General features: G+C 72.1%; 54 protein-coding genes (1 of these 54 cut by a window edge). 32 read left to right on the top strand and 22 right to left on the bottom strand.

The features are described 5' to 3' along the window. Together ABCS02_RS10490 and ABCS02_RS10485 are read right to left on the bottom strand one after the other, a co-directional pair. Nucleotides 1-166 carry the start of an MDR family MFS transporter gene (locus ABCS02_RS10490; RefSeq protein ID WP_345835582.1) on the bottom strand. Its footprint begins 1565 nt before the window's first position, so the window shows 166 of its 1731 coding nt (coding positions 1-166); its start codon is at nt 164-166; the stop codon falls past the left edge of the window. Between the two features lie 179 nt (nt 167-345). Then, nucleotides 346-1029, bottom strand: coding sequence for a YqaJ viral recombinase family protein (locus ABCS02_RS10485; RefSeq protein ID WP_345835581.1), 684 nt, complete (start codon nt 1027-1029; stop codon nt 346-348). 351 nt (nt 1030-1380) lie between these two features. Here ABCS02_RS10485 and ABCS02_RS10480 point away from each other — a divergent pair, with 351 nt between their 5' ends. Continuing rightward, nucleotides 1381-2364, top strand: a complete 984-nt coding sequence (locus ABCS02_RS10480) for a hypothetical protein (RefSeq protein WP_345835580.1) — start codon at nt 1381-1383, stop codon at nt 2362-2364. A gap of 122 nt (nt 2365-2486) precedes the next feature. On the opposite strand, the gene ABCS02_RS10475 is transcribed toward ABCS02_RS10480, so the two are convergent. Next, nucleotides 2487-2891 carry a heme-binding protein gene (locus tag ABCS02_RS10475; RefSeq protein WP_345835579.1) on the bottom strand — a complete coding sequence of 135 codons (405 nt, stop codon included), beginning with the start codon at nt 2889-2891 and terminating at the stop codon, nt 2487-2489. A gap of 29 nt (nt 2892-2920) precedes the next feature. Further along, nucleotides 2921-4141, bottom strand: coding sequence for a formaldehyde dehydrogenase, glutathione-independent (fdhA, locus tag ABCS02_RS10470; protein WP_345835578.1), 1221 nt, complete (start codon nt 4139-4141; stop codon nt 2921-2923). Nucleotides 4142-4280: 139 nt separating this feature from the next. On the opposite strand from fdhA, the gene ABCS02_RS10465 reads away from it, so the two are divergent. The 7 genes from ABCS02_RS10465 (at nt 4281) to ABCS02_RS10435 (ending at nt 13263) form a co-directional block, all read left to right on the top strand. Continuing rightward, the gene (locus ABCS02_RS10465; protein WP_345835577.1) at nt 4281-5579 is read left to right on the top strand and encodes a LuxR C-terminal-related transcriptional regulator; all 1299 of its coding nucleotides are present in this window, start codon (nt 4281-4283) and stop codon (nt 5577-5579) included. A gap of 233 nt (nt 5580-5812) precedes the next feature. After that, nucleotides 5813-6328 carry a 50S ribosomal protein L10 gene (gene rplJ / locus ABCS02_RS10460; protein WP_345835576.1) on the top strand — a complete coding sequence of 172 codons (516 nt, stop codon included), beginning with the start codon at nt 5813-5815 and terminating at the stop codon, nt 6326-6328. A 42-nt stretch (nt 6329-6370) separates the two neighbouring features. After that, nucleotides 6371-6766, top strand: coding sequence for a 50S ribosomal protein L7/L12 (rplL, locus tag ABCS02_RS10455; RefSeq protein ID WP_345835575.1), 396 nt, complete (start codon nt 6371-6373; stop codon nt 6764-6766). Between the two features lie 185 nt (nt 6767-6951). Beyond that, a complete protein-coding gene (locus ABCS02_RS10450; protein ID WP_345835574.1) occupies nt 6952-8280 on the top strand; it encodes a carbohydrate ABC transporter substrate-binding protein in 1329 nt (442 codons plus the stop codon). A gap of 83 nt (nt 8281-8363) precedes the next feature. After that, entirely contained in the window at nt 8364-9722 is a 1359-nt protein-coding gene (locus ABCS02_RS10445; protein WP_345835573.1) for a sugar ABC transporter permease, read from the top strand. Next, nucleotides 9722-10696 (top strand): carbohydrate ABC transporter permease, encoded by a 975-nt coding sequence (locus ABCS02_RS10440; RefSeq protein ID WP_345835572.1) that lies wholly within the window; start codon nt 9722-9724, stop codon nt 10694-10696. The genes ABCS02_RS10445 and ABCS02_RS10440 overlap by 1 nt, the downstream gene beginning before the upstream one ends. A gap of 137 nt (nt 10697-10833) precedes the next feature. Further along, nucleotides 10834-13263: an HAD-IC family P-type ATPase gene (locus tag ABCS02_RS10435; protein WP_345835571.1), complete on the top strand. Its 2430-nt coding sequence runs from the start codon at nt 10834-10836 to the stop codon at nt 13261-13263. A gap of 25 nt (nt 13264-13288) precedes the next feature. Here the strand turns inward: ABCS02_RS10435 and ABCS02_RS10430 are convergent, their stop codons facing one another. The 6 genes from ABCS02_RS10430 to ABCS02_RS10405 all read right to left on the bottom strand — a co-directional run bounded on the left by ABCS02_RS10430 (nt 13289) and on the right by ABCS02_RS10405 (nt 19700). Continuing rightward, the gene (locus ABCS02_RS10430; protein WP_345835570.1) at nt 13289-15112 is read right to left on the bottom strand and encodes an ABC transporter ATP-binding protein; all 1824 of its coding nucleotides are present in this window, start codon (nt 15110-15112) and stop codon (nt 13289-13291) included. Continuing rightward, nucleotides 15105-16010 (bottom strand): ABC transporter permease, encoded by a 906-nt coding sequence (locus tag ABCS02_RS10425; protein ID WP_345835569.1) that lies wholly within the window; start codon nt 16008-16010, stop codon nt 15105-15107. The genes ABCS02_RS10430 and ABCS02_RS10425 overlap by 8 nt, the downstream gene beginning before the upstream one ends. Then, nucleotides 16007-16954, bottom strand: coding sequence for an ABC transporter permease (locus ABCS02_RS10420; protein WP_345835568.1), 948 nt, complete (start codon nt 16952-16954; stop codon nt 16007-16009). Before ABCS02_RS10420 ends, ABCS02_RS10425 begins: the two co-directional genes overlap by 4 nt. 73 nt (nt 16955-17027) lie before the next feature. Next, nucleotides 17028-18587, bottom strand: coding sequence for an ABC transporter substrate-binding protein (locus ABCS02_RS10415; protein ID WP_345835567.1), 1560 nt, complete (start codon nt 18585-18587; stop codon nt 17028-17030). A 176-nt stretch (nt 18588-18763) separates the two neighbouring features. Continuing rightward, the gene (locus ABCS02_RS10410) at nt 18764-19171 is read right to left on the bottom strand and encodes a hypothetical protein (RefSeq protein ID WP_345835566.1); all 408 of its coding nucleotides are present in this window, start codon (nt 19169-19171) and stop codon (nt 18764-18766) included. Nucleotides 19172-19181: 10 nt separating this feature from the next. Next, on the bottom strand, nt 19182-19700 hold the full coding sequence (locus tag ABCS02_RS10405) for a nitroreductase family deazaflavin-dependent oxidoreductase (RefSeq protein WP_345835565.1): 519 nt from the start codon (nt 19698-19700) through the stop codon (nt 19182-19184). Between the two features lie 51 nt (nt 19701-19751). On the opposite strand from ABCS02_RS10405, the gene ABCS02_RS10400 reads away from it, so the two are divergent. Genes ABCS02_RS10400 through ABCS02_RS10380 form a run of 5 tightly spaced genes read left to right on the top strand, consistent with a single transcriptional unit; the run spans nt 19752 to nt 23704 of the window. Continuing rightward, entirely contained in the window at nt 19752-22070 is a 2319-nt protein-coding gene (locus tag ABCS02_RS10400) for an FdhF/YdeP family oxidoreductase (RefSeq protein ID WP_345835564.1), read from the top strand. A 47-nt stretch (nt 22071-22117) separates the two neighbouring features. Next, nucleotides 22118-22603, top strand: a complete 486-nt coding sequence (locus tag ABCS02_RS10395; RefSeq protein ID WP_345836329.1) for a MogA/MoaB family molybdenum cofactor biosynthesis protein — start codon at nt 22118-22120, stop codon at nt 22601-22603. Then, nucleotides 22600-23025, top strand: coding sequence for a molybdenum cofactor biosynthesis protein MoaE (locus tag ABCS02_RS10390; protein ID WP_345835563.1), 426 nt, complete (start codon nt 22600-22602; stop codon nt 23023-23025). Before ABCS02_RS10395 ends, ABCS02_RS10390 begins: the two co-directional genes overlap by 4 nt. A gap of 38 nt (nt 23026-23063) precedes the next feature. Beyond that, complete coding sequence (locus ABCS02_RS10385) at nt 23064-23318, top strand: type II toxin-antitoxin system prevent-host-death family antitoxin (protein ID WP_345835562.1); 255 nt, start codon at nt 23064-23066, stop codon at nt 23316-23318. Further along, nucleotides 23303-23704 carry a type II toxin-antitoxin system VapC family toxin gene (locus ABCS02_RS10380; RefSeq protein ID WP_345835561.1) on the top strand — a complete coding sequence of 134 codons (402 nt, stop codon included), beginning with the start codon at nt 23303-23305 and terminating at the stop codon, nt 23702-23704. Before ABCS02_RS10385 ends, ABCS02_RS10380 begins: the two co-directional genes overlap by 16 nt. 11 nt (nt 23705-23715) lie before the next feature. Here ABCS02_RS10380 and ABCS02_RS10375 read toward each other — a convergent pair whose 3' ends face one another. From ABCS02_RS10375 to ABCS02_RS10350, 6 genes are read right to left on the bottom strand one after another with little or no spacing between them, the layout of a single operon-like run. Continuing rightward, the gene (locus ABCS02_RS10375; protein ID WP_345835560.1) at nt 23716-23949 is read right to left on the bottom strand and encodes a MoaD/ThiS family protein; all 234 of its coding nucleotides are present in this window, start codon (nt 23947-23949) and stop codon (nt 23716-23718) included. Then, nucleotides 23949-24212, bottom strand: coding sequence for a DUF6457 domain-containing protein (locus ABCS02_RS10370; RefSeq protein WP_345835559.1), 264 nt, complete (start codon nt 24210-24212; stop codon nt 23949-23951). Before ABCS02_RS10370 ends, ABCS02_RS10375 begins: the two co-directional genes overlap by 1 nt. Beyond that, nucleotides 24209-24805, bottom strand: a complete 597-nt coding sequence (locus tag ABCS02_RS10365) for an NTP transferase domain-containing protein (RefSeq protein ID WP_345835558.1) — start codon at nt 24803-24805, stop codon at nt 24209-24211. Before ABCS02_RS10365 ends, ABCS02_RS10370 begins: the two co-directional genes overlap by 4 nt. Continuing rightward, nucleotides 24787-25257, bottom strand: a complete 471-nt coding sequence (moaC, locus tag ABCS02_RS10360) for a cyclic pyranopterin monophosphate synthase MoaC (RefSeq protein WP_345835557.1) — start codon at nt 25255-25257, stop codon at nt 24787-24789. Before moaC ends, ABCS02_RS10365 begins: the two co-directional genes overlap by 19 nt. Continuing rightward, nucleotides 25254-26489 carry a gephyrin-like molybdotransferase Glp gene (gene glp, locus ABCS02_RS10355; RefSeq protein ID WP_345836328.1) on the bottom strand — a complete coding sequence of 412 codons (1236 nt, stop codon included), beginning with the start codon at nt 26487-26489 and terminating at the stop codon, nt 25254-25256. Before glp ends, moaC begins: the two co-directional genes overlap by 4 nt. Beyond that, on the bottom strand, nt 26489-27646 hold the full coding sequence (locus ABCS02_RS10350; RefSeq protein ID WP_345835556.1) for a ThiF family adenylyltransferase: 1158 nt from the start codon (nt 27644-27646) through the stop codon (nt 26489-26491). The genes glp and ABCS02_RS10350 overlap by 1 nt, the downstream gene beginning before the upstream one ends. Nucleotides 27647-27751: 105 nt before the next feature. On the opposite strand from ABCS02_RS10350, the gene ABCS02_RS10345 reads away from it, so the two are divergent. From ABCS02_RS10345 to ABCS02_RS10330, 4 genes are read left to right on the top strand one after another with little or no spacing between them, the layout of a single operon-like run. After that, the gene (locus ABCS02_RS10345; protein WP_345835555.1) at nt 27752-28144 is read left to right on the top strand and encodes a TOBE domain-containing protein; all 393 of its coding nucleotides are present in this window, start codon (nt 27752-27754) and stop codon (nt 28142-28144) included. A 2-nt stretch (nt 28145-28146) separates the two neighbouring features. Then, entirely contained in the window at nt 28147-28929 is a 783-nt protein-coding gene (gene modA / locus ABCS02_RS10340) for a molybdate ABC transporter substrate-binding protein (protein ID WP_345835554.1), read from the top strand. Continuing rightward, the gene (locus ABCS02_RS10335; protein ID WP_345835553.1) at nt 28926-29729 is read left to right on the top strand and encodes an ABC transporter permease; all 804 of its coding nucleotides are present in this window, start codon (nt 28926-28928) and stop codon (nt 29727-29729) included. Before modA ends, ABCS02_RS10335 begins: the two co-directional genes overlap by 4 nt. Next, the gene (locus ABCS02_RS10330) at nt 29726-31057 is read left to right on the top strand and encodes an ATP-binding cassette domain-containing protein (protein ID WP_345835552.1); all 1332 of its coding nucleotides are present in this window, start codon (nt 29726-29728) and stop codon (nt 31055-31057) included. Before ABCS02_RS10335 ends, ABCS02_RS10330 begins: the two co-directional genes overlap by 4 nt. A gap of 132 nt (nt 31058-31189) precedes the next feature. Here the strand turns inward: ABCS02_RS10330 and cydC are convergent, their stop codons facing one another. The 5 genes from cydC to ABCS02_RS10305 all read right to left on the bottom strand — a co-directional run bounded on the left by cydC (nt 31190) and on the right by ABCS02_RS10305 (nt 38811). After that, nucleotides 31190-32992, bottom strand: a complete 1803-nt coding sequence (gene cydC / locus ABCS02_RS10325) for a thiol reductant ABC exporter subunit CydC (protein ID WP_345835551.1) — start codon at nt 32990-32992, stop codon at nt 31190-31192. After that, the gene (cydD, locus tag ABCS02_RS10320) at nt 32989-34671 is read right to left on the bottom strand and encodes a thiol reductant ABC exporter subunit CydD (RefSeq protein ID WP_345835550.1); all 1683 of its coding nucleotides are present in this window, start codon (nt 34669-34671) and stop codon (nt 32989-32991) included. Before cydD ends, cydC begins: the two co-directional genes overlap by 4 nt. A gap of 134 nt (nt 34672-34805) precedes the next feature. Beyond that, entirely contained in the window at nt 34806-35813 is a 1008-nt protein-coding gene (gene cydB / locus ABCS02_RS10315; protein ID WP_345835549.1) for a cytochrome d ubiquinol oxidase subunit II, read from the bottom strand. A 29-nt stretch (nt 35814-35842) separates the two neighbouring features. Then, a complete protein-coding gene (locus tag ABCS02_RS10310; RefSeq protein ID WP_345835548.1) occupies nt 35843-37291 on the bottom strand; it encodes a cytochrome ubiquinol oxidase subunit I in 1449 nt (482 codons plus the stop codon). Nucleotides 37292-37386: 95 nt separating this feature from the next. Further along, the gene (locus ABCS02_RS10305; protein ID WP_345835547.1) at nt 37387-38811 is read right to left on the bottom strand and encodes an MDR family MFS transporter; all 1425 of its coding nucleotides are present in this window, start codon (nt 38809-38811) and stop codon (nt 37387-37389) included. A 121-nt stretch (nt 38812-38932) separates the two neighbouring features. Here ABCS02_RS10305 and moaA point away from each other — a divergent pair, with 121 nt between their 5' ends. The 10 genes from moaA to ABCS02_RS10255 all read left to right on the top strand — a co-directional run bounded on the left by moaA (nt 38933) and on the right by ABCS02_RS10255 (nt 48469). Beyond that, nucleotides 38933-40012: a GTP 3',8-cyclase MoaA gene (gene moaA, locus ABCS02_RS10300; RefSeq protein WP_345835546.1), complete on the top strand. Its 1080-nt coding sequence runs from the start codon at nt 38933-38935 to the stop codon at nt 40010-40012. Between the two features lie 3 nt (nt 40013-40015). Then, nucleotides 40016-40882, top strand: coding sequence for a formate dehydrogenase accessory sulfurtransferase FdhD (fdhD, locus tag ABCS02_RS10295; RefSeq protein WP_345835545.1), 867 nt, complete (start codon nt 40016-40018; stop codon nt 40880-40882). Nucleotides 40883-40975: 93 nt separating this feature from the next. Then, the gene (locus tag ABCS02_RS10290; protein WP_345835544.1) at nt 40976-41332 is read left to right on the top strand and encodes a hypothetical protein; all 357 of its coding nucleotides are present in this window, start codon (nt 40976-40978) and stop codon (nt 41330-41332) included. Continuing rightward, nucleotides 41310-42095: an ion channel gene (locus ABCS02_RS10285; protein ID WP_345835543.1), complete on the top strand. Its 786-nt coding sequence runs from the start codon at nt 41310-41312 to the stop codon at nt 42093-42095. The genes ABCS02_RS10290 and ABCS02_RS10285 overlap by 23 nt, the downstream gene beginning before the upstream one ends. A 126-nt stretch (nt 42096-42221) precedes the next feature. Next, a complete protein-coding gene (gene gnd / locus ABCS02_RS10280; RefSeq protein WP_345835542.1) occupies nt 42222-43265 on the top strand; it encodes a phosphogluconate dehydrogenase (NAD(+)-dependent, decarboxylating) in 1044 nt (347 codons plus the stop codon). Between the two features lie 335 nt (nt 43266-43600). Next, nucleotides 43601-45115, top strand: a complete 1515-nt coding sequence (locus tag ABCS02_RS10275; RefSeq protein WP_345835541.1) for a DEAD/DEAH box helicase — start codon at nt 43601-43603, stop codon at nt 45113-45115. A gap of 102 nt (nt 45116-45217) precedes the next feature. After that, a complete protein-coding gene (locus tag ABCS02_RS10270; protein ID WP_345835540.1) occupies nt 45218-45604 on the top strand; it encodes a PadR family transcriptional regulator in 387 nt (128 codons plus the stop codon). Continuing rightward, nucleotides 45604-46488 carry a permease prefix domain 1-containing protein gene (locus tag ABCS02_RS10265; RefSeq protein ID WP_345835539.1) on the top strand — a complete coding sequence of 295 codons (885 nt, stop codon included), beginning with the start codon at nt 45604-45606 and terminating at the stop codon, nt 46486-46488. Before ABCS02_RS10270 ends, ABCS02_RS10265 begins: the two co-directional genes overlap by 1 nt. Nucleotides 46489-46640: 152 nt before the next feature. Then, nucleotides 46641-47654, top strand: coding sequence for an ATP-binding cassette domain-containing protein (locus ABCS02_RS10260; protein WP_345835538.1), 1014 nt, complete (start codon nt 46641-46643; stop codon nt 47652-47654). After that, a complete protein-coding gene (locus ABCS02_RS10255; RefSeq protein ID WP_345835537.1) occupies nt 47651-48469 on the top strand; it encodes an ABC transporter permease in 819 nt (272 codons plus the stop codon). Before ABCS02_RS10260 ends, ABCS02_RS10255 begins: the two co-directional genes overlap by 4 nt. Nucleotides 48470-48498: 29 nt before the next feature. On the opposite strand, the gene ABCS02_RS10250 is transcribed toward ABCS02_RS10255, so the two are convergent. Beyond that, nucleotides 48499-49224 (bottom strand): winged helix-turn-helix domain-containing protein, encoded by a 726-nt coding sequence (locus ABCS02_RS10250; RefSeq protein ID WP_345835536.1) that lies wholly within the window; start codon nt 49222-49224, stop codon nt 48499-48501. A 363-nt stretch (nt 49225-49587) separates the two neighbouring features. On the opposite strand from ABCS02_RS10250, the gene ABCS02_RS10245 reads away from it, so the two are divergent. The 5 genes from ABCS02_RS10245 to ABCS02_RS10225 all read left to right on the top strand — a co-directional run bounded on the left by ABCS02_RS10245 (nt 49588) and on the right by ABCS02_RS10225 (nt 56080). Continuing rightward, nucleotides 49588-49914 (top strand): GNAT family N-acetyltransferase, encoded by a 327-nt coding sequence (locus tag ABCS02_RS10245; RefSeq protein WP_345835535.1) that lies wholly within the window; start codon nt 49588-49590, stop codon nt 49912-49914. Between the two features lie 49 nt (nt 49915-49963). Next, nucleotides 49964-50368 (top strand): DUF1622 domain-containing protein, encoded by a 405-nt coding sequence (locus ABCS02_RS10240; RefSeq protein ID WP_345835534.1) that lies wholly within the window; start codon nt 49964-49966, stop codon nt 50366-50368. 78 nt (nt 50369-50446) lie between these two features. Next, the gene (locus ABCS02_RS10235) at nt 50447-51601 is read left to right on the top strand and encodes an exonuclease SbcCD subunit D (protein WP_345835533.1); all 1155 of its coding nucleotides are present in this window, start codon (nt 50447-50449) and stop codon (nt 51599-51601) included. Then, nucleotides 51598-54570 carry an SMC family ATPase gene (locus ABCS02_RS10230; protein ID WP_345835532.1) on the top strand — a complete coding sequence of 991 codons (2973 nt, stop codon included), beginning with the start codon at nt 51598-51600 and terminating at the stop codon, nt 54568-54570. Before ABCS02_RS10235 ends, ABCS02_RS10230 begins: the two co-directional genes overlap by 4 nt. Before the next feature lie 106 nt (nt 54571-54676). Then, on the top strand, nt 54677-56080 hold the full coding sequence (locus ABCS02_RS10225; protein WP_345836327.1) for an MFS transporter: 1404 nt from the start codon (nt 54677-54679) through the stop codon (nt 56078-56080). Nucleotides 56081-56137: the final 57 nt, after the last annotated feature.

The following is a 56137-nucleotide window of genomic DNA, read 5'->3' as shown; positions in this document are numbered from 1 at the left end:
AGGCGGACTGGTCGCCGCCGAGGTCGTGCACGATGACCGGCAGCGACGTCGAGACGACCGTCGAGGCGAGCATCGAGACGAACATGCCGAGCAGCAGGCCGGACAGGGCGGCGAGCACCCCGCGCTGGCGGACCTCGGTCGAGCCCGTGGGGAGAGAAGTGGACATGGCACCCTTCGCGTGTGCGTTAGTTGATCTTTGTCAACCATATCCATGTAGTGGACGCACGTCAACTAACCCGGGGTTCGGTGGGCTCCGCGAGACTTCACCCGCGCGCCGAGCCTGCGGATCGCGCCCGTAGGGTCGGCGCGCGGATGCGGTCTCGCGCGGGGCGCGGCAGGGCCGGGTCAGTCGGCCAGGGCGAGGGCGCGGTAGCGCTGCGTCGGCTCCGGATCGGGCTGGAACGTCAGCGTCGGCCGCTGCGCGGGCCGCGCGGTGCGGTGGTGCAGCTCGTCGATGAGGGCCGTGGCGAGCCGGACGAGGGTCGCGATCTCGCGCTCGTCGCGATCGACCCACGCGCAGCGGGGCTGATCGGCGATCGGCACGAACTCGTCGTGCTCCTCCCAGACCACGAGCGTCCGCTCGGCGCCGAGCACGTGCTGCTGCCACCAGACCTGCCGGAGGTAGGAGCGGGGGATGCTGCGCCACGCCTTCTTGGTGGTCTTGATCTCCGCGAGCTCGACGCGGCCCGCGGTGTCGACCCAGATGCCGTCCGGCGTCGCAAGGTGGCGGGGCTCGACGACGGCGCGGAAGAGATCCGTGGAGGGCTGGATACCGTGGGTCGCGGCGACCCAGGCCGCGATCGCGGGCTCGCGCCGTCGGCCGTGGTCGGTATAGGCGTTGCCGGAGAACCCGGATCCCTGGAGCTTCGCGTCGGCCGCACGTGCGATCGTGCGCTCGGACGTCAGCGCAGCGACGTCGGTCGCAGTGATCCCCCGGGAGCGCGCCCGCACCCACGCGACGCGATCGCGCGAGTCGGCCACGACCCGCGCCGCGAGCTGCGGCGCACGCGCAGCGAGCTCAGGGGACATGTGTTCGACACTAACCCCGCCCCCGTTCCCGTCCCACCCCGCCGCGCCGCACCCCCGCCCCCTTCCTCGCCCCTCCCACCCTGAATCTCCCCGATCCCACCTCCTCCTCGCGAAGCCACCCCGTCACCGCGTTGCGAGGGCGTGGTCTCGCGAGGAGGGGGTGGGATGGGGGCCCAGAGGGCGCAAGCCTCCCCGAAGGGGCTGGGGTCACCTCCGACCGGGGGCGAGGCGGGAATGGGGGTGGCCGGACACGCGGACGAGCTCTCCACAGGGGTGGCCCGGGGCAGGGGAAGTGCACAGACGGCGGGGTGGGGTGGGCGGAGGGCCACCGCGTGGGCGAGGGTCGAGGGCGTGGCGCACGAGATCACGATCGCCGAGGCCGGCCGTGTCCTCCGGCGGCGCACGGAGCTGGTGCAGGCGGGCTGGAGCGAGCGCGAGCTGACGCGCGCGGAGGAGGACCGCAGACTGATCCGCGTCCGCCGCAGTTGGTTCGTCGAGTCGGAGGTCTGGGGCGACCTGTGGCCCGAGGGGCGCCATCTGCTCGACGTGGTCGCCGCTGCGGAGGAGGCGGTCGGCGGGTATGTCTTCTCCTACGCGTCGGCCGCGGCCGTGTGGGGGCTGCCCCTCTATCGGTGGAGATTCGATCGTGTCCACGTGACGGGGCTGCGCGGACTCCGCGCGAGCGGCTCATCCCGCCTCATCCGGCACGAGGATCGACTCGACGAGAACGACGTGGAGCTCGTCGGCGGCCTCCGCTGCACGAGTCTCGAGCGGACCGTCTTCGATCTCGTCCGCGCAGCGTCGCTCGAGGCGGGCGTGTCCGCGGCCGACGCGGCGCTGGGGCGCGTCGCGGTCACGGGGCGGGTCCAGGCGGACGATCTCGCGGACGGATGGCGGGAGCGGATGCGGGAGCGTGCCGTGCAGGCCGGTGCCGTCCGCGGCGTGAAGCAGTTGCGGTGGGTGATCGGATTCGCCGATGGCCGCGCCGAGCTACCGGGCGAGAGCGTGAGCCGCCTGCAGCTCTACCGGCTGGGATTCGCGACGCCCCGGCTACAGATCCCCGTGTCCGGACCCGGCACGCCGGAGTACTGGATCGACCTCGGCCTCGACGACGTCGACTGCTGGATGGAGTTCGACGGCGAGGGGAAGTACCGCGACGAGGCGCTTCGGTCCGGCCGCAGCCTGGAGGACGTCCTCCTCGCGGAGAAGCGCCGCGAGGACACCGTGCGCGGGCTGACCGGTCGACGCTTCGTACGGATGGAGAGCCGGCACCTTCGCTCACCGTCCGAATTCGGTCGGCGCCTGGCGTCGTTCGGCATCCATTCGCTGCGATAGCCGGTCCCCGACCCCACCTCCTCCTCGCGAGCCCACCCCGTCATTGCGTCGCGAAGAGGTGCGCTCGCGAGGAGGAGGTGGGTTCGGCGAGGGAGGGAGAGGGGGAGGGAGGGAGAGGGGGGTCAGAAGGCGGCGGCGCCGGCCTCGGCCACGGCCTGGTCCAGCTCGCCGGAGCCGCCCGAGACGCCCACCGCGCCGACCACGACACCACCGCGGGTCAGCGGCACGCCACCGGCGAAGATCGCGACGCCGCGGCCGTGGGCGTTCGTCGTGTGGATGCCGAAGAACTGCTGTGTCGGCTGGGAGTTGTCGCCGAGGTCCTTCGTGGAGATGTCGAAGGCGCGCGAGGTCCACGCCTTGCTGATGGAGATCTCGATGCTGCCGATCCAGGCACCGTCCTGGCGGACGTGGGCGACGAGGTTGCCGCCGGCGTCGACGACGGCGACATTGACGGGCTGGCCGAGTTCGTCGGCGCGCTTCTCGGCGGCCTCGATCACACGGCGGGCATCGGCGAGGGTGACGGACATGGGTGCTCCTTCGGTCGGTAAGAGGGGGATCAGGCGGTCTTGATGTAGCCGTTGGGGTTCAGCACGTACTTGCGGGGGGCGCCGCGGTCGAAGTCCGCGTACCCCTGCGGTGCCGCGTCGAGGCTGATCGGCGACGCGCCCACGGCATCGGCAATGTGCACCTTGTCATGCAGGATCGCCATCATCAGCTGGCGGTTGTACTTCATGACCGGGCACTGGCCGGTGGCGAACGACAGCGACTTCGCCCAGCCGAGGCCGAGGCGGAGCGAGAGCGATCCGACCTTCGCGGCCTCGTCGACCCCGCCCGGGTCGCCCGTGACGTAGAGGCCCGGGATGCCGACCGCGCCGCCGGCGGCGGTGAGGTCGAACAGCGAGTTGAGCACGGTCGCCGGCGCCTCGTGACCGGCGTCCGCGCCGTGGCCGTGCGCCTCGAAGCCGACCGCGTCGACCGCGGCATCCACCTCCGGCACGCCCAGGATCTGCTCGATCTGGTCCTTCGGGTCGCCCTTCGACACGTCGACGGTCTCGGCGCCGAAGGACCGGGCGCGGGCGAGGCGGTCGGCGTTGAGGTCGCCGACGATCACGGCCGCCGCGCCCAGCAGCTGCGCGCCGACCGCCGCGGCGAGCCCGACAGGGCCGGCGCCAGCGATGTACACGGTCGACCCGGGCCGGACGCCGGCGGTGTAAGCGCCGTGGAATCCGGTCGGGAAGATGTCGGACAGCATCGTCAGGTCGAGGATCTTCTCCAGGGCTTGCTCGCGATCGGGGAAGACGAGCAGGTTCCAGTCCGCATAGGGGACGAGCACGTACTCGGCCTGGCCGCCGACCCATCCGCCCATGTCGACGTAGCCGTACGCGGAGCCGGGCCGATCGGGGTTGACGTTGAGGCAGATCCCGGTCTTGCCCTCCTTGCAGTTGCGGCAGCGGCCGCAGGCGATGTTGAACGGCACCGAGACGATGTCGCCGACCTTCACGAACTCGACGTCCGGCCCGACCTCGATCACCTCGCCGGTGATCTCGTGCCCGAGCACGAGACCGGCCGGCGCGGTCGTGCGCCCCCGGACCATGTGCTGGTCGGATCCGCAGATGTTCGTCGAGACGGTGCGGAGGATGGCGCCGTGCGGCACCTTGCGGCCGACGTTCGCGGGATGCACCCCCGGGCCGTCCTTCAGCTCGAACTCCGGGTAGGGGATCTCGCCGACCTCCACGACACCCGGTCCCTTGTACACGACGGCCCTGTTGCCCGACATCCTCGTCCTCCCGTTTCGCGAGCTGGCGCGGGCGACGGTGCCCGCTGCCTCGACTCTTCCCGCCCGCCCGCCCGGGGTCGATCACCCGTGCGGACCACCCGGACTACCCGGACGGGTGGCTCCGCGTAGAGTGGGCCGCATGACCGACGGCGGTCCCGCCTGCACCGAGGACACCCTCCGCGATCTGGTGGAGGTCGTGAGCGGTCCGGAGACCGCACTCGCCGAACGCCTGTCGCGGGTCGTGGCGCCGTTCGTGGCGCACGACGCGCTGCTGATCCTCGCCGCCGACGCCGCGGGCGTGCGCCGATCCGGCACGGGGGACCGCGCGTTCGTCGAGGGGGTCTCGCCGCTCGAGCTCGACGAGCTGCGGCGGGGGATCCCCGCGGGCACCGCCCGCCGGGGCGAGCTGGGCGTCGCGGGTGAGCGGGTCCCGACCCTGCAGGCCCTCTCGCGCAACGGCGCGCTCGTAGTGGTCGCGCGCCCCGGGCCGGGCCAGGATTCCGTGGTCCTGCAGATGTGGAACCTCGTGGCCCTGCGCGTCCAGCAGCGGGCGGATCAGGCCCTGCCCGACTACCTGCAGCACGCCCGCGTGTCGTCCGGCGCGCGGATGGAGGCGCTCGGCGAGCTGACCGACGAGTACTCGACGACGCTCGAGTCGGTGCTGGCGGCCCTACGGTCTGCGACGCTGGACGACCGCGCGGCCCGGCAGACCGCGGTCCGCCTGGCCGCCGAGGGGATGGTGCACCTGCGCACCGCGGGCGACCGCGCCCGGGCGTTCACGGAGGAGCCGGTCACGACCGCGTTCGAGCGCCTCCGCGACGATCTGCGTCCGCTCGTGCGGTACCGCGATCTCGACGTGCAGTTCGTGGAACCGCCCGTGGACGGCCGGCCGCTGCCGAGCGAGGTCGCGCACGGCGCGCGCGCCGTGGTGCGCGGCTGCATCCTCGCCCTCATCGACCGCCCCGACGTCACACGCGTCCGCGTGCAGTGGGACTGCGACGGGACGAACCTCCTCGTGGACCTCCGCGACGACGGGCCCGGCGACGTCTCGGATGCCTCGAGCGTGCTGCAGCCCGCCCGCCAGCGCGTGCACGCCCTCAACGGGCGCCTCGCCGTGAGCGCGACGCCCGGATGGGGGACGGAGATCTCGGTCGTGATCCCGCTGGATCCACCGCACGCCGCAGGGACGGCGGGATGGGACCTCCGTCCGCGGGAGACGCAGGTCCTGTCCCGGCTCGTGGCGGGGGAGCGCAACCGGGAGATCGCGCAGGCGCTCGGCATCAGCGAGAACACGGTGAAGTTCCACGTCGCCCGGATCTTCCGTTCGCTCGGGGTCGACACCCGTGCTCAGGCTGCTGCCGCCGTCCTCGAGCGCGCGCATTACCTCGCACGTCCCGCCGACGGCGCCGGATTTGGGCTGCCGCGCGCGGAGGCGTAGTCTGGGGGACGCCGAAGACCGCCGGTCATCGTCGTGCGTGAAAGCGCAGGTCGATCGAAGCACTGCGAAAGCAGGGGCCCGCGCAGGTGACACGAACGACATCCGATTGTGGGATCACGCTCCGTGCGCTTGCGCCGGGGCGTTTCTGTTTCTCCGGGGCGGGTGGTCGAGGCGACGCTCCGCCACCGCGGGGCGTCACGAAGACATGTCATCAAGACATACAGGGAGTGGCCATGGCGCAGAAGGATGCGACGGTCGCCGAGCTCACGAAGAACTTCGAGGACTCGAACGCCGTACTGCTGACCGAGTACCGCGGCTTGACGGTTGCCGAGCTCAAGGAGCTCCGCAACAGCATCCGTCAGGACGCGGAGTACGCCGTGGTGAAGAACACGCTCACCAAGATCGCCGCCAACAAAGCGGGGATCTCGGCGCTGGACGACGAGCTCAAGGGCCCGTCGGCTGTCGCCTTCGTGCACGGCGACCCGGTCGCCGTCGCGAAGGGTCTGCGTGCCTTCGCCAAGGCACACCCTCTTCTCGTGGTGAAGGGCGGCTTCTTCGACGGAGCCCCCCTGTCCGCGGAGGAGGTCGACAAGCTCGCCGACCTCGAGAGCCGTGAAGTCCTGCTGGCGAAGCTCGCCGGCGCGATGAAGGCCTCGCTGTTCGGCGCTGCCTATCTGTTCAACGCTCCGCTCGCCCAGGCCGCTCGCGCGGTCGACGCGCTGCGGCAGAAGCAGGAGTCCGCCGCCTGATCCGTCAGGCGCCGGCGAATACCCCACACAAGGAGAAACACCATGGCAAAGCTCAGCACTGAAGAGCTGCTCGACGCCTTCAAGGAGCTCACGCTCATCGAGCTGTCCGAGTTCGTCAAGAAGTTCGAGGAGACCTTCGAGGTCACCGCCGCGGCTCCGGTCGCGGTCGCCGCGGCCGCCCCCGCCGCGGGTGGCGCCGGTGGCGCCGCTGCCGAGGCCGAGGAGAAGGACTCGTTCGACGTCGTCCTCGAGTCGGTCGGCGACAAGAAGATCCAGGTCATCAAGGTCGTCCGCGAGCTCACCTCGCTCGGCCTCGGTGAGGCGAAGGCGCTCGTCGACGGCGCGCCGAAGCCGGTCCTGGAGGGTGCGAACAAGGAGACGGCCGACAAGGCCAAGGCTGCGCTCGAAGAGGTCGGCGCGACCATCACCCTCAAGTAAGACCTTCGTCGCCTCGCGACGGAAGAAGCCCCGGTGCCCCGTGCGCCGGGGCTTCTTCCTGTCCGGAAGCCTTTACCGAGTCGTGATGTGCGCGGTCGTTGTGGCGTGGGAGCGCTCCCGTTAGCATAAACGCGTCAGTTCCTGAGAGAACTCAATGAACTCGCACTCAATGAGGAGGAGATCACATGCGTATGTCATCACGGCGACGAGTTCTGATGGCGGTGGCCGTCGCAGGCGCTGCGGGGCTCGCGCTCGCGGGCTGTGCGGAGAGTTCGGGAGGCGGCGCGGCCTCGAGCGGTACGACGACCGTTCAGATCAGCGGGGGGATCACCGGCGGCGAGGCGGACGCGCTCAACGAGTCGTTCACGCAGTTCACCGCGGACACCGGCATCAAGGTCGTCTACACCGGTGACAAGAGCTTCGAGGGCAACATCGTCACGAAGGTCACGGGCGGTTCCGCTCCGGACATCGCGATCGTGCCGCAGCCGGGTCTGCTGAAGACCCTGATCGACACCGGCCAGGTCCAGAAGGGCTCGTCGGCGACCGAGGCGAACGTCGACAACTACTGGTCGACCGCCTGGAAGACCTACGGCTCGTCGGGCGGCACCTTCTACGCCGCCCCGATGCTCGCGAACGTCAAGGGGTTCGTCTGGTACTCGCCCAAGCAGTTCAAGCAGTGGGGCGTCAGCGTTCCCACCACGTGGGATGAGCTCATGACGTTGACCCAGACCATCCAGCAAAAGACCGGCGCCGCACCGTGGTGTGCGGGCTTCGCCTCGGATGCCGCGTCGGGGTGGCCGGGCACCGACTGGATCGAGGATCTCGTCCTGCGTCAGTCTGGACCCGACGTCTACGACCAGTGGGTCGCCGGCACCGTGAAGTTCACAGATCCGCCGATCAAGCAGGCCTTCGACACGCTCAGCACGATCCTGCTGAACCCGCAGTACGTCAACGCGGGCTTCGGCGACGTCAAGAGCATCAACTCGACCGCGTTCGGGGATGTCGCGGCCAAGGTCGCGGACGGCACCTGCCCGCTCACGCACCAGGCCTCGTTCCTCTCGGCGAACTTCCTCGAGGTGAACACGGCATCGGGTCAGCCCCCGGTGGTCGCGCCGGATGGTGACGTCTACGCGTTCCTGCTGCCGAGCATCAAGGCGAGCGACCCGAAGTACGTCGAGGTCGGCGGCGAGTTCGTGGCCGCGTTCTCCAACGACCCGAACGTGCAGAAGGTCGTCGAATACATGTCGACACCCGCCTTCGCGGACGCTCGCGTCAAGCTGGGCGGCGTCATCTCGGCCAACAACGGCGCGGACCCGTCGCTCGCCTCGAGCCAGTTCCTGGTCGACGCGATGAAGCTCGTGCAGAACCCGGACACCGTCATCCGGTTCGATGCCTCCGACCTGATGCCGGCCACGGTCGGTTCCGGGTCGTTCTGGAAGGGCATGGTCAACTGGATCGACGGCAAGCCGACGGCCGATGTGCTCGCCGAGATCCAGGCGGGCTACAACAACTGAACGGCTGACGAGGGCGGCGGGGTCGTCACGGCGACCCCGCCGCCCCTGGCTTCGCAGCACCCGCCCAACGGATGGGGGAGGACATGTCGACGACGACATCCACAGCGGCTCCGGTCTCCAGCAGGCGGCCGCCCGGCACCCGGGACACGCGACCGGGCAGAGGCAAGAACTCCGTCGCCCGGCGGGTCGCTGGCGTCGTCGCCATCGTCGCGGCGATCGTGCTCGTCGCGCTCGTGGTCCTGTTGCTGACGAGCCCGGGCAATCCGGACGCGTCGCCGACGACGATCGGGTTCTCGCTCAACAGCTTCTTCGTCTGGATCGGGGCGATGAACCCGCTCATCCAGATCCCGATCGTGCTCGTGGTCTTCGCGGCGGTGATCGCGCTGGTCCTTGTGCTCATCGAGTTCGCGCCGCGCGCGGGGCGCGGATACTTCTGGCTGCGCCTGGCGGCCAGCATCCTCGTGCCGCTGATCGCGTTCCTCCTGCTCCGGCCGTATCAGAACGCGGTCGTGTACGTCGTGGGGATCGCGCTGGCGACCGGCATCCTGCTGTTTTTCGCCGACTACCGGGCGCGCGGCGGAGCGGGCTACATCTTCCAGCTCGTGATCTTCCTCGCCCCCGCGATGGCGCTGCTGATCGTCGGCCTCGTCTACCCGGCGATCTCGACGATCTTCCAGTCGTTCTTCGACAAGACCGGGACGACGTTCGTCGGGCTGGACAACTACATCTGGACGTTCACGAATCCCGACGGCTTCTGGTCCGTCATCAATACGCTCATCTGGGCCGTCGTCGCGCCGATCTTCTCCACGTCGATCGGTCTCGCCTACGCCGTCTTCATCGACCGGGCGCGCGGTGAGAAGACCCTCAAGGTGTTCGTGTTCATGCCGTACGCGATCTCGTTCGTCGGGGCCGGCATCATCTGGAAGTTCGTGTACGACTACCGGCAGGGTCAGCAGATCGGCCTGCTCAACGCGATCATCACCGCGTTCGGCGGCCAGCCGGTGAGCTGGCTCGACGCGCAGCCCCTCATCAACACGTTCTGTCTGCTCGCGGTGTTCATCTGGACGCAGACGGGGTTCGCGATGGTCGTGCTGTCCGCGGCGATCAAGGGCGTCCCGACCGAGCAGCTCGAGGCCGCGGAGCTCGACGGGGCCAACGCGTGGCAGCGATTCCGGAACGTCACGGTCCCCGGCATCCGGACGTCGCTCATCGTGGTGCTGACGACGATCACGATCTTCTCGCTGAAGGTGTACGACATCGTGGCGGTCATGACCGGCGGCCGGTCGAACTCGACCGTGCTGGCCTTCGAGATGGTCAACCAGCAGCAGCGGTTCCAGAGCTACGGGCACTCGTCGGCGCTCGCCGTCGTGCTGTTCCTCTTCGTCGTGCCGCTGATCATCTACAACGTGCGTCAGATGCGCAAGCAAGAGGAGATCCGCTGATGACTATCGAAGTCGACACCGTCCCGACGCTCAGCCAGCGGGCGGTCCGCGCCGAGGCGCGACGCTCCCGCCGCAATGAGAGCGAGGCGCAGAAGCGGCTGAGCTCGCGGACCGCGACGATCGTCGCCATCGTCATCGCGCTCGTCTGGACCATCCCCACCTTCGGCCTCTTCGTGACGTCCTTCCGGCCGGGTGCCGCCTCCGCGACGACCGGCTGGTGGACGGTGTTCACCGACCCGGAGTTCACGCTCGGCAACTACTCGGCGGCCCTCACCTCGGGGGGCACGGCGCTCACGCTCGGCGAGTCGTTCCTGAACTCGCTCGCGATCTCGATCCCGGCGACGATCATCCCGATCGCGCTGGCCGCGCTCGCGGCCTACGCGTTCGCCTGGATCCCGTTCAAAGGCCGCGGCTTCCTCTTCGTGGCGGTGTTCGCGCTGCAGATCCTGCCGCTGCAGATGGCGCTCGTACCGCTGCTGAGCCTGTTCTCGCGCGGTCTGACGATCGGGGGAGTGAACATCTTCCCCGGCTTCGCGCTGCGCGGCGTCGAGCACAGCTTCGCGACGGTGTGGATCGCGCACGTCATGTTCGCGCTGCCCCTCGCGATCTTCCTGCTGCACAACTTCATCCGGGAGATCCCGAACGAGCTGATCGAGGCGGCGCGGATGGACGGGGCGGGCCACGGGCAGATCTTCTTCCGGATGATCCTGCCGCTCGCGATGCCGGCGATCGCGTCGTTCGCGATCTTCCAGTTCCTGTGGGTGTGGAACGACCTGCTGGTCGCCACGATCTTCGCGCCGTCCTCGTCGTTGCCGCTCACGCAGACGCTGAACTCGCTGTCCGGCTCGTGGGGGAACAAGTGGTACCTGCAGTCGGCGGGCGCCTTCATCTCGATCATCGTGCCGCTGATCGTGTTCTTCGCGCTGCAGCGCTTCTTCGTCCGGGGCCTCCTTGCCGGCGCCACGAAGGGCTGACCCCGGCATCCGCCCCTGCCCCGGTCCTCCGCGCCCGCGCCACCTCCCCGCGAGAACGCGCTTGTGTCACAGAAACGCCGCAAGAAGAGGACAGAGGCGCGTTCTCGCGGGGAGGTGGGCCTCGGTAGGGTGAGGGCGTGGATGCCGCGACCGACGTCGATCTCGCACGGGGGCTCAGCGAGGCGGATGTCGCGGAGCGGCGCGCGGCGGGACAGGTCAACGCGTACGCCGCCGACTCCAGCCGGAGCGTCTGGAACATCGTCCGCGCCAACGTCTTCACTCTGTTCAACGGCATCGTCGCCTCGTGCTTCCTCGTGCTGCTCCTGGTCGGCCGCTGGCAGGACGCCCTCTTCGGGATCAGCGCCCTCGCGAACGCGGTCATCGGCTGCGTGCAGGAGTTCCGCGCGAAGGCGGCACTCGACCGGCTCGCGCTGCTGAACGCGCCCCGCGCGCGCGTCCGTCGCGACGGGCAGGAGCGGGAGATCGCGCCCGGCGACGTCGTACTGGGCGACATCCTCGTCTTGCGCGCGGGCGACCAGATCCCCGCCGACGCCACGGTCGCCGCCGCGCGCGGGCTGCAGGTGGACGAGTCGATGCTGACCGGCGAGTCGGATGCCGTCGACAAGGATCCCGGCGCCGACGTGCTCTCCGGCTCGATCGTGGTCGCCGGTGAGGGCGACGCCGAGGTCGTGCGCGTCGGCGCCGACTCCTATGCGAACCGCTTCGCCGACGAGGCCAAGCGCTTCTCCCTGGTCTCCAGCGAGCTGCGCACCTCCATCAACCGCGTCCTGAAGTGGGTCGCGTGGGGCATCGGCCCGATCGGCCTCCTCGTCCTCAACGCCCAGATGATGGTCGCGGGCGGCTGGGTCGACGCGTTCCAGACGGGCACCTGGGTGCAGGCGATCGTCAACACGATCGCCTCCCTGATCGCGATGATCCCGCTCGGTCTCGTGCTCATGACCTCGATCGCGTTCGCGGTCGGCGCGGTGAAGCTCGCCGGGAAGCAGGTGCTCGTCAACGAGCTGGCCGCCGTCGAGGGGCTCGCCCGCGTCGATGTCGTCTGCCTCGACAAGACCGGCACGCTGACCGTGGGCGAGATCGAGTTCGACGGCACGCACCCGCTGCATGCCCCGGGCGCCGGCGGGTGGCAGCACGTGCTCGGCTGGTACGGCGCCGCGCCGGATGCCAACGCTACGTCGCGTTGCCTGCGCGAGCCCTTCCCGGTGTCGAACCCGCTCACGCCCGCGGAGACGATCGTGTTCTCGTCGGCGCGGAAGTGGAGCGCCGTCGCCTTCCGCGGGGAGGCCGAGGGCACGTGGGTGCTCGGCGCCCCCGAGATGGTCTTCGGCGACGCGGCATCCGATCCGGCCTCGCCCCTCGGCGGGCTCGTCACCTCCCTCGCCGCGACGGGTCGGCGGACCCTCGTGCTCGGCCACGCGCCCAGCGTGCTGACCGAGGCCGAGGCGCGCGACGAGCGGCTGCCGGCCGGGCTCGTTCCGGTCGCGGTCGTGACGTTCCGCGAGCAGGTGCGGCCGGATGCCGCGCAGACGCTCGCGTACTTCCGCGCGCAGGGCGTCGGCATCCGCATCATCTCGGGCGACAACCCACGGACGGTCGCCGCGATCGCCCGCGAGGTCGGCGTCGACATGGCCGAGGGCTACGACGCGCGGCACCTGCCGGAGGACGACGCGAAGCTCGCGGAGATCCTCGAGACACACACCGTGTTCGGCCGGGTCACGCCGGAGCAGAAGAAGCGCATGGTGACGGCCCTCCAGAGCACGGGGCACACCGTCGCGATGACCGGTGACGGCGTCAACGACGCGCTCGCGATCAAGACCGCCGACATCGGCATCGCGATGAACTCCGGATCGCCCGCGACGAAGGCCGTCGCGCGGCTCGTGCTGCTCGACGGGCAGTTCTCGCACCTGCCCGACGTCGTCGCCGAGGGCCGCCAGGTCATCGCGAACATCGAGCGCGTCTCGATGCTGTTCCTCACCAAGACGACCTACGCGACCGGGCTCGCGATCCTGTTCGGCATCCTCGTTCTGGAGTTCCCGTTCCTGCCACGGCAGCTGTCGATCACGGACGGTCTGACGATCGGCATCCCGGCGTTCTTCCTCGCGCTCATGCCGAACGCGGAGCGCTACGCGCCCGGGTTCCTCCGCCGCTCGCTGTCGTTCGCGATGCCCGCGGGCATCGTGATCGCCGTCGCGCTGACGGTCTACACGGTGCTCGCGATGCAGCTCGGGGTGCCGGAGCCCGCGCTGCGGACGGGGTCGACGATCATCCTCGCGGTCGTCGGCATCTGGATCCTGACCGTGCTCTCCCGGCCGATCGACCGTTACAAGGTGCTCGTGATCGGTGCCATGTTCCTCGGGCTCATCGCCGTGTTCACCATCCCGATCCTCACCGAGTTCCTGCAGCTCGTCGACCCGGGCGAGGCCGCGGCGTACCTCATCGCGCTCATCATCATCGCGACGATCGGGCTGATCGAGCTCGTGCGGCTCGTGCACCTCCGCTTCCTGCGCCGCACCCTCGGCCCCGCCGAGGCCGCCCTGCGCCCCTAGCGTCTGCGGGACCGGGGACGAACAGCTAGCTCGCGGCCGGGCCGCGCGCTCCGCCGGCGGACACGCTCAGCTCCGGGGCCGCGTCGAGCAGGCTCACCGTGTAGGCCTCGAGCGGGCGGTGCAGCACCTCGCGGGTGGGTCCCTCCTCGCACACCTCCCCGGAGCGCATCACGAGGACGCGGTCGGCGAGCGCGCTCACGACGCCGAGGCTGTGCGTGATGAACAGCATTGCGAGACCCTGCGCCCGCAGCTCGTCGAGGAGCCGGATGACGGATGCCTGGACCGACACGTCGAGCGCGGAGGTGATCTCGTCGCAGATGAGGAGCTTCGGCTGCGCCGCCAGGCCCCGGGCGATCGCCACCCGCTGCTTCTCGCCGCCGGACAGCTCGTGCGGGAGCTTCGTCAGCGCCCGCCGGGTGAGGTGGACCCGGTCGAGGAGCTCCCCGCTCTGGGCGGCCACGTCCTGTCCGTCCTCCGTCCCGAACAGCCGCAGCGGCCGGCCCAGGATCTGAGCGACCGTGTGACTGGGGTTGAGGGACCGGTCCGGGTTCTGGAAGATCAGCTGGATGTCGCGGCGCTGCTGGCGCGTGCGCTTCTCCACCCGATCCTCGAGCGTGTCGCGCCCGAGCTGGACCGACCCCGACGCGATGGGCATGAGCCCCGCGATCGCGCGCCCGGTCGTGGACTTGCCGCTCCCGCTCTCGCCCACGAGAGCGACGCACTCGCCGTCGCGGATCTCGAAGCTGACGTCCTTGACCACCATCGGCGTGCCGGGGTACTTCAGCTGCAGCTCGTCGACGCGGAGGACCGGCGTGCGCTCGTCGCGCTCGACCCGCGGCGGCGCCAGGACGTCGACCAGCACGAGCTCGCGGGGCTTCCAGCAGTCCGCGGAGCTCTCGCCGCGGCGCTCGGTCGGCGGGGTGTCGGTGCGGCACCGGTCGTCGGCGAGCGGACACCGCGGGCTGAAGCGGCAGGCGTCCGGCCAGTTCCCGGGCGCCGGCATCTGGCCCGGGATGCCGACCGTGTGGTGCTTGGTCCGCACCCTCGGCACCGAGTCCAGCAGGAGCGCGGTGTACGGATGCAGCGGCGTCGAGACCAGTGTCGCCGTCGGGCCCTGCTCGATGATGCGTCCCGCGTACATCACGGCGATCCGGTCCGAGATCTGCTCCACGACGGCGAGGTCGTGGCTGATGTAGACGAAGGCGATCTGCTCCGTACGCGCGAGGTCGGCCACGAGGTCGAGCACCTTGGCCTGGGTCGTGACATCCAGGCCGGTCGTGGGCTCGTCGAGCACGACGACGGCGGGCCGCGTCGCCATCGCCATCGCGATGAGCAGGCGCTGCTGCTGACCGCCGGAGAGCTCGAACGGATACGCCGCGTGGACGCGCTCGGGAAGTCCGACGCGCGCAGTCAGGTCCTTGGCTCGCTGGTCGGCCTCCCGTGCACTGATCCCGTGCACCGTCATGCTCTCGCGGAGCTGACGCCCGGCGCGCTGGCGCGGATTGAGCGAGGTCGACGCATCCTGCGGCACGTACGAGATGACCCGTCCGCGCGCCTTCTGCAGCTCCGTCGGCGACAGGGCGAGGAGGTCGAGTCCGTCCACGGAGACGCGGCCCGAGGTGATCGTCATCCCGGATCGCGCGTGTCCGAGGAGCGCGAGCGCAACCGCGGTCTTGCCCGACCCGGACTCCCCGACGAGCGAGACGACCTCGCCCGGGGCGACCGCGAACGAGATGCCCTCGACGATCGTGGTTCCTCCCGTCGTCGCGAGGGCCAAGTCTTCGACGACGAGCGAGGGCGTCGCGGCGACCGCGATCGCTCCGCTCGGGTTCGGCTCCTGCTCAGGCACGGGGCATCCCCTCCCGTCCGACGGCGCGGGCGACCGACTCGGCGACGAGCGTCAGCCCGATCGTGAGCAGCGCGATCGAGAGCGCCGGGACGATGACGCTGAGCGGCTGGGTCGTGATCCCATAGCGGTTCTCGCTGATCATCAATCCCCAATCCGAGTCGGGAGGGGTCCGGCCGAACCCCAGGAAGCTGATGGCCGCGAGGAACAGCACCGACCAGCAGAACCGGAGTCCGACGTCGGCGGCGAAGAGTCCCCGGAGGTTGGGTGCGATCTCCCGGACGAGGATCGAGGCCGTGCTCTCCCCGCGCGCGACCGCCGCCTCCACATACTCGTTCGCGACGAGGCCGAGGGCGAAGCCGCGGAAGATGTGGATGATCGGCGGGAGTTGCATGAGCACGATCGCCGCCACGATGATCGGGAATCCGCGACCGAACGCCGAGATGAGCACGAGGGCGAGGATCGTCGGCGGGATCGCGTAGAAGATCGTCGAGATCGCCCGCGTGCCCTGATCGACGGGACGCCCGCGCCGGTACGCGGCGAGGAGGGCGATGGGGATGCCGATCAGGTAGGCGAGCGCGGTGCCGAGCAGAGCGGTCGCGATCAGCAGCCATCCGCCGTTGAGGTAGCGGCTGAGCACGTCGCGTCCGAGCGACTCGGTGCCGAGCCACGCCGTGGCCGAGGGGCCCTCGAACGGGCGCCCGACCACCTCCGCCTGCGAGTGGGGGCTGATGAAGGGTCCGACGATCGCGATCAGGACCATGAGGCCCAACAGGATCAGCCCGAACCGTCCGCTCGGGCTGCGGAGGACGGCGCGCCACGAGGTGCGGAGGATGCCGACCTCTTTCGCGGCGTCCGGCGGGGCGACCGCCACCGCCGCGGAGTTCAGGGTCACGGTCATGCTTTCCTCCTGCGCAGGCGCGGATCGAGGGCGCCGCTGACGACATCGGCGAGGACGTTGGCGACGATCAGCACGAAGGTGATCAGGATGCAGCACGCGAGCACGGTCGGCGTGTCCCGGCTGTTGACCGCGTTCGTCGTCGCCACCCCGAGACCGGGGTACTGGAACAGGCTCTCCGTCACCACCACGCCGCCGACGAGCCAGCCGACGGTGAGCACGACGATCGCGATGATCGAGCTCGCCGCGTTGGGGAGCGCGTGCCGCCAGACGATCGTCGACTGCGGGACGCCGCGCAGCCGCGCGGCCTGGATGTAGTCGGTGCCGAGCACCGTGATCATCGAGGCCCGGATCATCCTCGACGACTGGGCGATCGAGACGAAGATGAGCGTCAGCAGCGGCAGCGCGATGACGGTGATCTGCGCGATCACCGGCCGACTGGGGTCGACGATCGCCGTCGCCGGGAGGATCCCCAGCCAGTTCGTGAACACGAGGATCAGGAGCGTGCCGATCACGAACTCCGGGGTGGAGGCCCACGTGAGGCCCGTCGAGGAGATGATGTGGTCGATCACGCTGTCGCGCTTGACCGCCGCCGTCACGCCCAGCGCGATCGCGAGCGGGATCATGATGAGGATCGCGAGGCCGGCGAGGACCGCGGAGTTGGCGACGTAGGGCGCGATGCTCTCCCAGATCGGCCGGCCGGTCTGGACGGACGATCCCAAGTCGCCGTGGGCGAGCCCGCCGAGCCAGTCGAGGTACTGCTGCCACAGCGGGCGGTCCAGCCCGTACTGGGCGCGCAGCAGCTCCAGCTTCTCTGGCGTCGCTTGCTGGCCGAGCGCGACCTGCGCGGCATCCCCGGGGATGAGCGACAGTGCGATGAACATGACGAGGCTGACCCCGAGGAGAGTCGCCGCCCCGATGAGGACCCTCTTACCGATGGCGATCATGGTTGCTTCCGTTCCGTTGCCGCTGCCCTCGCAGATCGGATTCGACCTGCGAGGGCAGCGGGATGGTGCGGGATCAGCTCAGGTAGACCTGGGTGAAGTCGAACTCGCCGAGCGCGGTGTACGGGTTCTGCTTCAGCCCGTGCACCTGGGTGGATGCCGCGTCGAGGAGGTTCGGGAACACCGGGATGATGTATCCGCCCTGGTCGTAGAGGATCTTCTGCGCCTGCGTGAGGAGCGCGTTCGCGGCCGTCGGATCCGGCGTCCGCAGCGCCTGCTGGTAGAGGTCGTTCCACTGCGTGTTGGTCCACAGCGTCTCCGGGAGACCAGCGCCCGGAACCAGCATGTTGTTGTAGAAGTACACGAGGGGGTGACCGAGCCAGTACGTCGATCCGAACGGGTTCACCTGGTACGACTGCGACCAGTACTGATCGGACGGCAGGTTGTGCAGCGTGATCGTGACGCCGCCGGCCTGCGCCTGCTGGACCATGAGGGTCGACATGTCCACGATCCCCGGGAAGATGTTCGAGGTGTACAGGTCGACGTGCAGGTCGGACTGGCCGGCGTCGGCCAGGAGCTTCTTGGCCTGCTCCGGGTCGTACTGACGCTGCGGCAGGTCGCTCGGATAGCTCGGGTCGTCGATGCCGAACAGGTCGTTCCCGAGCCGGCCGTAGCCGAAGTAGACGTTGTCGAGGATCTGCTGCCGGTCCACGAGCAGGCGTAGCGCCTGCCGCACGCGCGGGTCGGCGAGCGCGCCGGCGCTCGAGCCGCTCGTGAACATGTACTGCGCGGGGAACGAGCTGCCCGGCGTCGAGATCGCCTGGATCGCCTTGTTCGACTCGAGGCTCTGGAACTGCGCCGGCGCGACCGCGGCGATCGCGTCGACCTGGCCGCCCAGCAGCGCGTTGGTGCGCGCTTGGTCATCGTTGATCGAGACGAGCGTGACGGAGTTGAGGTACGGCTCGCCCGCCACCCGGTAGTGCGGATTGGCCGTCAGGACCGACTGGTGCCCGGGATCGAACTCGCTGAGGACGAAGGGCCCGGTGCCGATCGGCTTGTCGAAGTTCGTCGTGCCGGCCTTGAAGATGCCGAGGCGGAAGTCGGACACGGCGGAGGGGAAGAGCGAGTTCGGCGTCTTGAGGTCGGCCTCGACCGTGAGGTCGTCGACCGCCTTCAGGTCGGCGACGTCCGCGAGGGCGCTCGCCGACTTCGACACCGTGGCCGGGTTCATGTGGTACTTGAACGTCCAGATGACGTCCGCGGACGTGAGGGGCGTGCCGTCCGAGAAGAGCACCCCCGCGGGGAGCTTGATGGTCCATACGGTGGCATCGCTGTTGGGCGTCATGCTCTCGGCGAGGGACATTTTTATACCGTCCTGCCCCGCGACCGTCAGGGTGTCGAGGATCTGGCGGGTCCGCGCGAAGTCCATCGTCGTGATGATCTGCGACGGGTCGTTCGTCTCCTGGTTCCCGTTTCCGAGGAGGCCGACCCGGAGGTTCCCGCCATGGACGGGCGTTCCGTCGGAGGCGGCGGGCGTCGCCGAGCTGGAGCACGCGGCCATCGCGGTCGTCGTGAGGACGAGGGCGACGGCCACGGCGGCCACCCTGCGAAGGCGGCGAGAGGCGTTTTTGGGCATAGTGAACACCTTCTGGTGAGGGGAGAGATGCTGTGATCTGGCGTCGCTTCGCGAGCGCGACGACGGTGGACTGTTCCGGTGATCGGACCGAATCATCGCTGACTGGTTCGATTGGTCCCTAACCTTGGACCCCGCCTTTCGGCGGTCGCACTAGCCATATGGCTAAGCGCGTCGCCTCAGATTCGGACATAGAAGCGCCGGCTGCTGCGCGGCACCCAGAACGCCAGCAGCGTGAGCACCTCCAGCAGGAGAAGCGCCGACGACCACCAGTCCCACGGATCGGTCGTCACGATCGTGACGATGTGCAGCGCGATCTGGATGGCGAGGTAGATCGTCACGAGGAGTCGCGCGAGCCGGCTGCCGCGCGCTGCCGCGGAGCCGACCGTGATCGTGAGCAGGCCGAAGAGGATGGTGCCCGCGCCGAGCAACGAGACCGCGATCATCGTGCCGGTGTCGGGCGCCTGGTAGCGGCTGAGAAGGATCAGCAGCCCGATCGCGGCGTTGAAGAAGCCGCTGAGGTAGACGAGCACGACGGCCGCGGTGACGAGTCCCGGGCGGCGTCGTGCGGCGGGAGCGGCCTCCATGCGCACCACCCTAGCGGCCAGGTCGGGCCTCCTGCCGGCCGAGCTCGCGCACCGGCTGCACCCGGAAGAGGCGCACGACGCGGCCGGACGCGCGTTCGTAGGCGCGGTATCCCGGCCACTGTCGCTCGATGCGCGCCCAGACGACATCCCGCTCCTCGTCGGTCACGAGGATCGCGTGCACCGCGAGCCGCCGGCCGCGGACGGAGATCTCGGCATCCGGGTGCGCGAGGAGGTTCGTGCTCCACGCGGGATGCCGGTCGCCGGCGAAGTTCGAGCCGGCGACGATCGCGCGGCCGTGGCCGTCCGGCGTGTACATGAGGACGACCTCGCGGGTCACGCCCGACTTCGCACCGGTCGTCCGGAGCGTCAGCGAGGGGACGAGCAGCGCGCTCACCTGCACGGTGCCGCCGGTGAGGGCGGAGAGGAGGCGCTCGAACGGCGGCAGGAAGATCGGCCCCGCCGTCCGGAACGCTCGGGTGCGCGAGAGGGGGGCGATGAGCTGGCGGACGACGTCGACGACCCGGGTCATGCCCGCCATTCTGCCGGGTCCCCCGGAACGGCGTCGGACTACGATCGAAGGATGGCGAGGAAGGCCCCGACGAAGGACATCGACGAGTCTCGACTGAGCGTGGGGGAGCGCAAGCGGGTGGCGGTCGGTGTTCCCGCCGTCACGCACGCGCTGCAGATCTCGTGGGAACAGATGGGCGCGGTACGCGGTGCGCGCGCGCTCGCGCGCGTCAACCAGAAGGACGGCTTCGACTGCCCGGGCTGCGCGTGGCCCGAGACCGACCACCGGCACGTCGCGGAGTTCTGCGAGAACGGCGCGAAGGCGGTCGCCGAGGAGGCCACCATCCGCCGTGTCGGGCCCGCCTTCTTCGCGGAGCACTCGATCGAGGAGCTCCGCAGCCACGACGACTGGTGGCTCGGGCAGCAGGGTCGGCTGACGCATCCGATGATCCTCGACGAGGGCGCGACGCATTATCGCCCGCTCTCGTGGGACGACGCGCTGCGCGAGATCGCGATGGAGCTGCGCGGCCTCGACGACCCCGATGAGGCGATCTTCTACACGTCCGGCCGGACGTCCAACGAGGCAGCGTTCGTCTACCAGCTGCTCGTGCGCGGCATCGGCACGAACAACCTGCCGGACTGCTCGAACATGTGCCACGAGTCCAGCGGCTCCGCGCTCACCGAGACCCTCGGCATCGGCAAGGGCACCGTGTCCATCGAGGACATCCACGACGCGGAGCTGCTGATCGTCGCGGGACAGAACCCCGGCACGAACCATCCCCGCATGCTGAGCGCCCTCGAGAAGGCGAAGCAGCGGGGCGCGAAGATCATCGCCGTCAACCCGCTGCCGGAGGCCGGGCTGCTGCGGTTCGAGAACCCGCAGACGCCCCGCGGGGTGCTGCTGGGCGGCACCCCCCTCGCCGACCGGTTCGTGCAGATCCGGTTGGGTGGCGACCAGGCCCTCTTCCAGGCGATCGGCAAGCACCTCCTCGAGGTCGACGATCGTGAGGGCGAGGTCGTCGACCGCGACTTCGTCGCCGGCTGGACGAGCGGCTTCGACGCGTACGCCGCCGCCATCGGAGCGGCCGTGTGGGCGGAGCTGGAGACCGCGACCGGGCTGAGCGAGGCGGAGCTCCGCGAGATCGCCGAGATGGTGCGGGCTTCGGGCGCGACGATCGTCTGCTGGGCGATGGGGCTGACCCAGCACAAGCACTCGGTGCCGACCCTGCGGGAGGTCGTGAACGTACTCCTGCTCCAGGGGAGCATCGGCCGGGCCGGGGCCGGGGTCTGCCCCGTCCGGGGCCACTCGAACGTGCAGGGCGACCGCACGATGGGCATCTACGAGAAGCCGTCGGATGCCTTCCTCGATGCGCTCGACCGGGAGTTCTCCTTCGCGGCCCCTCGCCGCCACGGCCACGACACGGTCGCCGCGATCGGCGCGATGCGCGACGGACGGGCGCGCTTCTTCATGGGCATGGGCGGCAACTTCGTCAGCGCGACACCCGACACCGCCGTGGTCGAGGCGGCCATGGCGAATCTCGACCTGACGGTCCACGTCTCGACGAAGCTGAACCGCTCGCACGTCGTCACGGGCCGTCGCGCGATCATCCTGCCGACGCTCGGCCGCACGGATCGTGACCGCCGCGGCGGCCGCGAGCAGCGCGTCTCGGTGGAGGACTCGATGGGCGCCGTCCACTCTTCGCGCGGCCGGCTCGCGCCGCCGGCGGAGGACCTCCTCTCCGAGGTCGCGATCGTGACGCGCCTGTGCGGGCTGGTCTTCGGCGACGATCGGGGCAACGTGCCGCAGGCGGACTGGGCAGGGCTCGAGAACGACTACGCGCTCATCCGGACGCACGTCCAGAACGTCATCCCGGGCTTCGAGGACTACGAGCGGCGCATCGATAAGGGCCGCACGTTCTTCCTTCCGAACGGACCCCGCGACGGGCGGGAGTTCGCGACGAGCGACGGCCTCGCGCACTTCACGGCGAACCCGCTCGAATACCCGCGCATCCCGGAGGGGCGCCTGCTGCTCCAGACGCTTCGCTCGCACGACCAGTACAACACGACGATCTACGGCAAGGACGACCGGTACCGCGGCATCCACGACGGCCGCAGGGTGGTGCTCGTGAACGCCGACGACGTGCGCGAGCTCGGGTTCGCGGACGGGGAGATCGTCGACCTCGTGTCGGAGTGGCCGCGGTCGTCGGGTGAGGTGGAGGAGCGTCGCGCCGAGCGGTTCCGCATCGTGACGTACGACACGCCGCGCCGCAACGCCGCCGCGTACTACCCCGAGACGAATGTGCTCGTGCCGCTCGACTCCACCGCGGACGTCAGCGGAACGCCAACGTCGAAGGGCGTCGTCGTGCGGCTCGAGCACCGGCCGGGCGAATGACGCACGCGCACGCGGAGCCCCCGCACGACGCGGAGCGCACGCGGGACGTGGAGCGCTACGCGGCCGTGATCACGGTCTCCGACCGGGGTGCCGCGGGCGAGCGCGTCGACGAGAGCGGTCCGGTCGCGGTGCGGGCGCTGCGCGCCGGCGGCTTCCTGTGCGGCGAGGCGCGGATCGTCCCGGACGGGGTGGACTCCGTCGCCGGCGCCCTACGCGCCGCGATCGCGGAGGGCGCCCGGCTCCTGGTGACGACCGGCGGCACGGGCGTGTCGCCGCGCGATCAGACCCCCGAGGGCACCGCGCTCGTCCTCACGCGCGACATCCCGGGGATCGCGGAGGAGCTCCGCCGCGTCGGCACGGCGGGGAAGCCCGCGGGGATGCTGTCCCGCGGGCGGGCCGGGGTCGTCGACGACGCCGGCGCGCTCGTGGTGAACCTGCCCGGTTCCCCCGCGGCCGTCGCGGAGGGGATGCCGGTGGTGCTGTCGGTCGCGGTGCACGTCCTCGACCAGCTCGCGGGCGGCGACCACCGGTGAGCGTTGCGCTCGGCCGGATCAGCGCGGAGCCGCTCGACCTCGACCTGCACCTCCGTGCCGTGGACGACGCCCGCGCGGGCGCGGTGACGACGTTCGTCGGCCGGGTGCGGGATCACGACCCGGATGCTGCCGGCGCGGTCGTCGCGCTCGAGTACACCGCGCATCCCGATGCCGAGCGGATCCTGCGCGAGCTCGCCGAGCGCGCGATCGCGGACACCGACGCGGTCGTGGCCGTGAGCCACCGCATCGGGCGGCTCGAGGTGGGGGAGGCCGCGGTCGTGATCGCGGTGGCATCCGCGCACCGGCAGGCGGCGTTCGAGGTCTGCCGCGAGATCATCGAGGCGATCAAGCGGGAGCTGCCGGTGTGGAAGCGCCAGGTGGAGGCCGACGGCACGACCGCCTGGAAGGGCCTCGGCGGCTGAGCTCTTCCCAGAATCTGATTATCAGATAGACTTTCACCATGAGGACCATCTCGGCGACGGAGGCCTCGCGGCGCTTCTCCGAACTCCTCGACGCCATCGAGCGCGGGGAGACCGTGACCGTGACGCGTGGCAATCGCGCGATCGCAGAGGTGCGGCCCGCCCGCTCCCGGACCGGTCGGGATCTCGCGGCGGCGCTCGCTGGCATCGTGCCGCCGGACGACGAGTTCGAGGCTGCGATCGTCGACGCGGTCGCAGCGCTGGATGGCGGAGCGGATCCGTGGGCCGACGCCTGATCCTCGATACCGGCATCCTCATCGCCTATGAACGCGGCACGATCGACCGCGCGGCGATCGACGACGACGATCTCGCGATCGCGGCGATCACGGTCGCGGAGTACCGGACGGGCATCGAGCTGGCCGATTCGGCCGCGCGTGCGGCTGAACGCGCGCGAGCGATCGCGACGATCCTCGATGTCGTCGAGGTCCTCGACTACACGCCCGCAACGGCCGTGCACCATGCCGCGCTGATCGCGTCCGCCCGCCGCGCCGGAACTCCGCGCGGCGCGCACGACCTGATCATCGCCGCCCACGCGCGCGAGACGGGACGCAGCGTCGTGACGCGCGACGATCGTGCCCGCTTCGGCGGCCTCCCCGGCGTCGACGTCGTCCGCGCCGGCTGACCCGAAGCGGATCAGCCGCCGGCGAAGGGCGGCAGCACGTCCACGAGGGTGTCGGGGCTCAGGGCGGTGTCGTCGTCGACGCGGGAGCCTCCTACGAGCACGGCGCAGCGGGGCAGGATGCCGCCGAGGCCCGGACGCTCGGACGCGAGGGCGGCGCGCAGAGCGCCGAGGGTCGCCTCGGGGCGGATCTCCTCCGCGCGGCCGGCGAGCTCCTCGGCCGCCGCGAAGTAGCGGACACGCGCCATCAGCCGCTCCAGTCCGCGGCGAGGGCGGTGATCGCGGCCATCGCCTCACGGGCCTGGGCGGGCGTGCCGCCGGCCCGCCCGGCCACCAGCCCCGCGACGAACGCGCTCAGCGGGGCGGCGGGGCGCGTCACGCCGTTCGCGACGGCGCCGGCCAGGTCGAGGACGCCGGCGACGGGGATGTCGTCGGGTCCGAGCCCGAAACGCTCGCGCAGAGCGCCCGCCCATTCGTCCAGGGCCTCGGGGGGCAGGTGTGCGGCGCTCATCGGCGGGTCTCCTTCTCCAGATCGTCCCAGGTGTCGACGTCCGTGGACCGGCCGTCGGGGTCGCTCAGCACCATGATCGCCGCCTCGTCCGCGAGGCTCCGCGCGGGGGCATCCCGTCCGGCATCCGGCAGCCGCTCCGCCCGCGCCCGGAGGGGAGCGGTGCGGTAGAGCGCCGTCAGCCATTGCGGGCGGCTGCCCGCGTCGGCGAGGCACACACCGTCGAGGTCCGCGGGCCCGACCGCGGCAGCCTCGGCGAGGAGCGCGACGGCCTGCTCGGCGCGCGGGAGGTCACAGGCGAGCACGAGCGTCCATTCGGGCGAGGCGTCGCCGAACGCGCGCAGCCCCGCCACGACGCCCGCGGCGGGTCCGCCGAACGGCGGATCCTCCCGCGTCCACGTGACGCCGGCGAGGTCGGCGAGCGGGGGGCCGACCGCGACGATCGGGGCGCTTCCGAGGGAGCGGGCCGCGGCGACCGCGTGCGCGAGCAGCGTCGCGCCGCCGACCTCGACGAGGGGCTTGGCGGCGCCGTCCATCCGCGACGCCCGTCCTCCCGCGAGGAGGATCGCGCCGACCGTCACTCCGGCCTGGTCCATGCTCCCGATCGGCCGCCCTCCTTAGCCACGATCCGCACGTTCTCGATCGAGGTCGCGCGATCGAGACCCTTCACCATGTCGACGATCGCGAGCCCCGCGACCGCGACCGCGGTGAGCGCCTCCATCTCGACGCCGGTGCGGTCGGCGGTCCGCACGGTCGCCGCGATCTCGACGCCGTCGTCGGTGACCTCCAGGTCGACGGACGCCCCGTGCACGCCGATGACGTGCGCGAGCGGCAGCAGGTCCGGCGTGCGCTTCGCCGCCTGGATGCCGGCGATCCGCGCGACCGCGAGCACGTCCCCCTTCGGCACGGAGCCGTCGCGCAGGGCCGCCACGACGGCCGGCGTGCAGCGCACGAAGCCGCGCGCCGTCGCCGCGCGGACCGTCGGCTCCTTCGCCGTCACGTCGACCATGCGGGCGCGACCGGCGTCGTCGAGATGGGTGAAGCTCATCCCACCAGCATGACATCGACGAGGTCGCCCGGCGCGACCGCATCGACCTCCGCAGGGACGACAGCGTAGGCCTCCGCGCGTCCGAGACCGCTCGCGAGGTGCGAGCCGGAGCCGCCCGCGCTCGCGGGCCGCACGGTCCACCGCTCGGGGTCGGTGCGGTCGATCGCGGCCGGGAGGTACTGCCGCCGTCCCTCGGCGGAGCGCCAGGGGACCCCCGCGGGAAGACGCAGGATCGGGCGGCCGACCGGCGTGCGGCCCTGCATCGCGAGGAGCGCGGGCCGCACGAACACCTCGAACGACACGGCGGCGCTCACCGGGTTGCCGGGGAGCCCGAACAGGAGGATGCCGCCCGCGAGCACCCCGAAGCCCTGCGGCTTGCCGGGCTGCATCGCCACGGACGAGAACGCCATCTCGCCGCCCGGGCCGAGCGTGTTCTTCACGACTTCGTAGGCCCCCGCGCTGACGCCGCCGGAGAAGACGATCGCGTCGGCGCCGCGGGCCGCGGCATCCGCGACCGCCGTCCGCAGCGCGTCGGAGTCGTCCGGCACGCTCGTGCGGAGCACGACCTCGGCATCCGCCTCCCGCGCGAGTGCCGCGAGCACCCCGGAGTTCGACTCGGGGATCATCCCGCGCGCGAGCGGCGCGCCGGCGGGTGCGAGCTCCGTGCCCGTCGAGACGATCGCGACGCGCGGGCGGCGTGCGGCCGCGACCTCGAGGATGCCGGTCGAGGCGAGCGTGCCGAGGACGAAGGGGCCGACGCGGGTGCCCGCGGGGAGCACCACGTCGCCGGAGCGCGCGTCCTCGCCGCGGCGCCGGACGTGCTGGCCCTCGGCGGTGGGCGCGCGCTCGACGCGGACGTCTCCGAGCGAGTCGGCGAGGCCTCCGGACGTGCTCTCGAACGGCACGACGGTGTCGGCGTCCGTGGGGAGCGCCGAGCCGGTCATGATGCGGGCGGCCTCACCCGGCCGGAGAGCCGGATCCAGCCCGGACCCCGCGGGGACGTCCGCCACGACCCGCAGCGTGACGGGGGCCGACGCGGTGGCGGAGGCGACGTCGGCGAAGCGGACCGCGAACCCGTCCATCGCGGAGTTCTCGAACGCGGGCACATCGAGGCGCGCCCGCGCGTCCTCGGCGAGGGTGCGGCCCTCCGCATCCGCCGACGGTAGACGGACGGCCGGCAGCCGGGGGGTGCGCGCGAGGATGCCGGCGAGGTGCTCCTCGACCGTCCGCATCACGCGGGCTCCGCCGCGGCGTCCCAGGCCCGCATCCCGCCGGCCAGCACGCTCGCCTCCACCCCGGCATCGCGGAGGGCGCGTGCCGCGCGGGTCGCGCGGGCGCCGCTGAGGCACACGACGAGGACCGGGCCGGGGCCGACCGCCTCGGGGCGGTCGAGGAGCTCGGCGAGGGGCAGGAGCCGCGCACCCGGGATGATGCCCATCGCGGTCTCGCTCGGCTCGCGCACGTCGACGACGGTGATCCCCGCCTCCCGCGCAGCGGCCGCCTCCGCGGCGGACAGCTCCGTGACAGGCCCCCCGCCCGGGTGAGAACGCGCTTGTGTCACGAAAACGTCCCGTTTTCGTGACACAAGCGCGTTCTCGGCGAGGGGGTGGCCGGGGCCGGGGTGGGCGGGGCGGAGAGGAACCTCGGTCTGGCGGGCACGCAGGCCGTCGATCACGAGGACACGGCCGAGCAGTGGCTCGCCGATCCCGGCGACGAGCGCGATCGCCTGCGTGGCGAGCAGGGCGCCGACCTGGAGGCACAGCGCGCCCAGCACGCCCACCTCCGCGCACGAGGGCACCTCGCCCACGGTCTCCGGCGGATACAGGTCCGCGAGCACGACCGGGGCGGCATCCGCCGGCGGCGCGGACCAGAAGACCGTGACCTGCGCGTCGAAGCCCTGCACGGTTCCCCACACGAGGGGGACGCCGAGCTCCTCGCACGCTGCCGCGACCGCCCCACGCGTGTCGAACGTGTCGCTGCCGTCGATCACCACGTGCGATCCGCGCAGGAGGTCCGTGGCGTTCTCCTCCGTGAGGCGGACGCGGAGGGGGCGGACGCGGGTCTCCGGGGCGAGGTCGGCGGCGGCGCGGACGGCGCTGTCGACCTTGGGAGCACCGAGGTCCGCGTGGCGGTGGAGGACCTGGCGCTGCAGGTTCGTGAGCTCGACCTCGTCGTCGTCGATGACCGTCAGCGTCCCGATCCCGGCGGCGGCGAGGGCGAGGATCGCCGGCGAGCCGAGGCCGCCCGCGCCGATCACGACGACGTGCGCCGCGGCGATCCGGCGCTGTCCGATCTCACCGAGGCCGGCGAGGATCGCGTGCCGCGTCGTGCGCGCGCGCTCGTGCGCGCTGAGCACGGGCACGGGCTCGACGAGCGGCGGAAAAGGCATGCATCCAGGCTAATCCCGGGGCTCGCGGCGTCGGCCGTCCGTATCCGCACGTGCGGATGGAACGGGCCCTGATGATCCGCGAACGCGGATGCTAGGGTCGAGCCCATGCGTACCTATCGGATCGCGGATGCGGCGCGCCTGCTCGGCGTCAGCGACGACACCGTCCGGCGATGGGTCGAGGCCGGCATCCTCCCGACCGTCGGCTCGACGCCGGCCGAGATCCCGGGGGATGCGCTCGCGCGGCGCGCGGTCGAGCTGAGCGCCGACACGCCCGATCCGACCGACGTGCTCTCCAGCGCCCGCAACCGCTTCGTCGGCCTCGTCACGCGGCTGCAGGTCGACGGGGTCATGGCGCAGGTCGACATCCAGGCGGGTCCGCACCGCGTCGTCTCGCTGATGTCCGCCGAGGCGGCCCGGGACCTCGGGCTCGAGGTCGGTTCGCTCGCGGTCGCCGTCGTGAAGGCCACCACCGTCATCGTCGAGACCCCGAGGGCCTGATCATGCGCACCATCCGTTCGTTCGCCGTCGCGGCTGTCGCCGCGGCCACCCTGTTCCTCGCCGGATGCGTGGGCGCGTCGGCCGCACCCGTGGCATCCACCGCGCCGGCGGTCTCCGGGGAGCTGACGGTGTCGGCGGCCGCCTCCCTCAAGGGCGCGTTCGACGAGATCGCGCGCGAGTTCAGCGCCGCCTACCCCGCGGTCGGTGTCGTGCCCTTCACCTACGACGGCTCGTCGACGCTCGCGACGCAGATCATCGGCGGCAACCACGTGGACGTGTTCGCGTCGGCCGACAAAGCGAACATGCAGAAGGTCGTCGATGCCGGTCTCGCGACGGGTCCGCAGCTCTTCGCCACCAACACGCTCGTGATCGTCGTCCCGAAGGGCAACCCCGCCGGCATCACGGGTCTCGCCGACCTCGCGAAGCCTGGGACCACCGTCGTGCTCTGCGCGCCCGGGGTGCCGTGCGGCACGGCGGCGCAGACGCTGCTCGCGAACGCGGGGGTCACGGTCACTCCGGCCAGCCAGGAGCAGAACGTCACGGCGGTGCTGACGAAGGTCGCCAACGGCGAGGCGGATGCCGGCATCGTGTACACCACGGACGCCAAGGCCAACAGCAACGTGCAGGCGATCGTCCCCGCCGGCGCCGACAAGGTCGTCAACCAGTACCCGATCGTCGCGCTCGACAGTGCCGCCGATGCCCCCGCGGCGGCCGCGTTCGTCGCGTTCGTCCTCGGTCCCGACGGCCAGGCGGTCCTGGCGAAGTACGGGTTCGGCGCGCCGTGAGCCGCCCGCGTCGGGGCTTCGTCCCGCGCATCCTGGTGCTGCCGGCGCTCATCGGCCTGGCCTTCCTCGTCGTCCCCCTCCTGGCCCTGATCGGGCACGTGGACTGGGGCACGCTGTGGGCGGACGTGACCGCCGCGTCGTCGCTCGCCGCGCTCGGGCTGTCGCTGCTGACGGGCGTCATCGCGACCGCGCTCTGCCTCGTCCTCGGCGTGCCGCTGGCGCTGCTCATCGCGCGGTCGTCGCCGCGGCGGGCGGCCCTGCTCCGCGTGCTGGTCACGGTCCCGCTCATCCTGCCGCCCATGGTCGGCGGCGCCGCGCTGCTCTTCCTGTTCGGGCGGAACGGATGGCTCGGCCCGGTGCTCCTCGATGCCGGGCTCCGCATCCCGTTCACGACGACCGCGGTCGTGATGGCCCAGACGTTCGTCGCGCTGCCGTTCCTCGTCCTGGCGGTGGAGGGGCCGCTTCGCGCGGTCGGGACGGGGTACGACGAGGTGGCGGCCGGTCTCGGGGCCGGTCGCTGGACGATCCTGCGGCGGGTCACGCTGCCGCTCGCCGGCCCGGGGCTCGTCGCCGGGACGATCCTGTGCTTCGCGCGCGCGATCGGCGAGTTCGGCGCGACGGCGCTGTTCGCGGGCAACGCCCCGGGCACGACGCAGACGATGCCGCTCGCGATCTACACGGCGTTCAACGGCGCGGGCGTGTCGCAGGGCTCAGCCGTCGCGCTGTCGCTCCTCCTGCTCGGCGCCGCCATCGCGGTGCTGCTCCTCGTGCGCGCCTGGCGCCCGGAGGTCGTCCGATGACGGGGGCCGCGCTCGACGCCCGCGTCGTGGTGCAGCGGTCGGCGGAGTTCACGCTGTCCGTCGGCGTGCGCGCGGCCGCGGGGGAGACCGTGGCCGTCATGGGCCCGAGCGGAGCGGGGAAGTCGACCCTGCTCGCGGCCCTCGCGGGCTTCGCCGGCATCGACGACGGGCACATCCGTCTCGGCGACCGCGACCTCGTGTCGGGTCCGGGCGGGCGGGCGCGGGCGGTGGATCCGGCCCATCGGGGGATCGTTCTGCTCGGACAGGATCCGCGGCTCTTCCCGCATCTGTCCGTGTCGGACAACGTCGCGTTCGGGCTCCGTGCGCACGGGACGCATCGCCACGCGGCCCGGGCGCAGGCCGCCGAGTGGCTCGCGCGCGTGGGCCTGCCCGACGCCGGCGGGCGAAGGCCGTCCGAGCTGTCCGGGGGCGAGCAGCAGCGGGTCGCCCTCGCGCGGGCGCTCGCCGCCCGTCCGAGCCTGGTGCTCCTCGACGAGCCGCTCGTGTCCCTCGATCCGGACACCGCCGACGGTCTTCGCACCGTCATCCGCGCGGCGCTGGACTGCACCGCGATCGTCGTGACCCACGCCGCCGTCGACGCCCTCGCCCTGGCGCGTCGGCTGGTGGTGATCGAGGACGGACGGGTGTCGCAGGAGGGTCCGGTTCGAGACGTCTTCGCGGCGCCGGGCACGCCGTTCGTCGCCTCGCTCGCGGGCCTCGACCGCGTCGAAGGGACGCTGCGCGGGGGCCGTTGGGAGGCCGACGGCGTGCGGATCCCGGGCGCCGTCGCGCCGGGGCTCCGCGACGGCGACGCGGTCGTCGCAGTCTTCCCGCCCGGCGCGGTGCAGCTCAGCGCCGCGGATGCGGATGCGGCCGGCGTGGGTGGGGTGGACGCGGGTGGGGATGAGGCGCGGTCGGCGGGTGCCGGGGCGTGGTCCGCGGGTGCGGGGGACGTGGCGCGGTCCGCGGGTGCCGGGGCGTGGTCCGCGGGTGCGGGGGACGTGGCGCGGTCCGCGGGTGCCGGGGCGTGGTCCGCGGGTGCGGGGGACGTGGTGCGGTCCGCGGGTGTGGGGGACGTGGGTGCGGGCGCGGGGGATGTGGGTGCGGGCGCGGGGGAGCACGCGGCCGGGACCTGGATCGCGCGGGTGCGCCGGCTGGAGCCGACTCTCGCCGGCGTCCGCGTGCACACCGCGGCGCCCGCCGTCGCGGTGGACGTGCCGCTCGAGGCGGTCGCGGCGCTGGGTCTCGAAGCGGGCGTCGCGGTGCGGCTCCGGGTCGCGGCATCCGCTGTGCGGATCCTCCCCATCGCCCCGGCACCGCATCCGTAGCCGACCGGACACCCCGGGCACGGCGCGAGATCAGGTGAACTCGCGGAATCAGGATGCTTCCGGCCGGAATTCTCCTGACTACGCGAATTCACCTGATCGCGGGGTGCGGGGTGCCGGGTGCGGGGCGCGGGGTCAGGGCAAGGTGCGGCCGGCGACGAGGCGGACCTCGCGGTCGATGAGCCCGGCCGGCACCTCGACGTGCGAGATCAGCACGACGGACCGCCCCGGGTCGGCGGCGGTGAGGAGGTCGCGCAGGAGCGCGTCCGAGGCATCCGGATCCACACCCGCCGTGGGCTCGTCCAGCACCAGGACCGGGAAGTCCGCGAGCAGGGCGCGCGCGAGGGAGAGCCGCTGCGCCTGACCGCCGGAAACGAGGGCGCCGCGCTCGCCGACGGGCTCGTCGAGGCCTCCGCGCTCGCGCGCCCAGTCCGCGAGCCCCACGCGGTCGAGCGCGTGCCAGAGGTCGTCGTCGGTCGCGGTGTCCCGCGCGAACAGGAGGTTCTGGCGGATGCTCTCGTCGAAGAGGTACGGATCCTGCTCGCACAGCCCGACCGTGCGGCGGAGCTCGTCGGCCGGAAGGTCCCGGGCCTCGACCCCGTCCACGCGGTAGGACCCGTCGTAGTCGAGGAACCGCACGAGGACGTGCGCGAGCGTGGTCTTGCCTGCGCCGCTGGGTCCGGTCACGAGCACCCGTTCCCCCGGCGCGACCCGCAGGTCGACCCCGTCGAGCCGTCCCCGGTCGGCCGCGATGTCCGCGTCGGCTGGCCAGTGGCCGCGCACCCCCTCGAGCACGAGCCCCTCACCCCCGCCCACCCCTCCCTGAGAACGCGCTTGTGTCACGAAAACGTCCCGTTTTCGTGACACAAGCGCGTTCTCGGCGACGGGGTGGCCCGGGGTGGGGTGGCCCGGGGTGGGGGCGTCGGGGGCGGGGAGGCCGGCGGGGGGCGCGTCGGGGACGGTGCGGGCGATGCGCTCCGCGGCGGCGCGGACGCTGCGCCACGACGCCAGCGCGAGGGGCACCGGACCGAAGACCTCGAACACGGCCATCGGCAGCAGCACCACGACGGCGAGCGCGGGCCCGGTGAATCCGTCCCGCCCGAGGAAGGGCGCGGCCACGAGCAGCGCCGCCAGGGATGCCGCTCCCGCGAGCAGCGAGACCGCCCCGGCGGTCAGCCCCTGCGCGCTGGACCGGCGGACGGTCGCGCGGCGGAGCGCGTCGTCCGCGTCCCGGACGCGCGCACCCGCGGCATCCGTCGCGCCGTACGCCGTCAGGACGTCGAGCGCCGTCAGCTCGTCGAGGAGCGCGTCGGCGAGCCGGTTGCGCAGCGGCGCGACCGAGCGCTCCGCCCGCGCGCCGGCCGCCCATCCGGCCCCCACCGCGAGCAGCAGCGCCACGACGAGGCTCACCCCGAGCGCGACCGCGGCCGGCGGGGACAGGAACGCGACGAACACAACGCTCGCGACCGAGGTCAGGCCCGCGGTCGCGAGCGGCAGCACGACGCGCAGCGGGAGGTTCTGCAGCTCCTCGACGTCGTCGACGAGGTTCGACAGGAGGGTGCCGCGGCGGGTGCGGCCGAGCCCGTCGGGGGCGAGGGGGAGGAGCCGGCGCACGAGCTCCGCGCGCACGGTCGCGAGCCGCCCGAGCGCCGCGTCGTGCCCGGCGAGCCGTTCGAGGTAGCGGAAGACGCCGCGGCCCAGCGCGAACGCGCGCACCGCGACGACCGCGACCGACAGGTAGATGATCGCCGGCTGCTCGGCCGCCCGCGCGATGAGCCACGCGGATGCCGCGAGCAGCGCGATCGCGCTCACGGCGGTGCCCACGCCCAGGGCGATCGTCACCCAGAACCGGCGCAGCGGCGGCTGAGCGGACCGGAGCACCCGGTTCGTCCGTGCGCGGAGGTCGCCGGCCGCGCGCGGGTCACGAGACGCGGTCATGCGGATGCCTCCACCGGGGCGATGCGGACGATCCGGTCCGCGATCGCGCGGGCGCTCGTGCGGTGCGACACGAGGAGCACGCCGGCCCCGGCGTCCGCCTCCGCGCGCACCGTGCGCCACACCGCGGCCTCGGTCTCGCGGTCGAGCGCGCTCGTCGGCTCGTCGAGCACGAGCACGCCGGCATCCGTCGCGCGCCGGCGGTACAGGGCCCGGGCGAGCGCGATCCGCTGCGCCTGTCCGCCGGACACCCCGGATCCCCGCACGCCCAGCTCGCGCTCCGGGGCCACGTCGCCCGCCTGTGCGTCGGCGAGGCACCGACGCACGAGCGCGTCGTCCGGCTCGGGGGAACCGAGCGCGACGTTGTCTCGCACGGGTCCGGACACGAGCCCGGGGCGCTGCCCCGCCCACGCCAGCGCGTCGCGCGCGTGCGCAGCCTCCGCCCCGTCCACGCGCACCGCGCCCTCGTAGGGCGCGAAGCCGAGGAGCGCGGCGAGGACGCTCGACTTCCCCGCCCCGCTCGGACCCTCGATCAGCACGATCTCGCCGGCCCGCACCTCCAGGTCGACGGGGGCGAGCATCCGCTCCCCGCGCCGCACGCGCATCCCGCGCACCTCGAGCAGCGGCCCGGAGCTCGCGGCGGAGGCGTCCGAGCGCGAGACGCCCGAGCGCGCCTCCGCGGGGACGTCCGAGCGCGCCGCGGCGGCGGCGAGCGCGGGCGCGTCGCGGGCGGCATCCAGCACGGCGAAGATCTCGTCCGTCGCCGCGACACCCTCCGATGCGGCGTGGAACTGCACGCCGACCTGACGCAGCGGCAGGTACGCCTCGGGGGCGAGGAGCAGCACGAACAGCCCGGTGAGGAGGTCGAGCTCGCCCGCGAGGAGCCGCAGCCCGATCGTGACCGCGATGATCGCGACGGAGATGCTCGCGAGGAACTCCAGCGCGAAGCCGGAGAGGAACGACACGCGCAGGACCTTCATCGTCTCGCGCTTGTAGTCGCTCGTGACCTTCTCGATGCTGGCGGCGGCCCGGTGCTGGCGGCCGAAGATCTTGAGGGTGCCGAGGCCCCCGACGGTGTCGGCGAAGCGCACCGCGAGGCGGTGGAGCGTCGCGTACTGACGGCGTTGCACGGCCCGCGTCGCCAGGCCGATGAGCACCATGAAGATCGGGATGAGCGGAATCGTGAGGATGACGGTGATCCCGGAGATCGGGTCGGCCAGCAGGATGACGAGCACGAGGATCGGCGCGGTGATCGCCGTGGCGACGAGCTGCGGCAGGTAGCGCCCGAAGTACGCGTCGAGGGCCTCCAGTCCGTGGCCGGCCGTGACGGCGAGGGACGCCGCGTTCCGCCGTTCGAGCCAAGCCGGTCCGAGGCTCTCGATCGCGCCCACGAGGCCTGCGCGCAGCTGCAGCGACGCCCGCGCCGCGCCCGCGGCCGAGACCCGTTCGGCTGCCGCCACCAGCGCCGCGCGCACGATCACGAGCGCCGCCGCGCCGGCGACCCACGGCACGAGGTCGGCGACCGGGCGGCCCTGGATCGCGCCGACGAGCGCGCTCGTGAGGCACCACGCGAACCCGACGACGACCGCCGTCTGTACGAGCACGATCGCGGCGGTGGCCACGAAGAACCCGCGCGAGCCGCGCGCGTAGCGCAGCAGCCGCGGATCGACCGGCCCTCTCATCCCACGAGTCTCCCGCACCTGTGCCCGCCCCTCAGCCCGCACAACTCCTGCAGGCACCCGCTCGCACCGCCCGATTCGAGTCCGATCGGGCGGTGCGAGCACGTTTTGCAGGAGTTGTGCGCGAGGGGAGCGAGTCAATGGGCGGCGGCGCGTTCGATCCGGGCGCGGGACACACGCTTGCGGAAGATCCAGTACGTCCAGCCCTGGTAGAGCAGCACGAGGGGCAGGAACACCAGGGCGGCCCAGCTCATGATCGTCAGCGTGTAGTTCGTGCTCGAGGCGTTCTCGATGGTCAGGCTGTGCGCCGGATCCGTCGAGGACGGCATCACGTACGGGTACAGCGCGAACCACAGCATCAGCACGGAGGCGGCGACCGTGACCGCGCCGAGCGAGAACGCCCAGCCGTCGCGGCGGGCGACCGCCGCGACGAGCGAGCCGGCGAGGGCGACGGCGGCCGCGAGCGCCAGGATCAGCACGGGCCAGGAGAAGTGCGCCACGACCGTCCAGAGGAGGAACGCCGCCGCCACGACGAGCGTGATCACGCCGGCACGGAGGCCGAGGCGGCGCGCGGCGGCGTGCACGACGCCGTCCGTCCGCAGCGCCACGAACAGCACCCCGTGCGTGAAGAAGAGGAGCAGCGTCGTGAGCCCGCCGAGCAGCCCGTAAGGGTTGAGCAGTGTCAGCAGCGTCCCGGTGAAGTGGTGGCCGGCGTCGAGGGGTACCCCCTGCACGATGTTCGCGAACGCGACGCCCCAGAGGAACGCGGGCACGGCCGATCCGACGACGATCATCGTGTCGAAGCCGCGCTTCCAGCGCAGGCCGTCGCGCTGATGCCGGTACTCGAACGAGACCCCGCGGAGGATGAGCGCCAGCAGGATCAGCAGCAGCGCGAGGTAGAAGCCGCTGAAGAGGGTCGCATACCACTCCGGGAATGCGGCGAACAGGCACGCGCCCGCCACGATCACCCACGTCTCGTTGAGGTCCCAGACCGGGCCGATCGTGTTGATGATCTGGCGGCGGCCGACGTCGTCCCTGCCGAGGAACGGCAGCGACATCCCCACGCCGAAGTCGAACCCGTCGAGGACGAAGTAGCCGATGAAGAGCGCGCCGATGATCCAGAACCAGAGGTGTGCGAGGTCCATGATCTCTTCTCCCTAGAGTCGCGAGGCGACTAGTAGACCGTGGTGAGGTGCTCGGCGGATGCCGGGTCGTCGGCATCCGTCCCGGATCCCGGTGGCTCGACCGGCGTGAGTCCCGCTCGCGCGGTCTTGAGGATGAGCCCGAACTCGACGACCGCGAGGATCGCGTAGATCCCGGTGAACGCGACGAGCGAGATCAGCACGTTCCATCCGGGGTTGGGGGAGACGCCGTCCGCCGTCGGCATGAGGCTGAAGACGATCCACGGCTGCCGGCCCATCTCCGTGAACACCCAGCCGACGAGCGCGCCCATGAGCGGGAGGGGCGCGGACCAGACGAGCACCCGCCAGAACCACCGCGGCACCTCGCGCTTCGCCTTCCTGCGGGTGACCCAGAGGCCGACCACCGAGATCAGCGCGGCGAGGCCGCCGAAGCCCATCATCCAGCGGAAGGACCAGTACGTGATCCAGATCGTGGGCGCGAACGGCAGGTTCCCGCTCAGCTGGCTCGCGATGTCGGGCCACTGCGCCGTGTACTGAGCGTTGAGATTGTTGATGCCCTCGACGCAGCCGTCGAAGGTATGCGTCGACAGGAATGAGAGCAGGTAGGGCACCCGCAGCGACCAGATCTCGCTCGACCCGTCCGGGGTGCCGAGCGAGAAGATCGAGAAGGATGCGTCGGCGCCGCATGCGGTGTTGTACAGCGCCTCGGCCGACGCCATCTTCATCGGCTGCGTCGCGACCATCTGCAGGCCGAGCTGGTCGCCCGCGATCGCGACGCCCGCGAACGACGCCACCAGGAACCACATCCCGAACCGGAGGGCGGGCCGGAACGCCTCGACGTCCCGCTTCCGGGCGAGGTGGTACGCCGCGACGGCGATGACGACCGCCGCCGCGAACATGAAGCTCGCGAACAGCACGTGCGGGAAGGTCGCCAGCGCGACGCGGTTGGTGAGCAGCGCCCAGAAGTCGGTGAGCTCCGCGCGGGTGCCGTCCGGCGACATCTGGTAGCCGACCGGGTTCTGCATGAACGAGTTGGCGGCGAGGATGAAGTACGCGGATAGCGCGGCGCCGACCCAGGCGACCCAGATGGTGGCGAGGTGGAGGCGTCGGGGCAATCGATCCCAGCCGAAGATCCAGAGGCCCAGGAACGTGGCCTCGAGGAAGAAGGCCATGAGGCCCTCGAACGCGAGCGGGGCGCCGAAGACGTCGCCCACGAACCGCGAATACTCCGACCAGTTCATGCCGAACTGGAACTCCTGCACGATGCCGGTGACGACGCCCATCGCGAAGTTGATGAGGAAGATCTTCCCGAACAGCCGCGTCAGCTGCAGCCACTTCACGTGGCCGGTCCGATGCCACGCCGTCTGGAAGATCGCGACGACGAGCCCCATGCCGATCGTGAGCGGCACGAACAGGAAGTGGTAGAGGGTCGTGAGACCGAACTGCCAGCGGGCGAGGATCAGCGGGTCCAGAAGATCCATGGGTGCCTCCGATCACTCCCGGCGAGCCGTTTCCGGCACCGTAACATGTGGTCAGACCACAGTTCGGACCGATAGCTCGGGATCGAGAGAACCCCTCAGGGCTTGCGGATCAGCACCGCTCCGACGAGCAGCGGCGTCGACATGATCGCTGCCAGCACGAAGGCCGTGCGGGTCCCCTCCGCGGTGATGGCGGGCATGACCGTGATGAGGACGGCGATGCCCGCCGCGCCCGAGACCTGCTGCGTCGTGCCGACGACGGCCGAGCCGTACGAGTACAGCTTCGGGGAGAGCGAGGCGAGCGCCGTCGTATAGAGCGGCGTGAACGACAGCGCCAGGCCCAGGCAGAGCACGAGCTGCGAGCCGACGATGACCCACAGCGACGTCGTCGCCGTGAACGTGGTGTGGAACCACATCGTGCCGACCGCGAGGATCGTGCCGGGGATGAGGAGGACGCGCGTTCCGTGCGTGTCGTAGATGCGCCCGACGAGCGGGCCGAGCGCGCACATCAGGAGCGGGCCCGGCAGCATGACGAGGCCCGTCTCGAGGGGCGAGGCGCCGAGCACCCCCTGCATGTACAGCGGCAGCACCGTGAACACGCCGAAGAACGCCATGCACAGCACGCCCATCTGGACGATCGCGAGCGAGAAGTTGCCGGATCGGAAGACCCGCAGATCGAGCAGCGCGCGATCCTCCCGCTGCAGGACCACCTGGCGCCAGAGGAACAGCCCGAGCGCGAGGCCGCCGATGCCGAGGGCCACGCACAGCGAGACCGTGGCGGTGGTGGCGGCCGCGGCATCCGCCGCGGAGGTGCCGCGGTTCGCGGCGCCGCCGATCTGGCTGAGGCCGTAGACGAGGCCGCCGAACCCGAACGCGGACAGCACGACCGAGAGCGGGTCGATCGGCGCGCGGGTGCGCTCGCCGTGATTGCGCACCCAGCGGGCGCCCACGAGGAGCACCAGGAGGGCGATCGGGAGGACGACGCCGAAGATCCAGCGCCAACCGAGCGTGTCGAGGATGAGGCCGGACAGCGCCGGTCCCAGGGCCGGCGCGAGGGAGATCACGACTGCGACGCGGCCCATCATGCGTCCGCGGGCATGTGCGGGGACCACGGTCATGAGCGTTGTCATGAGCAGCGGCATCATGATCGCGGTCCCGGATGCCTGGATGACGCGACCGACGAGAAGGACGGGGAATCCGGGGGCGAGCAGACCCACGAGGGTGCCGAGCGAGAACATGCTCATCGCGGCGATGAACATCGCGCGCGTCGTGAAGCGGCGGATGAGGAACCCGGTGATGGGGATGATGACGGCCATCGTCAGCATGAACGCCGTCGTGAGCCACTGCGCCGTGAGGGCGGTGATCCCGAGGTCGCCGATCAGGTGCGGGATCGCCACGCCCATCGTGGTCTCGTTGAGCGTCGCGATGAACGCGGCGACGAGCAGGACCCAGATCCCCCGGTTCGCTTCGGGGGTGAGGCCGGTGCCGGCGGTCGCCGCGCGCGGCATCGCGGTCGCGGCCATGGGCCCGTCTCCTCACTCGCCCGGATCCGGTGCGCGTTCGGTCCACCCTCGCACGAACGGCCGTGACAACGGAAGCGCGGATGCCGGCCTCGCCGCCGCGTCGCGCGGTTAGGCTCGATGCATGCCGGCTGTCTCCGTCGCGCTCGCGCGCCGCGTGCCGCCGCCTCCCGACGGCGCCACGGGCCGCCTCGCCGGTGTGCTCGCCGACACCCACGGCCGCGTCCATCGCGACCTGCGGATCTCGCTGACCGACCGCTGCTCACTGCGATGCACGTACTGCATGCCGGAGCAGGGCAACGAGTGGCTGGCGCGGCAGAGCATCCTGACGCTCGACGAGATCGAGGAGGTCGCCCGCGTCGCCGCGGCGGCCGGCATCACGACCTTCCGACTCACCGGCGGCGAGCCCCTCCTCCGCCGCGACATCATCGACGTCGTCCGGCGTCTCGCCGCGATCCAGGGCCCGGACGGGCCGATCGACATCGCGATGACGACGAACGGGATCGCGCTTCCGGGGCTCCTGCCCGCGCTCGTCGACGCGGGCCTGCGCCGGCTCAACGTGAGCCTCGACACGCTGCGGCCCGACCGGTTCCGCGAGCTCACGCGGCGCGACCGGCTGGACGACGTGCTCCGCGGCATCGCCGCCGCCGCGGCATCCGGCCTCCGTCCGCTGAAGCTCAATGCCGTCGCCATGCGCGGCGTCAACGACGACGACCTCGTCGACCTCGTCGAGTTCGCCGGCGCCCACGACGCGCAGCTCCGCTTCATCGAGCAGATGCCGCTCGACGTCGGCCACACGTGGGACCGGGCCCGGATGGTGACGCGCGAGGAGATCCTCGACGCCCTCGGCCGGCGCTGGACCCTCGCGCCGGTCCCCGGTCGCGGCGGCGCGCCCGCGGAGCGTTGGACGCTCGACGGCGGTCCGCAGACGGTCGGCGTCATCGCCTCCGTGACGGCGCCGTTCTGCGGCGCCTGCGATCGGCTGCGGCTCACGGCGGACGGGCAGCTGCGCAACTGCCTGTTCTCCACGACCGAGTACGACCTCATGCCGATCCTGCGCGGCGGGAGCGGTTCGCCCCGCGCGCGTCTCGACGCGATCGACGGGATGCTGCGCGCCTGCGTGCGGGGCAAGCTTCCCGGGCACGCCATCGACGACCCGGGTTTCCTTCAGCCGCAGCGCGGCATGAACGCGATCGGAGGCTAGCTCGTGAGTCGGATCGTCGCGCGCAGACCTGTGCTGCGGATCTCGGTGGGCGAGGGGGAGCGCCGCGCGCCCGACGCCCTCGCGGTCGAGGAGCCGCTGGAGATCCGCGTCGGCGGGGCTCCGCTCGCGGTCACGATGCGCACGCCGGGCCACGACGTGGAGCTCGCGACCGGCTTCCTCGTGTCCGAGGGGGTGATCTCCCGCGGCGACGAGGTCCACTCCGCCATCCACTGCGGCGGCCCCGGCACCGGCGGGCAGGAGAACACCTACAACGTCCTCGATGTGACGCTCGCGCCCGGTGTGGCGCCGCCCCGCCCGGAGGTCACGCGCAACCTCTACACGACGAGCTCGTGCGGCGTGTGCGGGAAGGCCTCGATCGAGGCGATCGAGACGGTGTCGTCGTTCGACGTCGCCGCCGACGAGACCGTCGTGGATGCCGCCCTCCTCACGCGTCTGCCGGACGCGCTTCGCGCGCAGCAGGCGGTCTTCGAGCAGACCGGCGGGCTGCACGCCGCGGGGCTGTTCGATGCCGCGACCGGGGAGGCGATCGTCGTGCGCGAGGACGTCGGCCGGCACAACGCCGTGGACAAGGTCATCGGGCGCGCGGCCCTCGACGGCCGGCTGCCGCTGGGCGGGACCGTGCTCCAGGTGTCCGGTCGGGCGAGCTTCGAGCTCGTGCAGAAGGCCGTCATGGCGGGGATCCCCGTGCTCTCCGCCGTGTCCGCGCCGTCCTCGCTGGCGGTCGAGCTGGCCGCGTCCGCGGGGCTCGCGCTCGTGGGCTTCGTCCGCGGGTCGTCGATGAACGTCTATGCGGGTGCCTCGCGCATCCTCCGGACCGCTCCCAGCCCGCGGCATCCGTCCACGGTCTGACGCGTCCTCCTCACGCGCCTCGGCCCCCGGATGTGGGAGAGTGCGTGGTGAACGGCGGCATCGACCGCGCCGCCCGCGTCCCGAGGAGTCTCCATGTCCGATCGCCGCCCCTTCGGCGTCACGCTCGTCGCCGTCATCGCCTGGATCACGGGCGCGATCCAGATCGTGTCCGGGATCGTCGCGCTCTTCCGGGGCGACGCGGGCGTGGGCTGGATCGAGCTCGCCGTCGGCGTCATCACGATCGTCGTCAGCCTGGGGCTGTTCAGCGGCAACCGCGGCGCGCGCATCGTGGTCACGATCGTGTTCGCCCTCAACGTGATCGGGTCGATCCTGATCATCATCACGAACCCGCTCAGCTTCTGGGCGGCCCTGTGGAGCGGCCTGTTCCCGCTCATCGGTCTGTTCCTGCTGTACTCGCGCCCGGCGAATGCCTTCTTCGCGCGCCGCTGAGGCATCCTCGGCGGGGGTCCTGAACGAGACCGCCGCCCGGTACGGCATCCGCGTCGCCCGGTGGGACAAGGCCATGGAGTGGCCCCTGACCGTCGCGGCCGTGATCTTCCTCGTCGCCTACTCCTACGAGATCCTCGCGGATCCGGAGGGGGTGTGGGCCACCGCGACCCGGCTCGCCACGTGGGTCACGTGGGGGTTGTTCTGCGTCGACTACGTCGTGCGGCTGACCATCACCGAGCACCGGTGGCGCTGGTTCTACCGGCACCTCCTCGATCTCGCGATCGTGGTGCTGCCGATCCTCCGGCCGCTGCGGCTCATGCGGTTCTTCACGATCCTCGCGATCATCCAGCGCGGGGCCGGGGCGAAGTTCCGCGGCCGCGTCACCATCTACATCGTCGGGGCGACGATCATCACGATCTTCGCCGGAGCCCTCGCCGTGTACGACGCCGAGCATCGCGTCGGCAACATCACGTCGTTCGGCGACGCGCTGTGGTGGGCGTTCGTGACGATCACGACCGTCGGCTACGGCGACTTCACGCCGGTCACGTTCGCCGGACGCCTCGTCGCGGTCGGCCTGATGCTGGGCGGCATCGCCCTCATCGGCATGGTGTCGGCCACCCTCGCCTCGTGGATCGTGGAGCGCGTCTCCGACGAGACGACCGTGAAGGAGCACGCCACCCAGAACCAGGTCGAGGAGCTCCGCGCCGAGATCGCCGAGCTGAAGGACATGATCCGCGACCTCCGCCCGACCCCCTCCCCCTGAGTCTGCCCCACCCCCTCCCTGAGTCCGCCCTCTCCCCGGCCCACCCCTCCGCGAGAACGCGCGTATGTACGCGACACGCCGAGGGATCGTGACACAGGCGCGTTCTCGCGGGTCAGGATCGCACTGATGCAAATGGGAATGGTCGGCCTCGGCCGCATGGGTGCCAACATCGTCCGCCGACTGATGCGCGACGGTCACGAGACCGTGGTCTTCGACGTCAGCCAGGATGCCGTGACCGCGCTGGCCGGGGAGGGCGCCACCGGCGCCGACAGCCTCGCCGACCTCGCGTCGAAGCTGCAGACCCCGCGCGTCGTGTGGCTCATGGTGCCGGCCGGCCTCACCGGCGAGGTGGTCGAGCAGGTCGCCGCGGTCTTCGAGCCGGGCGACATCATCATCGACGGCGGCAACTCCAACTACCGCGACGACGTGCGCCGTGCGCGCGCGCTCAAGGGCAAGGGGATCCACTACGTCGACGCCGGCACGAGCGGCGGCGTGTTCGGCCTCGAGCGCGGCTACTGCCTCATGGTCGGCGGCCCGGATGAGGCGTTCGCCCGTATCGAGCCGCTCCTGAAGACGATCGCGCCGGGCGCCGGCGACATCCCGCGCACGCCGGGCCGCGAGGGCGACTACGCGCCGGAGGAGCTCGGCTACCTCCACTGCGGGCCGTCCGGCGCGGGCCACTTCGTGAAGATGGTCCACAACGGCATCGAGTACGGCATTATGGCCGCGCTCGCCGAGGGCCTGAACATCATCGACAACGCGGATGCCGGCATCCACCAGGAGTCGCACTCCGCGGAGGTGGCGCCGCTCGAGGAGCCCGAGTTCTACCAGTTCACGATCCCGACCCCGAAGGTCACCGAGCTGTGGCGCCGGGGATCCGTCATCTCCTCGTGGCTGCTCGACCTCACGGCGGCTGCCCTCGAGGAGAACCCGACGCTGGGCGGACTCGCCGGCCGCGTGTCCGACTCCGGCGAGGGTCGCTGGACCGTCAAGGCCGCCGTGGACGTGGGCGTGCCCGCGCCGGTGCTGGCCGCGTCGCTCTTCGAGCGCTTCGCCTCCCGCGGCGACGACCACTACGCCAACCAGCTGCTGTCCGCCATGCGTCTCCAGTTCGGCGGGCACCACGAGCTCCCCGCCGGCGACGTCCTGGAAACCGGCACCTCCTCGTAGCCGCAGGCCACCCCGCCCCACCCAGGCCCCACCCCGGGGCCCCCGAAACCACCTCTTGCTCGCGAGATCACCCGCTTGCGCGCGGCGGAGCAGGTGCGCCCGCGACGAGCAGGTGGTCTCGCGAGCACCACGGGAAGCGCGGGGTCGCCGTGCGAGTCGGGTAGAATCGAGAGGTGGAGCGTTTCGCTCCCTGCGTCGTCAGAACGCACGGCTGCTCTCGAGCGCCTCTTTTCTCGCGGCGAACGGATACGTCGTCCGACGTCTTCGCCCCCTTCCTCTCCTGCGGCGCACGAACCTGATTGCGCGCGGGCGGGACCTGCCCGAAAGGCCCCTCCATGTCCTCTTCCCTTCCCTCCTTCGGCGCGCTCGGCGTGCCCGATGCCCTCATGCGCGTGCTCACGGCGCAGGGCAAGACCGAGCCGTTCCCGATCCAGGTCGACACGCTCCCTGACACGCTCGCCGGCCGCGACGTGCTGGGCCGCGGCAAGACCGGCTCCGGCAAGACGCTCGCGTTCGCGCTGCCCCTCGTCGCTCGCCTGTCCGGCGGGAACGCGGCGACCCGTCGTCGCAACCGTCCGCGCGGCCTCGTGCTCGCGCCCACGCGCGAGCTCGCCACGCAGATCCACGAGACGATCAGCCCGCTCGCCGCCGCGGCATCCCTCACGACCACGACGATTTTCGGCGGGGTCAACCAGAAGCGCCAGGTCGACGCGCTCAACGCCGGTGTCGACATCGTCGTGGCGACGCCGGGACGCCTCGACGACCTCATGAAGCAGGGCTTCGCGCACCTCGACACCGTCGAGATCACGGTGCTCGACGAGGCCGACCACATGGCCGACCTCGGCTTCCTGCCGGTCGTGACGCGGATCCTCTCCGCCACCCCCACCGGCGCCCAGCGGCTGCTGTTCTCGGCGACGCTCGACAACGGCGTCGACAAGCTCGTGCGCCGCTTCCTGCAGAACGAGGTGCTGCACTCCGTCGACGAGGCGACCTCGCCGGTCGCGGCCATGACGCACCACCTGTTCGAGACGGCGGATGCCACCACCAAGAAGGACCTCGTGACGACGCTCGCGTCGGGCACGAGCCGCCGCATCCTCTTCACCCGGACGAAGCACCAGGCGAAGAAGCTCGCCCGGCAGCTGACGGATGCCGGCATCCCGGCCGTCGACCTGCACGGCAACCTCTCTCAGCCGGCGCGCGACCGCAACCTCGCGGCGTTCGGCGCGGGCGACGTGCGTGTGCTCGTCGCGACGGACGTCGCGGCCCGCGGTGTGCACGTCGACGACGTCGCGCTCGTCGTGCACGTCGATCCGCCCATGGAGCACAAGGCGTACCTGCACCGCTCGGGCCGCACCGCGCGCGCCGGCAGCGCCGGCGACGTGGTGACGATCATGCTCCCGGAGCAGCGTCGCGACACGCTCGCCCTGCTGCGCAAGGCCGCGATCGCGGTCTCGCCGCAGTCGGTCCGGCACGACGACGACCCGGTCGCAGCGCTCGTGGGCGAGCGCGCCGAGTACGTGACCCCGGCGCCGCGTCCCGCCCCGCAGCAGCAGGGCGGTGGGCGGTCGCAGGGCGCGAACGCGCAGCGCAAGCGCGCCGCGCGCGAGAACGCCGGCGGATCCTCCGCCGGCGGGAGCGCGGGCCGCAGCGGCGGATCCCGCCGGCGCGGGCGCGGCTCCTCGGACGCGCAGACGCCGTCCGGCGCCTCCGGCGAGCGCGCGCAGTCCGGCTCGTCCGGCCGCGCTTCCGGCCGGGGTCAGTCGCCGGCGCCGCGCCGCGCGATGCGCGTCGGCGACACGGTCGCGCAGCACTCGCGTAACGCCCGCACGAACCGCCGCGCCCAGGGCTGACCCGCCCCGCCCCCGGCCCCGCCTCCTTTCGCGGCGGGGCTGCGGGTGAGTGCGGGTTTGGGTCTTGCGTGGACAGGTACTGTGCGTGATACAGTACCTGGCGTGACACAAGAAGATGCCTTCGCCGCCGATCTCCTGCGCGGCCACACGGACACGATCGTGCTCGCCGTGCTCCGCCGGGGCGAGCGGTACGGCTTCGAGATCTACAAGGCGATCCGCGATGCGACCGGCGGCGAGCACGAGATCAAGGAGGCGACGCTGTACGCGACGTACCGCCGCCTCGAGCGCGACGGCCTCGTCGAGTCGTACTGGGGCGACGAGACCCAGGGCGGACGCCGCAAGTACTACCGCATCACCGACGCCGGTCGCGCCGTGTTCCGCGGAAACGTCGCGGCCTGGGTCGCGACCCGCCGCATCATCGACGGTCTCCTCGACGTGAGGGATGACCGCTCCTCCACCGCCCCCTCCACCGCAAAGGACGCGCGCTGATGAACACCGACCTCCACCGCCTCCTCGACGAGGCTTTCGCCGGGGTCGAGATGACCCCCGACGCGCAGGACCTGAAGGAGGAGATCCGCGCGAACCTGATCGCCCGGGTCGCCGAGCTCGAGGCATCCGGCCGCAGCTCGTCCGAGGCCGCCCGCGAGGCGGTCGCCGAGCTCGGCGACGTGCGCGACCTCCTCGCCGAGCCGGATGCCGCGACCCGCGCGCCCGGTGGCGACCCGTTCGCGGCCGCGCAGGCACGCCACCACGTGCGGCCGAAGCCCGCCTACGTCGTGCGGACCGTGATCGCCTCCGTGGTCGCCGTCGCCGGCCTGCTGCTGGCCGCGCTCGGCGCGACCGGCGTCCTGCCCGTGCCGCTGGGGGTGACGATCCTGTTCCTCGGGATCGGCGCGACCGGCGTCGCCTGGATCGTCGGCGACGCGCTCGTGCAGGAGACCACCACGAACCACCCCATGTCGTCCCTGCGGGCGGGCGGGTTCTTCCTCGCGACGTTCCTCGTGATCTACGGTGCGGGCTTCGCCGGTCTGGTCGCCCTCTCGGCGCTGCCGGTCTGGGGCATCGTGTTCGCGGCGCTCGGCGTCGTCGTCGGCACGGTCCTCTATGCCTGGCTCGGCGCGACCCAGACGAACCGGCGGAAGGCGTGGGTGCGCGAGCTCACCCGGACGATGCCGCCGAACCGGTTCGAGCAGGAGCCGGAGACCGCTGCGCGGTTCGGCATCTACACGGCCGTCATCTGGGTCGTGACCTTCGCGGTCATCGTCGTGCTCGTCTTCACGGTCGGCTGGTGGTGGGCGCCGCTCGCCTTCCTCGGCGGCTTCGCCCTCATGATGCTGATCCTCGCCCGGATGATGTTCGCCCCCTCCCGCTGACCCGCCCCGGGCCCCGCCACCTCCCGCCGAGAACGCACGTATGTATCAAGACAAGGCCGAATCCGTGACATAGGCGCGTTCTCGCGGGGTGGGGGACCGGGCCGAGGCACGGGTGGGGGACCGGCCGCAACCGACGCAAGGAAAGGAACACCATGTCCGACACCCGCACCGCGATCGACGCGGCGGAACTCGTCAAGGTCTATCCCGGCCGCGGCCGTCGTCCGGCGGTCCGTGCCCTCGACGGACTCGGGTTCCGGGTCCCCACCGGCCGCGTCTTCGGGCTCCTCGGCCCGAACGGCGCCGGCAAGTCCACCACGACGAAGATCCTGACAACGCTCTCGCGGCCGACCTCCGGCACCGCCACCGTCGCGGGGCACGACGTCGCGCGCCGCCCTGACGCGGTGCGCGCCGCGATCGGGTATGTGTCCCAGGGCGCGAGCACCGACCCGCTCCTGACCGCGACCGAGAACCTCGAGATCGCGGGCCGCCTCCGCGGCATGCCGGCGGCCGAGTCCCGGTCCCGCGCGAAGCGCCTGCTCGCGGAGTTCGGACTGGCGGATGCCGCGCGCCGGCCCGTCGGCACGTACAGCGGCGGCATGCGGCGCCGGCTCGACGTGGCCGCCGCCCTCGTGCACCGCCCGAGCGTGCTCTTCCTGGACGAGCCCACGACGGGTCTCGACCCCGAGGCCCGGGCCGCGATGTGGGCCGAGATCCGGCGGCTGTCGGCCGAGGAGGCGCTCACCGTCGTGCTCACGACGCACTACATGGAGGAGGCCGACCGGCTGGCCCACGAGATCCTCCTCGTGAACCGGGGCCGCGCCGTGGTGCAGGGCACCCCCGACGCGCTCAAGTCCGCGCTGCACGGCGACTCGATCCGCGTCTCGCTCGTCGAGCCGGATGCCGCGGCGGTGCGCGCCGTGGCCGATCGCGTCCCGGGCCTGCGCGACGTCGTGGTCGAGGCATCCGGGTCCGACGGCACGCTCGCCGCCCGCACCGACGACGCCTCCGCCGCGGTCGGCGCGGTCATCGCGGCTCTTGACGCCGCCGGCATCCGCTACGGCCAGGTCGCCGCATCCCACCCCACCCTCGACGACGTGTACCTGCACTTCGTCGGCCACACCTTCGGCGACACGGTCGTGTCGCCCGCCCGAAAGGACGCAGCATGAGCGCCACGATTGCACTGGGTGGCCTGGTCGTCGCCCCCACGGGGGCCGGATGGCTCTCCCAGACGGGCCAAGTGCTGCGGCGCTGGCTCATCGCCAGCATTCGCCAGGTCTGGGGACCGGCGATGGCGCTCATCCAGCCGGTCATCTGGATCGTGCTGTTCGGCGCGGTCTTCCACGCGCTCGGGGCCCTGCCGCAGTTCGGCGGCGCGGGCTACATCGACTACCTCGTGCCGGGTATCCTCATGATGACGGTGCTGTACTCCGGCGCCTGGGCCGGCACGGGCTACATCGACGACATCGCGTCCGGCGTGATGGACCAGTACCTCACGTCTCCGGTCTCACGGTCGGCGATCATCGCGGGGCAGCTGCTCCAGCAGCTCATCGTGAACGTCGCGCAGTCGCTCGTCGTGCTCGGGATCGGCGCGCTCGCGGGCGCCCGCTACCCCGGCGGCGTGCTCGGGATGCTGGCGGCGCTCGGCGTCGCGACGATCCTCGCGACGATCTTCTGCTGCTGCTCGACCGCGGTCGCGCTGACGACGCGCAACCAGATCGCGCTCATCAGCCTGTCGCAGCTAATCGTGCTGCCCGCGACGTTCCTGTCCACGACGATGATGCCCGCCTCGCTCACGCCGGAGTGGGTGCAGGCCGTGTCGCGCTGGAACCCCATGACGTGGGCGGTCGAGCTCGGCCGCGGCGGCCTGTCGGGCGCCTACCCGGCCGACGGCTGGTGGCAGCTGATCGGGCTCGTCGTGCTGGCGGTGCTCGCCTTCACGTGGGCGCTCCGCTCGATCCGCGCCTACCAGCGCTCTATTTAGGAAGGTACGTTTCCGGTGGCCCAGTCCGATCAGAAGCGATCGGGCGAGGGGGTGCCGTGGCCGAAGCGGATCACGACGTCGGCGTGCCGGTCGAACCGGTACCCGGCGCCGCGGACCGTGCGCACGATGTCTTCGTACGCGCCGAGCTTCGCGCGCAGGCGACGGACGTGCACGTCGATCGTCCGCTCGCCCGGGGCCTCCTCGCCGTCGCCCGCGCTCCACAGGGATGCGACCAGCTCGGCCCGCTCGATCGTGCGGCCCTCGCGGAGCACGAGGTACTGGAGCAGTTCGAACTCGGTGAACGTGAGGCCCACGGAGTCGCCGTCGACGACGACGCGCTTGCGGGAGATGTCGACGACGACGCCGCCGCGCGGCTCCTCCGTCTCGGCGCGGTCGGCACCCTGCGCGCGCGCCGTCGCGGCCGGCTCGTGCAGAGCGCGACGGACGACGTCGACGTCACGGCCGCCCGCGCCGACGGGCGCGAGGGCGACGGTCGCGTGGGTCTCGGCGGCGGGGACGAGCTCGTGGATCGTGCGGCGCAGGGCCTCGACGATGGCGCTGAGGGAGACGCCGGCCTCGGCCGCCTTCTCCTCGTCGAGCCCGACGTAGAGGGCGAAGCCGCGCGGCGTGGTGCCCTCGGGAAGCGCGGGGGAGGGGGCGGGGGGCGCCGGCGTGGCGGCGGTGTCGGGGGTCTCGACGAGGCGGAGTGCGGGCCGGGTGCTCGCGGGGCGGTCGAGGAGTGCGGTGCTGGACATGAGTGCGGATCCTTGCGGAGGGAACCCGGGGGCTGTCTGCCCGTCGTCGGGTTCTGACGGAGTTCTCTGTGGGCGCGGGGCGCCGGGGGCGAGCTCTCGAGGATCGTCAGGATCACTCGGTGCTCGGGGGATGTCCTCGCGATCGTCGCGAGAATTCCCGACAGGGGTCACCAGATCAGCGACACATTCGACAACACGTCGCGACGCGGCCGGCCATCATGCCGGCAGTCCCGTTCGCCTCCCAGGCGGACAGAGAGCGTGCGTCGATAGTCATGCGGCCGATTATCTCCGAACTCGGGCGGCGGTGTCAAACTTCTCTTCCGGATCGGCCCGGCCGCCGCGGGGCCGGGTTAGCCTGTCGAGATGACCGACTCCCAGCCTGCCTCCGATGGTGCGGGCTTCCGCTTCTCCGACGAGCAGGGCTCTTCCCGATACGCGCTCCACCGCGGTGACGACCTCGTCAGCGTGATCGACTACCGCGACGACGGGCGCACGATCGCGATGACGCGCGTCTTCACGGTGCCCACGTTCCGCGGTCAGGGGCTCGCCGGCGAGATCATGGAACGCGCCGTCGCCCACCTCGAGCAGCAGGGCGATCGGAAGGTCATCCCGGTGTGCTGGTACGCGGCCGACTGGTTCGCCGCGCGGCCGGAGCGCTCCGGCATCCTCGCGGAGCGCGCGCCCGCCTGACCGCTCGCCAATCCGCGGGCGTGTGCGCGGCCGGGCCTAGGCTGAGCGCGTGGGCATCGAAGTGGTGTTCGTCTGGGTAGCCGTCGGCTTCGAGCTCATCGGCGCGCTCGCGATCGTCGCGGGCTTCGTGATCGCGGTGGTCCTCGGTATCCGCTCGCTCGCTCGGGGCGAAGGCGCCGTGAGGGCGTTCCAGGCGCTCCGGACCACGTTCGGCGGGGGGATCCTGTTCGGCCTGGAGGTGCTCGTCGCGGCCGACCTCATCCGCACGATCACCTCGAAGCCGTCGCTCGAGGACGCCACGATCCTCGGGATCATCGTGCTGATCCGGACGATCCTGTCGTTCTCCATCCAGATCGAGATCGAGGGTGTGCTGCCGTGGCGGCGCGCGCTGCTCACGAGCGGCGCGCAGGTCGTCGCGTCGCAGGTCGCGGCGGACCGCCGAGCCTCGGCCTGATCCGCCCCGCACCGCCGGAAGGCGCCACGGCGGTGGGTCTCCGGGGGGATGTCGGAGGGCCGACGTACCGTGTGAGGCATGCGGATCCTGCACACCTCCGACTGGCACATCGGGCGGACCTTCCACGGTCACGCGACGCTCGATGCGCTGCGCGGCGTGCTCGACGCGCTCGCGGCCCAGGTGCGCGAGCACCGCGTCGACCTCGTTCTCGTCGCGGGCGACGTCTTCGACTCCAGCGCGCCGCCCGCCGCGGCCTATCCGCTCCTGACCGATGCGCTCGTCGCGATCCGGGATGCCGGGGCGCGTGTCGTCGTGACGAGCGGCAACCACGACTCCGCGGCCCGGCTCGGGTTCCTGTCGCCCCTGCTGCGCGAGGGCATCCACGTCGTGACCGATCCCGCGACGATCGGGGAGCCGGTCACGATCGCGGATGCGCACGGGCCGGTGCACGTGTACGGCATCCCGTTCCTCGAGCCCGCGCTCGTGCGACACCTGTGGCCGGAGGCGGCCGTGCGCTCCCAGCACGACGCTCTGGTGCTCGCGATGGAGCGCGTGCGGGCGGATGCCGCGGCGCGGGGCGGCCGCTCCCTCGCCGTGGCGCACTGCTTCGCCGCCGGCGTCGAGCCCACGCCAGGGCTCGAGCGCGACATCCAGCAGGGTGGCCTCGACGTCGTGGCGCTGTCGGCCTTCGACGGGCCCGACTACGTCGCGCTCGGCCACATCCACGGCAGGCAGCAGCTGTCCGAGCGCGTGCGCTACGCCGGGGCGCCGCTGCACTACAGCTTCGGTGAGGGCGACAAGCCCCGCGGGTCGTGGCTCGTGGAGCTGGATGCCGAAGGCCTGGCCTCCGTCGAGTGGCTCGCGCTCCCCGTGCCGCGTCCGCTCGTAACGCTCCGCGGGGCGTTCGCCGAGCTGCTCGCCGATCCGCGGTTCACGGATGCCGAGGCCGCGTGGGTGAGCGCCGAGTACACCGATGCGACGCCCGAGCTCGATGCCATGCGGCGCCTGCAGGAGCGCTTCCCGTGGTGCGCGCGCGTCGAGCATGCCCCGATGCGCCGCGGCGCCGACGACGGCCGCACGTACGCGGGTCGCGTGCGGGCGGCCCGCACCGACGCGGAGCTGTTCGACGCGTTCCTCGTCCACGTGCGCGAGGGCGAGGGGGCGTCCGAGAGCGAGCGCGTGCTGATCCACGAGGTCATCGCCGACGAGGTCATCGCCGAGGTGCGCGCGTGAGGCTGCACCGGCTGGAGCTCGAGGGCTTCGGGCCGTTCCGTGAGCGGCAGGTCGTCGACTTCGACGCGCTGGCCGGCGACGGCCTCTTCCTGATCGCGGGGCGCACGGGTGCGGGCAAGTCCAGCATCCTCGACGGCGTGTGCTTCGCGCTCTACGGCGGAGTCCCGCGCTACGAGGGCGGCGAGCGGCGGGTGCGGAGCGACCACTGCGAGCCGGACGATCCGACCCGCGTCGTGCTGGAGCTCACGATCGCGGGCTCCCGCTGGCGGGTCTCGCGCGCGCCCGAGTTCGAGCGGCCCAAGCGGCGCGGCGCGGGCGTCACGAAGGTGGCGGCCGACGCGCTCCTGGAGGAGCTCGTGGCCGGCGAGTGGATCGGTCGCGCCGCCGGGCCCCGCGACGTGGCGCTCGCGCTCGACGAGATCCTGGGGCTCACGCAGCAGCAGTTCCTGCAGGTCGTCCTGCTCGCGCAGAACCGCTTCTCCCAGTTCCTCCTCGCGAAGAACGACGAGCGGCAGCGCGTCCTGCGGACCCTGTTCGGCACCCACGTGCACGGCGAGTACGAGCGGCGTCTCGACGAGCGTCGACGGGCCTCCGAGCAGATCCGTCGCGTGGACGAGGAGCTGCTCGCGAGGCTCCGCGCCGAGGCGGCCGAGCTGGCCGAGGAGAACGGACTCGCCGACGCTGATGCACCCGCCGATGCGGCGCGGATGACCGAGCGCGCGGAGTACCGCGCCCGCACGGCCACGGATGAGGTCGACCGCGCGTTCGACGCCGTCCGCGCCGCCGAGGTCGCACGCGCGGCGGCGGAGGCGCTCCAGGACCGGCAGCTCGCTCGCACGCGGTCGCGCCGCGCGCTCGCGGAGCTCGACGAGCAGGCGGCCGGCGTCGAGGCGGCGCGTGTCCGCCTCGCGCTGGCGCGCGACGCGGAGGCGCTGCGCGACGTCGTGCGTGCCGCGGCGGGTGCACGCGCGGCGGCGGAGGCCGCGGCGCAGGCCGAGGCCGACCAGCGCACCGGGTGGATCGCGGCGGGCGAGCCCGACCGGGGGATCGCGGAGCTGCGCGCGCTCGAGGAGCGGCTCACGGGCGAGTTGGCGCGGTGGGCGGACGCGGTCGAGGTGGAGCGGCTTCTCGAGGGGGAGGCGGTCGCGGCCCGCGAGCTGCGCGCGCGGGAGACCTCGCTCGGGGAGGAGCTCGCTCAGCGGGCCGCGGCGCGGGACACGATCGAGACCGAGCTCGCCGATCTCGCGCGGCGACTGCCCGGGCTAGTCGCGGCGGCGGCCGTGCTCGACGGAGCCCGCGCGGCGCGAGACGACGCGCGGACGCGGCGGGATGCGGCGGTCCGTGCCGAGGTGCTGCGGGCGGAGTCCGCCTCGGCCGAGGTCGCGCGGCTCGCCCGCGCGCGCGACGTCCAGGAGGCGTCGGCCGCGGTCGCGACCCTGCTGCAGCACCGCCTCGCCGGGTTCGCGGGCGAGCTCGCCGGGGCGCTCGTGGCCGGGGAGCCGTGCGCGGTCTGCGGCGCGGTCGAGCACCCCGCGCCCGCACGCGTTGAGGGCGTCGCGGTCACCGAGGAGGACATCGCAGCCGCCGAACGGGAGCGGGACCGGGCTCTGGGGGCCGCGACGGCGGCGACCGAGGCCGCGCTCGACGCCCGTGCCGCGTACGAGGCCGCCGCCGCCATCGCCGGAGACGCCACGGCGATCGACGCGGAGGAAGCCCTCGCTGCGGCGGAGGCCGCGGTGGCCACGGCGGTCGCCGCCGACGCCGATCGCGACCGTGACGGCCGGCGCCGCGACGAGCTCGCCGTCGCGCACGAGGAGCTCTCCGGGGGGATCGAGGGCCTGGGCGCGGATGCCGCGGCTCTGCGCGAACGGCTGGTCGCGCTCGACGGGCGCATCGCGGCGGCGCGCGCGACGGTCGAGACGGCGCGGGGCGAGCATCCGTCCGTGGCGGCCCGTATCGCCGAGACCGAGGCCCGCCGTGAGCGGGCGCGTGCGTTCGCCGAGGCTCTGTCTGAGCGGGCGGCGCGGGAGAGCGTCGTGGCAGACGCTGAGGCGGCCCGCGATGCGCGCATCGCGGGAACGCTGTTCCGCGACGCGGGCGCGGTCGAGGCCGCGCTCGTGGAGCGCGCCGAGCAGGAGGCGCTCGATCGCGGCGTGCGAGAGCACGAGACGGCGGTCGGCGTCGAGAAGGAGCGGCTGTTCGCCCTGGAGCTCGAGCTCGCCGACGTCCCGGAGGAGCCGGTCGACGTCGCCGCCGCGCGAGCATCGGAGGCCGATGCCCGCACCGGTTGGACGCGGGCGGTGCAGGCCCAGGCCCAGGCGACGCAGCTCGCGGAGCGCCTGGGCGCCCTCCGCGACGGTATCGGCGCCGCGGAGGACGCCGACCGGGAACGAGCGGAGGAGCATCGGGTGCTCACCCGCCTGGCCGACACCGTCGCGGGCCGCGCCCCGAACACGATGCGGATGTCGCTGGAGACGTTCGTGCTCGCGGCCGAGCTGGAGGAGATCGTCGACGCGGCGAACGTCCGGCTCGGCGAGATGTCCGCGGGCCGCTTCCGGCTGCAGCACACCGACGCGCTCGCGCGGCGCAACGCCGCCTCGGGCCTCGGGCTCGAGGTCTTCGACGCTTACACGGGCCGCGCGCGCTCGCCGCAGTCGCTCTCCGGCGGCGAGACGTTCCTCGCGTCGCTCGCGCTCGCGCTGGGCCTCGCCGAGGTCGTGAGCGCGCGCGCCGGCGGCATCCGTCTCGACACCCTGTTCGTCGACGAAGGCTTCGGGTCGCTCGATGTCGAGACGCTCGACCTCGCGCTGACGACGCTCGACGCGCTGCGCGCCGGGGGTCGCACGGTCGGCGTGATCAGCCACGTCGAGGCCATGCGCGAGCAACTGCCGGCACGGTTGGCGGTGGAGGCGACGCCGCGTGGCCCGAGCGTCATCCGTCAGGAGGTCTTCGAGGGCCTCGCGTCCTAGGCTGGGCGTCGTGGGTGACGGAGCGGAAGCGGCGGCGGGGAATCAGCCGGTCACCCGTGACATCCCCCTCGACTCGGTGCAGCGCGGGCGCGCTTTCGCGGTGTGCATCGCGGTCGCCGGGCTCACGATCCTCGACCTGACCAAGGTCAACGTCGCGCTGCCGTCCATCGAGAACGCCCTGGGCGCGGAGTCCGCGCAGCTGCAGCTGATCGTCGCCGGGTACGTGTTGACCTTCGGGCTCTTCCTCGTCCCGATGGGGCGATTGGGTGATCAGCGGTCGCGCCGCCTGCTCTTCGTCATCGGCCTCGCGGTGTTCACCCTCGCGAGCCTCGCGGCGGCGCTTGCGACCGACGCGACGATGCTCCTGATCGCGCGGCTGGTCCAAGGGGCTGCGGCAGGGACGCAGATGCCGCAGGTGCTCGGGACGATCCAGGTGCTCTTCCGCGGTCGCGCGCGCGGTCGGGCGTTCGGCCTGTTCGGCGCGGTCGTCGGTGTGTCGGTCGCCCTGGGCCCGACCCTCGCCGGCCTTCTCATCGCGGTGGGCGGGGCGCACGACGGCTGGCGCTGGATCTTCTGGATGAACGTGCCGCTCGGGCTCGCCGCGATCGGCCTGGTGCTGTGGCTCCTGCCCGAGACCCGGGAGCGATCACGGCGGCGCGTCGACCTCGACCCGGTCGGTGTGGTGCTGTTCGCCGCGAGCGTGTTCGCCCTCCTGTGGCCGTTCCTCTTCACGACCGGGGCGCCCGACGACAATCCCGCACGCTGGTGGCTGCTGCTCGCCTGCGCGGTGCTCGTGGCCCTGTTCGTCCTGTGGGAGCGGTGGTACGCGGCCCACGGGAGGCAGCCGCTGCTGCCGGGATTGCTCATGCGGATCGGATCGTTCCGCAACGGGACGGTCATCCAGGCGGCGTACTTCGCCGCGACCCCCGCGATGCTCCTGCTCACGACCCTGTACCTGCAGATCGGCCTCGACGTCCCGCCGGTCTTCGCGGGGATGGTGTCGATCGGCTTCGCGCTGACGAACGCGGTCGGGTCCTGGGTCGCGGGCACGCTCGTCGGCCGCTTCGGTCGGACGATCGTGGTGTGGGGGCTCGTGGTCGTGCTGCTGACCCTCGTCGGGCTGACGGTGGTGGTGATGGTGTCGGCGCGTGACCTCGTGCCGTATGCGATGGCGGCCGTGCTGACGGTGTCCGGGATCGGCGGCGGCCTCGTCATCTCGCCGAACCAGACGCTGACCCTCGCGCAGGTGCCCGTGGCGCAGGGCGGTCTCGCCGGGTCGGTGGGTCAGCTCGGGCAGCGGATCGGCACGGCCATCGGCAGCGCGATCGCGCTCGCGCTGTTCTACGCCACCATCTACCGCGAGAACGACGGCCGCCCGAAGCCCGACGTCTTCCACGACGCGTTCCTCTTCGGGATGATCTCGGTCATCGTCTTCGGCCTCATCGCGTTCGCGGTCGCTCTCGCGGACCTCGGCCAGCGCCGTCGCTCCGCACAGCCCCCCACCCCCTGAGAACGCGGGTGGTGGCCCAAACACCGGCGGGTTGGGGTGACAACCCCCGGGACCACG

The organism is Microbacterium sp. X-17 (genome assembly GCF_039615055.1).
Note: the sequence above shows the minus strand (reverse complement) of the source record. Positions and strands in the feature narration are given on the sequence as shown.

Excerpts from the sequence above, each read along its gene's own strand:
- ABCS02_RS10485 (WP_345835581.1), bottom strand. The coding sequence starts at position 1,029 with ATGTCCCCTGAGCTCGCTGCGCGTGCGCCGCAGCTCGCGGCGCGGGTC.
- ABCS02_RS10475 (WP_345835579.1), bottom strand. The coding sequence starts at position 2,891 with ATGTCCGTCACCCTCGCCGATGCCCGCCGTGTGATCGAGGCCGCCGAG.
- fdhA (WP_345835578.1), bottom strand. The coding sequence starts at position 4,141 with ATGTCGGGCAACAGGGCCGTCGTGTACAAGGGACCGGGTGTCGTGGAG.
- ABCS02_RS10465 (WP_345835577.1), top strand. The coding sequence starts at position 4,281 with ATGACCGACGGCGGTCCCGCCTGCACCGAGGACACCCTCCGCGATCTG.
- rplJ (WP_345835576.1), top strand. The coding sequence starts at position 5,813 with ATGGCGCAGAAGGATGCGACGGTCGCCGAGCTCACGAAGAACTTCGAG.
- rplL (WP_345835575.1), top strand. The coding sequence starts at position 6,371 with ATGGCAAAGCTCAGCACTGAAGAGCTGCTCGACGCCTTCAAGGAGCTC.
- ABCS02_RS10450 (WP_345835574.1), top strand. The coding sequence starts at position 6,952 with ATGCGTATGTCATCACGGCGACGAGTTCTGATGGCGGTGGCCGTCGCA.
- ABCS02_RS10445 (WP_345835573.1), top strand. The coding sequence starts at position 8,364 with ATGTCGACGACGACATCCACAGCGGCTCCGGTCTCCAGCAGGCGGCCG.
- ABCS02_RS10440 (WP_345835572.1), top strand. The coding sequence starts at position 9,722 with ATGACTATCGAAGTCGACACCGTCCCGACGCTCAGCCAGCGGGCGGTC.
- ABCS02_RS10425 (WP_345835569.1), bottom strand. The coding sequence starts at position 16,010 with ATGACCGTGACCCTGAACTCCGCGGCGGTGGCGGTCGCCCCGCCGGAC.
- ABCS02_RS10420 (WP_345835568.1), bottom strand. The coding sequence starts at position 16,954 with ATGATCGCCATCGGTAAGAGGGTCCTCATCGGGGCGGCGACTCTCCTC.
- ABCS02_RS10415 (WP_345835567.1), bottom strand. The coding sequence starts at position 18,587 with ATGCCCAAAAACGCCTCTCGCCGCCTTCGCAGGGTGGCCGCCGTGGCC.
- ABCS02_RS10410 (WP_345835566.1), bottom strand. The coding sequence starts at position 19,171 with ATGGAGGCCGCTCCCGCCGCACGACGCCGCCCGGGACTCGTCACCGCG.
- ABCS02_RS10405 (WP_345835565.1), bottom strand. The coding sequence starts at position 19,700 with ATGACCCGGGTCGTCGACGTCGTCCGCCAGCTCATCGCCCCCCTCTCG.
- ABCS02_RS10400 (WP_345835564.1), top strand. The coding sequence starts at position 19,752 with ATGGCGAGGAAGGCCCCGACGAAGGACATCGACGAGTCTCGACTGAGC.
- ABCS02_RS10385 (WP_345835562.1), top strand. The coding sequence starts at position 23,064 with ATGAGGACCATCTCGGCGACGGAGGCCTCGCGGCGCTTCTCCGAACTC.
- ABCS02_RS10375 (WP_345835560.1), bottom strand. The coding sequence starts at position 23,949 with ATGGCGCGTGTCCGCTACTTCGCGGCGGCCGAGGAGCTCGCCGGCCGC.
- ABCS02_RS10370 (WP_345835559.1), bottom strand. The coding sequence starts at position 24,212 with ATGAGCGCCGCACACCTGCCCCCCGAGGCCCTGGACGAATGGGCGGGC.
- ABCS02_RS10365 (WP_345835558.1), bottom strand. The coding sequence starts at position 24,805 with ATGGACCAGGCCGGAGTGACGGTCGGCGCGATCCTCCTCGCGGGAGGA.
- moaC (WP_345835557.1), bottom strand. The coding sequence starts at position 25,257 with ATGAGCTTCACCCATCTCGACGACGCCGGTCGCGCCCGCATGGTCGAC.
- glp (WP_345836328.1), bottom strand. The coding sequence starts at position 26,489 with ATGCGGACGGTCGAGGAGCACCTCGCCGGCATCCTCGCGCGCACCCCC.
- ABCS02_RS10350 (WP_345835556.1), bottom strand. The coding sequence starts at position 27,646 with ATGCCTTTTCCGCCGCTCGTCGAGCCCGTGCCCGTGCTCAGCGCGCAC.
- ABCS02_RS10345 (WP_345835555.1), top strand. The coding sequence starts at position 27,752 with ATGCGTACCTATCGGATCGCGGATGCGGCGCGCCTGCTCGGCGTCAGC.
- modA (WP_345835554.1), top strand. The coding sequence starts at position 28,147 with ATGCGCACCATCCGTTCGTTCGCCGTCGCGGCTGTCGCCGCGGCCACC.
- ABCS02_RS10330 (WP_345835552.1), top strand. The coding sequence starts at position 29,726 with ATGACGGGGGCCGCGCTCGACGCCCGCGTCGTGGTGCAGCGGTCGGCG.
- cydC (WP_345835551.1), bottom strand. The coding sequence starts at position 32,992 with ATGACCGCGTCTCGTGACCCGCGCGCGGCCGGCGACCTCCGCGCACGG.
- cydD (WP_345835550.1), bottom strand. The coding sequence starts at position 34,671 with ATGAGAGGGCCGGTCGATCCGCGGCTGCTGCGCTACGCGCGCGGCTCG.
- cydB (WP_345835549.1), bottom strand. The coding sequence starts at position 35,813 with ATGGACCTCGCACACCTCTGGTTCTGGATCATCGGCGCGCTCTTCATC.
- ABCS02_RS10310 (WP_345835548.1), bottom strand. The coding sequence starts at position 37,291 with ATGGATCTTCTGGACCCGCTGATCCTCGCCCGCTGGCAGTTCGGTCTC.
- ABCS02_RS10305 (WP_345835547.1), bottom strand. The coding sequence starts at position 38,811 with ATGGCCGCGACCGCGATGCCGCGCGCGGCGACCGCCGGCACCGGCCTC.
- moaA (WP_345835546.1), top strand. The coding sequence starts at position 38,933 with ATGCCGGCTGTCTCCGTCGCGCTCGCGCGCCGCGTGCCGCCGCCTCCC.
- ABCS02_RS10290 (WP_345835544.1), top strand. The coding sequence starts at position 40,976 with ATGTCCGATCGCCGCCCCTTCGGCGTCACGCTCGTCGCCGTCATCGCC.
- ABCS02_RS10285 (WP_345835543.1), top strand. The coding sequence starts at position 41,310 with ATGCCTTCTTCGCGCGCCGCTGAGGCATCCTCGGCGGGGGTCCTGAAC.
- gnd (WP_345835542.1), top strand. The coding sequence starts at position 42,222 with ATGCAAATGGGAATGGTCGGCCTCGGCCGCATGGGTGCCAACATCGTC.
- ABCS02_RS10275 (WP_345835541.1), top strand. The coding sequence starts at position 43,601 with ATGTCCTCTTCCCTTCCCTCCTTCGGCGCGCTCGGCGTGCCCGATGCC.
- ABCS02_RS10265 (WP_345835539.1), top strand. The coding sequence starts at position 45,604 with ATGAACACCGACCTCCACCGCCTCCTCGACGAGGCTTTCGCCGGGGTC.
- ABCS02_RS10260 (WP_345835538.1), top strand. The coding sequence starts at position 46,641 with ATGTCCGACACCCGCACCGCGATCGACGCGGCGGAACTCGTCAAGGTC.
- ABCS02_RS10255 (WP_345835537.1), top strand. The coding sequence starts at position 47,651 with ATGAGCGCCACGATTGCACTGGGTGGCCTGGTCGTCGCCCCCACGGGG.
- ABCS02_RS10250 (WP_345835536.1), bottom strand. The coding sequence starts at position 49,224 with ATGTCCAGCACCGCACTCCTCGACCGCCCCGCGAGCACCCGGCCCGCA.
- ABCS02_RS10245 (WP_345835535.1), top strand. The coding sequence starts at position 49,588 with ATGACCGACTCCCAGCCTGCCTCCGATGGTGCGGGCTTCCGCTTCTCC.
- ABCS02_RS10235 (WP_345835533.1), top strand. The coding sequence starts at position 50,447 with ATGCGGATCCTGCACACCTCCGACTGGCACATCGGGCGGACCTTCCAC.